The sequence below is a fragment of the Myxococcus sp. AM009 genome (genome assembly GCF_013372605.1).
Taxonomy (GTDB): domain Bacteria; phylum Myxococcota; class Myxococcia; order Myxococcales; family Myxococcaceae; genus Myxococcus; species Myxococcus vastator.
Genome location: NZ_JABXEP010000043.1, coordinates 1 through 52,741, shown reverse-complemented (window position 1 = coordinate 52,741; position 52,741 = coordinate 1). Strand labels below are relative to the sequence as shown.

Below are 52,741 nucleotides of genomic sequence, written 5' to 3'. Positions count from 1 at the left end.
CCCCTCCCCGAGCTGCCCGCCGCCCCGGACCTGTCCAGCGTGGAGGCCGTCACCGACTTCCTGCGCACCGTGGGCGGCGCGCTGCTGGGAGCCGCGGGCGCGCTGCGCCGGGCGAGCCCCGAGGACCCGCTCGCCTACCGCCTCAACCGCATGGGCCTGTGGCTGCACCTGACCCAGCCGCCCGCCGCGGATGGCAATGGCCGCACCCTGATTCACCCGCTGCCGGACCTGCTGCGCACCAAGCTGGAGACCCTGGAGCAGAACCAGCGCTGGGGTGAGTTGCTGGACGAGTCCGAGTCCGCCCTGGCCCGCCACCGCTTCGCCCTGACGCTCCACCGGTACAGCGCCACCGCCATGGAGGGCCTGGGCGCCGCGTACGCCGGGGCTCGCACCGCGCTGGTGCAGGAGCTGGCCATCCAGCTCCGCAGGATGACCGGCGTGGAGACGCTCCTCTCCACCCTGGGCACCCCGCTCACGGACGACGCCACCCAGGCCTGGCTGCGCGGCCACGTCCTCCGCGCGAGCGCGCCCACGCCCGCCCCTTCCCCCGCGGCGTCGGTGTCCACGGCCCTGGCCCTGGGGCCCCTGACGCTGGGCCCGACTGTCCATGCCGACAGCGCGGCGTTGGAAGCCGAAGCCCGCACGTTGGTGGAGGAGGGCCGCGTTCACGAAGCCGTCATCCGGCTGCAGGCCGCCGTCACCGCCGCCAGCACCGGACGCGCCCGCTTCATCTCCCGCCTGGAGCTGGCGCGGCTGTGTGCCAATGCGGGCCAGTTGCCGCTCGCGCGCGCCGTCTATGATGCGCTGGACGAAGAGGTCTCCGCCCACGCGCTCGACACCTGGGAGCCGGCGCTCGCCGCCGCGTGTCTGGAGGGGTGGCTGCAAACCCGAACCGACGTGGAAAAGGCGTCTGGACCTGTGGCAGTGAAATTTCGAAACCGGTATCGTCGTCTAGCGTTGCTGGACTCTTCCGCCACGCTGCGCGTCGGCGCGTGAAGGACACCCGTCGTACCGCGGCGAAGCGCTCCCTCATGCGACGCCCGCGTCTTCTACGCAGTTTTCAAGGAGAAAGCCGCAGATGAGCAAAGAGAGTTCCGTCGCCCCTACCGAGCGCGTCAATATCGTCTACAAGCCCGCCACCGGCAACGCGCAGGAGCAGGTGGAGCTGCCGCTGAAGGTGCTGATGCTGGGGGACTTCACGGGCCAGGAAGACGCCCGCCCGCTGGAGCAGCGCGCGCCCATCAACGTGGACAAGGCCAACTTCAACGAAGTCATGGCCCAGCAGAACCTCAAGGTCACGCTGACCGCCGCCGACAAGCTCTCAGCCGACCCGGGCGCCACGATGAACGTGTCGCTCCAGTTCAAGAACCTGAATGACTTCTCGCCCGAGAGCGTCGTCAACCAGGTGCCGGAGCTGAAGAAGCTGCTGGAGCTGCGCAGCGCGCTCAACGCCCTCAAGGGTCCCCTGGGCAACCTGCCGGCGTTCCGCAAGAAGCTCCAGGCCATGCTCGCCGACGAAGACGGACGCAAGGCACTCATCAAGGAACTGGGTCTGACCGAAGAGACCAAGTAGCCCTTTCAGGGGGAACCGAATCACCATGGCCAACGAGACCCAGACCCAGAACTCCACGGGCGTCGCCACTGACGCCTCGCTGTCCCTGCTCGACGAAATCCTGTCCGAGGCCAAGCTCAAGCCGAAGGACGAGGGTTACGACGTCGCCAAGCGCGGCGTGCAGGCCTTCATCACCGAGATGCTGGCGCCCAACCGCTCCGAGGAGCGCGTGGACAAGGCGCTCGTCGACGCGATGATCGCTGAAATCGACAAGCGCCTGTCCTCCCAGGTCAACGAAATCCTCCACGCGACGGAGTTCCAGAAGCTGGAGTCCTCGTGGCGCTCGTTGAAGTTCATGGTGGACCGCACCGACTTCCGCGAGAACACCCGCGTGGAGATGCTCAACGCCTCCAAGGAAGACCTGCAGAAGGACTTCGAGGACGCGCCCGAGGTCACCAAGAGCGGCCTGTACAAGCTGGTGTACTCCAACGAGTACGGCGTCTTCGGCGGCAAGCCCTACGGCATCATCTCCGCCAACTACGACTTCAACGTGGGCCCGCAGGACATGGAGCTGCTTCGCAAGTGCGCCTCCGTGGCCGCCATGGCGCACGCGCCCTTCATCGGCAACGCCGCGCCGGAGGTGTTCGGCGAGGAGAGCTTCCTCAAGCTGCCTGACTTGAAGGACCTCAAGTCGCTCTTCGAGGGGCCGCAGTACGCCCGGTGGCACTCGTTCCGCGAGAGCGAGGACGCGCGCTACGTGGGCCTGGCGCTGCCGCGCTTCCTGCTGCGCCTGCCCTACGGTGAGAAGACGGTGCCGGTGAAGGCCTTCAACTTCACCGAGGACGTCGTGGGCCACCACGAGCGCTACCTGTGGGGTCACGCCTCCGTGGCGCTGACCAGCCGCGTGGCGGACTCGTTCGCCAAGTTCCGCTGGAGCCCGAACATCATCGGCCCCCAGTCCGGCGGCGCGGTGGAGAACCTGCCGCTGCACCAGTACGAGGCCATGGGGGAAATCCAGACCAAGATTCCCACCGAGGTCATGCTCACCGAGCGGCGCGAGTTCGAGCTCTCCGAGGAGGGCTTCATCGGCCTCGTCTTCCGCAAGGACTCCGACAACGCGGCCTTCTTCAGCGCCAACTCCACGCAGAAGCCCCGGTTCTTCGGCAACACCCCGGAGGGCAAGGCGGCGGAGACCAACTACCGCCTGGGCACGCAGCTTCCCTACATGTTCATCATGACCCGCCTGGCGCACTACATCAAAGTGCTCCAGCGCGAGCAGATTGGAAGCTGGAAGGAGAAGTCGGACCTGGAGCGCGAGCTCAATCACTGGCTCAGCCAGTACATCTCCGACATGGACGACCCGGCGCCCGCCGTGCGCTCGCGCCGCCCCCTGCGCGCCGCGCGCGTGGTGGTGGAGGACGTGGACGGTCAGCCGGGCTGGTACCGTTGCGGCCTGCAGGTTCGCCCCCACTTCAAGTACATGGGTGCGTCGTTCACCTTGTCCCTCGTGGGCAAGTTGGACAAGGAGTAGAGCCCGTTTCACCCAGCGTCGGTCATTTCAGCTAGTTTAGGGGCTCCAACAAGCCCAGGCTCAAGGTGAGCCTGGGTCCACCAGCGCGCGGACGCGCGCAAAGCGACGAGGTTGAAGTCATGGCTGAATCAGTACACCTGTACCTGAAGGCGAACGGCAGCGACATCAAGGGCGACAGCACGCAGACCAGCCTGGGCCGCGCGGACTCCATCGAGTGCGTCGCGTACAGCCAGAAGGTCTTCACCGCTCGCGAGGCCGGCTCCGGTCTGGCGACGGGCCGCCGCCAGTACGAGGGCATCGAAATCACCAAGCGCATCGACAAGGCGTCGCCGCTGCTGATGAAGGCCCTCTGCGAGAACCAGGTCATCGACGCGACCTTCAAGTTCTTCCGTCCGAACCCGACGGGCGACGGCACCACCGAGCAGTTCTACACGGTGTCCGTCAAGAAGGCCCGCATCAACGCCATCCAGCAGACGGTGCCGAACTCCTTCGTGCCGGCGAGCACCAACCTGCCCCCGATGGAGACCCTCCAGCTGGTGTTCCACACCATCAACTGGACCATCACCCAGGGCGGCGTCACGCACGAGGACACCTGGGACACCCAGCGTTGATGTTCCGTCCCTCCACCGGCCGTCCGTGCAGTGGGCTACGCGGGCGGCCGGGGGTTGGGGTACTCGCGCTGTTGAAGGAATTCCATGGGCTCACGAGGCTTGTTGTCGCGCATCGCTGAAGGCAACGGCACGCTCGCCCCGCCTGGTGACGTCGTTGAATCCATCGCCGAGCACCTGCGCAACCTCCTCAACACGCGCAAGGGAGAGTCCGTGGCCTCACCGGGCTACGGCATCCTGGACCTGAACGACATCGTCCATTCCTACCCGTCGGCGATACCGCGGATGACGCAGTCCATCCGGCAGGCCATCCAGGACTTCGAACCGCGCCTGAAGAGCGTGGTGGTGCACTACTCCGCGGACCCGGTGGACCCGACGGCGCTGCGCTTCGACATCACCGCCCAGTTGGCCACGCAAAATCGGCGAGGCATGGTGCGGTTCCATACCCAGGTGCACCCGGGCGGGCGCGTGGACCTGTGGTGAGCCGGGTGAATCCAGGGGCGCGTGGCGGAGGGCGAGGATGTTCAGCAAGTATTACCTGAGCGAGCTGTCGTACCTGCGGGAGATGGGACGGGCCTTCGGGCTGGCCAACCCCTCTGTCGCGGGCCTGCTGGTGGAGCGCGGCGCGGACCCGGACGTGGAGCGGCTGCTGGAGGGCTTCGCGTTCCTCGCGGCCCGCATCCGCGAGCGCGTGGACGACGACGTGCCGGAGCTGGTGCACGGGCTCACCGAGCTGCTGCTGCCGCACTACCTGCGCCCGCTGCCGGCCTCCACCATCGTCGAGTTCACCCCGCACCTGCGCGCGCTGCGCGGCCGCTCGCGGCTGGCCGCCGGGGCGGAGGTGGCGTCCCAGCCGATTGACGGCACCAGCTGCGTCTTCCGCACCACCACGGACGTGGACCTGCTGCCGGTGCAGCTCACCGACGCGCTCCTGGACCGCTCGTCCATCACCGCGCCGGTCCTGCGGCTCTATTTCCAGACGACGGAGCAGGGCCGCGCGGAGGTGTTCCGCGAGCAGGGCCTGCGCCTGTTCATCCACGCCGACCTGTCCGCCGCGTCGGTGGTGCTGCTGTGGCTCTTGCGCTACTGCCGCCAGGTGCGCGTGCGCGGCGCGTCTGGCCAGGGAGATGGCCTCAAGCTGCCGGTGAACGCCATCCAACCGGTGGGCTTCCACCGGGACTTCAAGCTGCTGCCCTGGCCCCGCGCCAGCGAGGGCTACCGGCACCTCCAGGAGTACCTGACGCTGCCGGAGAAGTTCCTGTTCTTCGAGGTGCGCGGGCTGGACGCCGCCGCCGGGATGAAGGAGGACCGCTTCGAGCTCGCCTTCCACCTGGAGCGGCCGCCGCCCCTGGATGCGCGCATCCACCGGGAGATGTTCCGGCTGCATTGCGCCCCCGCGGTGAACCTCTTCAGCGTGCCGGCGGACCCCATCCTCCACCGCACGCTGGACCGGGAGCACCTGCTGCGCGCGTCCGACCTGCCCCCCAACCACGCCGAGGTGTACTCGGTGGACACGGTGACGGGCCTGAAGGCCGGGCGCAACGAGCGGCGCGTCTACCGGCCCTTCCACGAGTTCACCCACACCGCGGGCGGGGACGCCGAGCAGTCCTTCTACCGGCTGCGCCGGGCGCCTTCGCCGCTGGACGAAGGCATCGACACGTACATCACCCTGGAGACGCCGCGGAACGTCGCGCCGGAGGTCACCGCCGAGGAAGCGCTGTCCATGGACCTGACGTGCACCAACCGCTCGCTGCCCTCGCGGCTGCAGGTGGGTGACTTGACGGCCTCCACGTCCGCCAGTCCCACGCAGGCGAAGTTCCGGAACATCTCCCCGGTGAGCCGGCCCGCGCGCGCGCCGCTGGGCAGCGAGCTGCACTGGCGGCTGCTGTCGCACCTGGCCGTCAACCAGCACTCGCTGGCGGACGCGGCCGCGCTGCGGCGGCTGATGGACCTGTACAACTTCCATTCGCTCACCGACAACCTGGCGGCGCGCGCCAGCCGCCTGCGCATCAACGCCATCCGCGCGGTGGAGACGAAGCCGGTGACGCGCTTCCTGGAGGGCGCGCCCCTGCGCGGCCACCGCACGCGGGTGGACCTGGACGAAGAGAACTTCATGGGCGTGGGAGACTCGTTCCTCTTCGGCTGTGTGCTGGAGGAGCTGCTCGCCTCCCACGTCACCATCAACTCCTTCAACGAGCTGAGCATCCGGCTTCACCCCTCGCAGACGGAGTTCGCGTGGCTTCCGAGGAACGGCTCCCAGACGCTTTTGTAGAGACGGCCCAGAAGCTGGCCGAGCTGGCGCCCCGGGTGGGCTTCTTCCCCCTGGTGGCGTTCCTGGAGCGGCTGACGTCAGAGGCCACCCGCGTGGGCGGCGCGGGGCCCGTCAACGAGGAGATGATTCGCTTCCGGCACGACCCGTCCCTGGGGTTCCCCTCGGGCGACGTGGCGTCCGTGACGCTGCACCAGGTGCCGGTGCGGGCGGAGGACCCGTATTCGAAGCGTCCGCTCTTCGAGGTGGTGACGCGCTTCCTGGGCCTGACGGGCGCGGTGAGCCCCCTGCCCCACTACCTGGCCGAGGAAGTCGCGCAGGAGGACCCGGACCACCCGGTGCGGCGGGAGTTCCTGGACCTCTTCCACCACCGGCTGCTGTCGCTGCTGTACCGCATCGAGTCGAAGTACCGCGTCACCAGCGAGACGGACACGTCCTTCTCGGACCAGTGGTCCCGGCGCCTGCTGGCGCTGGGCGGGTTCGACACCTACGAGAAGCCCCTGGAGGGCACGCTGCCGACGTGGCGCCTGCTGCGCATCGCCCCGCTGCTGGCCAGCCGGGCGAGGACGTCCGAGCAGCTGGAGGTCGCGCTCGAGGACGTGCTGGGCGACGACCTGGAGGGCGCGCGGGTGGCGGTGCGCCAGTTCGTGGGCCGCTGGGTGGACATCGACGCGCGGGCGCGGCTGGGCCACTCCAACCACCAGCTGGGGCGCAACATGCTGCTGGGCGGCAAGGCCTTCGACCGGACGGGGAAGATTCAAATCCACATCCGGCCGCTGCCCCCGCGCGCCTACAAGCGGCTGATGCAGGAAGGGGACCTGCTACCGCTGGTGCGCGAGGTGGTGTCCCTCTTCGTGAGGGACCCCCTGGAGTACGATTTGGAGCTGGGGCTCACCGAAGGGGTGCAGCACCAGTTCCGGCTCTCCAGCCGGGAGCCGAGCCAGCTCGGGCGGGACACCTGGCTGGGCCTGAGTCAGCAGACGCAGATGAGTGTCCCCGTGGTGAAATGAGTCGTTAGAGCAGGCGGGCGCGAGGCGCGGGGATTTACGTCGCCAGGGGGCGCCCGATATACCGTCCACCACCGCTGTCATTCTTGGGGGCTCCCATTCGCGTCGATCCGAAAGCGCTTGTCCGTCGCCTGACGCCCACGTCTACCCGTCTGCTCGAGGCCGCCGTGGCCCGGGCCAGCGCGGGACGGTTCTATGAAATCGTCCCGGAGCACATGCTGGTGCAGATGTTGGAGCCGGAGGATTCCGACGTCGCGCGCATCCTCCAGCAGTTCGGCGTGGACCGCCGGCACCTGCTGGCCAGCATGGAGCGCGCCCTCCAGGGCCTGCGCGCGGGCAGCTCCGGCCGGCCCGTCTTCTCCGAGACGCTGTTCCAGTGGTTCGAGGAAGCGTGGCTCCTGGCCTCCGTGGAGCAGGGCGCCACGCGGCTGCGCTCGGGCCTGCTGTTCGCCCAGTTCGTCAGCCGGCGCGCGCGCTACACCGCGGAGCTGTTCCCCGAGCTGGACGCCATCAGCCGCGATGAGCTGATGAGCTCGCTGGACGTGGTGCTGCGGCCCTCGCCCGAGAATGTCGAGGTCGCCTCCGCGGATGCCGCGGCCAGTGGCGCCGCGGGTGGCGCGGCCGGCGGCGCGGGTGGCCGTGGAGATGAGGCCCTCAAGCGCTTCGCCACGTCCTTCACGGGCCGGGTGCGCGAGGGGAAGATTGACCCCATCTTCGGCCGGCACCGCGAAATCCGGCAGATGGTGGACATCCTCTCCCGCCGCCGGAAGAACAACCCCATCCTGGTGGGCGAGCCCGGCGTGGGCAAGACGGCGCTGGTGGAGGGCCTGGCCTGGGCCATTGTCCGGGGCGAGGTGCCCGACGCGCTGAAGAGCGTGGAGCTGCTGGGGCTGGACCTGGGCCTGCTCCAGGCGGGCGCGGGCGTGCGCGGCGAGTTCGAGAACCGCCTCAAGGCCGTCATCTCCGAGGTGAAGGCCTCCCCCACCCCCATCATCCTGTTCATCGACGAGGCGCACACCATCATCGGCGCGGGCGGCTCGCAGGGCGGCACGGACGCGTCCAACCTGCTCAAGCCGGCGCTGGCGCGCGGAGAGCTGCGCACGCTCGCGGCCACCACCTGGGCCGAGTACAAGAAGTACTTCGAGAAGGACGCCGCGCTGGAGCGGCGCTTCCAGCCGGTGAAGGTGGAGGAGCCCAGCGAGGAGGACGCGGAGCTGATGCTGCGCGGCCTGCGCCCCACGTACGAAGCGGCCCACGGCGTCATCATCCGCGACGAGGCCGTCACCGCCGCGGTGCGCCTGTCCAGCCGGTACATCTCCGGCCGGCAGCTCCCGGACAAGGCGGTGGACCTGCTGGACACGTCCGCGGCCCGCGTGAAGATTGAGCTGTCCACCCGGCCCGAGGAGCTGGTGCAGCTGGACCAGGAGATCGCCGCGTTGGAGCGCGAGCGCGACACGCGCAAGCGCGACCTCGCCGAGGGCACGGGCGGCCCGGACGAGCAGACGTCCCTGGAGGCCGCCGAGGCGAAGCTGAGCGCCACGGTGGATGCCCGCGCCGCGCTGCACGCGCGCTGGGAGACCGAGCGCACGGCCGTCGCGGCGCTGATGGAGGCCCGCAAGGCCCTGCGCGAGGCCGCGCCGGACACGGACTCGGCGCCCCTGAAGGCGGCGGTGGACGAAGCGGCGGCGAAGCTTTCGGCCACGCGCGGCGAGGTGCCGCTGGTGCACGCGGACGTGGACGCGGACATCGTCGCGCGGGTGGTGGCGGGCTGGACGGGCGTGCCCGTGGGGAAGATGCGCAGCGACCTGCTGGAGTCGGTGCTCAACCTGGAGGACAAGCTCCGGGGCCGGGTGCGGGGCCAGGAGGCGGCGCTGACGAAGGTGGCGGAGATCATCCGCATCTCCCAGGCCGGCATCCGCAACCCGGACACGCCCATTGGCGTCATGCTCTTCGTGGGCCCCAGCGGCGTGGGCAAGACGGAGACGGCGCTGGCGCTGGCCGAAGCGCTCTACGGCGGCGAGCGCTTCATGACGACGCTCAACATGAGCGAGTTCCAGGAGAAGCACACGGTGAGCCGGCTCATCGGCTCGCCGCCGGGCTACGTGGGCTACGGCGAGGGCGGCCTGCTGACGGAAGCCGTGCGTCAGCGCCCCTACTCCGTCGTGCTGCTGGACGAGTGCGAGAAGGCCGACCTGGAGGTGATGAACCTCTTCTACCAGGTGTTCGACAAGGGCTCGCTGACGGACGGCGAGGGCCGCGCGGTGGACTTCAAGAACACCGTGCTCATCCTCACCAGCAACCTGGCCTCGGACCTGGTGATGCGGATGTTCGAGGACGGCGCGCAGCCCACCTCCGAGGAAGTCCTGTCGGTGATTCGCCCCGCGCTCAGCCAGCACTTCAAGCCGGCGCTGCTGGCGCGAATGACGGTCGTCCCCTTCGGCCCGGTGCAGCGCGACGTGATGCGCCAGATCGCCGAGATGAAGCTGGCCAAGCTGGTGAGCCGGCTGCGCACGGCGCACAACGTGGAGACGACGCTGGCGCCGGAGCTGCTGGACGAGCTGGCGCGCCGCTGCACGGAGTCGGAGATGGGGGCGCGCAACATGGAGCAGATTCTCCAGGGCTCGCTGATGCCGGCGCTGTCCCGCGAGCTGCTGCAGCACCTGGTGAGCGGCGCGGTGCCCCCGAAGCTGCATGTGGCCCTGACCGAAGGAGGCGACTGGGACCTCCGGTTCGCCGAGGCCTGAGAGAACCCATGAAACGAACGCTTCAGGCCTCCGCCGTCGCGCTGTCCCTGCTGGCCGGCTGCGCCACCGTCCCCAAGCCGTCGCTGTGCTTCGCCGAGGCGGGCCCCAACGCGCGCTCCTTCCCCACGCCGGACACCTGGTTCGCGCTGCTGCTCCACGGCTACGACAAGGACACGGGCGCCAACCCGCGCCCCAGCGTGGACTGCGCCGGTGCCCCGGTGTGGTGGCAGGACCCGGCCGCGGACGAGTGCGTGGAGGCCGGTCCGGACTCGCAGGCCCTGCCCCCCGCGGAGAAGCTCTCCGAGGAAGACCTCGTCCTGGAGACGCTCCAGGCGGGCCAGCGGCTGGTCTGGGTGCAGACGCGGCGCTTCACCAACGGCGAGGCCGTGGGCCCGGTGGCGCTGGTGGAGACCACCGAGCAGGGCTTCCGGGTGGAGGCCCTGGGCGCGCTGCGCGCCATGGCGAAGCACACCAGGCTGCGCCTGGAGCAGGTGAAGGGCACGCAAATCCTCGTCGCGGAAGGTGACGCGTGCACCTCCGGAGACGAGGAGGTCTGCCGCCGGCACGCGCGCATCATGCCGCTGCGCACCAACCGCTTCTTCAGCGAGTCCGTCTCCAGCGCGAGCCGCGCCTGCCTAGGCGCCGCGTGGTTCCCCCTGTCCCGGGAGATGACCTTCGAGCTGCCCAACGGCCTGCGCCGCAAGTTCGAGCTGACGTCCACCCTCACCTTCGCGGAGGACGGCATCAGCGTGCAGGAGCAGGTGCAGGTGAGCGACTCCGACCCGGCCCAGCCGGACGTGGCCCCGCGCCTCTACCGCCGCGCGCAGGACACGCGGGCCCTGGAGCTGGCGAACAATGCGTTGGTAGGCAACAAGGCGTCACTGTGGTCGCGCATGGTGGAGCAGCAGGTGCGCATTGGTGCTCGCGCGGTGCCAGAGGCCCCCATCTGGGCCATGCCCGCGAAGAAGGCCCCCGCGGACGCCGCGAGCCCGGAGGCGGCCAGCCCACCCGCCAAGGCGGCTGCCAAGAAGCCCGCGGGCGACACCGCGAAGTCCAGCGGCCCCTGAGTCCAGGGCCGCATGGCCCCGCCACCGGCCCCCGTGAGTCTTCGGTTTTCCGAAGCACTCATGGGGGCTTTTCCTATTTGCGCCAAAAGCGTCACGACGACAGAGATAGAGGCGTGGGCCCATGGTGGGCCCCGGAAGGAGCGTCCTGGATGCGAGTTGAAATCCGAGCCCGGAACATCCCCCTCACGGAGACCCTTCGAACCTACGCCGAGCGACGCGTGCGCTTCGCCCTGGACCGGCTGTCCGACAGGGTGAAGGAAGTCGTCGTGCGACTGGAGGATGCCAACGGCCCCAAGGGCGGCGTGGACCAGGTGTGCCGCGTGGCGCTCCGGCTGGAGCACGGGCGGGAGCTGGCCATCGAGTCCTCGGATACGAACCTGCTGGCGGCCATCGACCGCACGCTGGAGCGCGCCAGCAACGCCGTCACGCGGGCGGTGGGCCGCGCGCAGCGCCAGGACGGCGCCCGGCTGCGTGACGCGGCCTGGCAGCCCGACGAGGCCGCCACGCTGACCTGATGTGACGCGGGCACGGCCGCCCTTCCCGGGCGGCCGTGGCCTGTCCCGAAGCGAAAGGATGCAGATGCAGGGCGGCACGGGCGTACTGGAGCGGCTGAAATCCACCTGGGCCCGTGCCCGGGAGCGGCGCTGGGTGCGCTGGGGCGTGGACCTGGCCATGTTCGCCCTCCTCTTCGCGGCGGTGGCCGCGTGGCAGGCGCGGAACCTCCCCGGAGCGGGGACGCCCGCGCCCGCCTTCACCCTCCAGACGCTGGCGGGAGACACCGTGCGGTTGGACGCGCTGCGCGGCAAGCCGGTGGTGCTGGCCTTCTGGGCCCCCTGGTGCGGCGTCTGCGGAATGGAGTCCTCCAATCTCTCGCGGCTGCGCAAGCTCGCGGGGGACTCCGCGCACGTGGTGTCCGTCGCCGTGGCCTACGAAGACGAGGAGGCCGTGCGGCGCTTCGCCCGGGAGCACGCGGTGGACTACCCGGTGCTCCTCGGGGACGACGCCATTCAAGCCGCCTTTCGCGTGAACACCTTCCCCACCGTGTTCTTCCTCTCCGCGGAGGGGCGCGTGGAGCGCGCGGCGGTGGGCTACACCACCCTGGCCGGGCTGTCCTGGCGGCTGGTGCTGTAGCCCTGGCTCACGCCGCGCCTAGAGGCGGATGAGTTCCACGTCATCCATGTGGATGAAGTTGGCGGAGTTGCCCGCCGTGGCGCGGGTGTGGAAGCCCAGCTCCAGGTAGCCTCCCGTGACGGAGATGGGCGGCGTCTCCACCATCGTCCAGCCGCCATACGTTCCCAGGTGGGTGAACACGGGCGCGCACCCGCCACACGTCTTCGCCTGGAGGCGCGACAAGTCGAACGCGCCGCTCTTCCGCACCCACGCGCGGACCTTGTACGTGCCCGACGCGAGCCCCGACACCGACTGGTACGTCCAGACCTCGAAGGGCGTGCCGTTCGTCCAGTGCGTCAGGTGGTAGGCGCCGGTGCGGCCCCCGTTGTACGTCTCACTGAAGTCCGCGGCCTCGGTGCCGTTGGGGCTCCAGGTGGCCCAGCCCGTCATGCCGTTCTCGAAGCTGGCGTTGGTGACGGACGCGGGCGGCGGCGTGCTCCCCGCCTGGTACCAGCGCACCCACTCCACCTCCATCGTCTTCGTCTGGCCCCAGGGCAGGCCAATCGCGTCCGGATGCGGGTGGCCGTACCAGTTTCCGCCCAGGGCGAGGTTGAGGAGGATGTAGTGGTTCTGCTGGAAGGCGGGCTCGTTGTGGTTGAAGACGTTCCCCTGAAGCTGGCCGTCCAGGCGGAAGATCATCTGGTTCGCCGTCCACTCCACTTCATACGTGTGGAAGCCGTCCGCGACGCTGTAGCCGCGGTTGGCGCCCGTGCCCCAGCTCTGCTGCCCGCCATTGGCGAACCAGTGCGCGGCGGACTTCATCCACGAGGCCTCGTTGGAGTGCCATTCGAGGATGTCGATTTCGCCGCTCCGGGGCCACCCGACGTTGGAGATGTTCGCCCCCAGCGTCCAGAACGCGGGCCACATGCCATAGCCGGACGGCACCTTGATGCTCGCCACCAGCTTGCCGTAGCGGCGCTCCACCTTGCCCTTCGAGTGGATGCGGCCCGAGTAGTACGAACGCGGCCCGTAGCCCGCGCAGCGCGAATCCATGGGCGCGTCCGCCGTCCGCTGCGCGGTGAGGATGAGCTTGCCGCCAGCGACGGTGACGTTCTGCGCGCGGGGGTACTCCAGCTCCCCCGTGCCGAAGTTGCAGTTGTTGGTGACGGGGTCGAAGTTGCTCGTCAGCACCGTCCAGTGGGCGGCGTTGAGGCTGCTCCCCGTGAAGTCGTCCTGCCACGCCAGGCGCCAGCCCGCCCCTGGGTCATAGGCCCGCTCGCCCTGCGCCTGCGTCACCAGGGGAACGGCTTCCACGTCGGACAGCTCCGACTCCGGGGAACAGCCGCCAACCAACGCCAGGCTGCTCGCGGCCCACAACATCGAACGCAATGCGTGTCGTTTGTGCATGTCTCACTCCAGGGGGGTTCCCCCTGGGACATAGCCGTCCTCCTCCGCGACGCAAACGGCTTTAGCCGAAATAGTAGATTTTCAGGACTTTTCACCTAAATGGAATAGTCCCCCACGAAGACGGTGGCGGACCGGACGTCGGCGCGCACGGAGTCCCCCTCCACCACGCCCAGCGCGTCGAACTCCGAGCGCGGCACCTCCACCGTGACTTCGTCGCCGCTGGGCAGGCGGAGGAACACCTTCACGTAGCCGCCCACCGGCTTGAGTCGCTCGACGCGGCCGGTGGCGGTGGACGCGCTCGCCGCGCCCGCGAGCGCCTTCGCCAGCTTGATGTCATGGGGGCGGACAAACGCCTGCACCGCTTCACCCTCGCGCGCGGCGGCGGGAGCGGCCACGGACAGCGCGCCCATGGCGGCCCTGCCCGCCTGGACATGGCCATGCAGCACGCTGGCGCCTCCGATGAACGAGGCGACGAAGGGAGACGCGGGCCTGTCATAGATGTCAGCGGGCGAGCCCGCCTGGGCCACGCGGCCCTCGCTCAGAACAACAACGTGCTGGGAAATCTCCAGGGCCTCCTGCTGGTCGTGCGTCACCAGCAGCGTGGTCAGCCGCGTGCGCTCATGCAGGGCATGGAGCCACTCCCGAAGCTCCTCGCGCACCCGCGTGTCCAGCGCGCCGAAGGGCTCGTCCAGCAGCAGCACGCGGGGGCGGATGGCCAGCGCGCGCGCGAAGGCCACGCGCTGCCGCTGACCACCGGAGAGCTGGCCGGGATGGCGGCCGCCCAGGTGCTCCAGTTGCACCATGCGGAGCATCTCCTCCACACGGGCGTCGCGCTCCGCCTTGGGGACGCGCCGGACCTCCAGGCCAAAGGCCACGTTCTGCCGGACGGTGAGGTGCTTGAAGAGCGCGTAGCTCTGGAAGACGACCCCCACGCCGCGCTGCTGCACGGGCATCCGCGTGCAGTCCACGCCGTCGATGAGGACACGGCCCTCGTCGGGAATCTCCAGCCCGGCGACGAGCCGCAGCAGCGTGGACTTGCCCGCGCCGGAAGGTCCCAGCAGCGAGGTGATGGCCCCCTCGGGGGCCTGGAAGGACACCCTGGACACGGCGGGACTGCCACCCTGATGGAACCGGCGGGCGAGCTGCTCGACGACGATGCTCATGACGGCTGACTCCTCCACTCCACGAACTTCTTCACCACCAACGTCACGAGCGCGAGCAGCGTCAGCAGCGACGCCACGGCGAACGCGCCGGCCAGGTCGTACTCGTTGTAGAGAATCTCCGCGTGCAGCGGCAGCGTCGTCGTCACGCCGCGCACGTGGCCGGACACCACGGACACGGCGCCGAACTCGCCCATTGCTCGCGCGTTGCAGAGGATGACGCCGTACAAGACGCCCCACTTCACCTTCGGCAGCGTGACGCACAGAAACGTCCGCCAGCCGCTCGCGCCCAGCGTCAGCGCCGCCTCTTCCTCGTCGCTGCCCTGGGCCTCCATTACCGGCAGCAGCTCGCGCGCGACGTAGGGGAAGGTGACGAACACCGTGGCCAGGACGATGCCGGGCACGGCGAAGATGACGCGCACGTCATGCTCCAACAGCCACGGCCCCAGCCAGCCCTGTCGGCCGAAGAGCAGCACGAAGATGAGCCCCGCGATGACGGGTGACACGCTGAAGGGCAGGTCGATGAGCGTCATCAACAACGAGCGTCCCCGGAACTGGAACCGCGCGATGAGCCACGACGCGGCCAGTCCGAAGACGAGGTTGAAGGGCACGGCGATGGCCGCGGCCAGCAGCGTCAGCCGCATGGCCGCCAGCGCCGTCGGGTGCGTCAGGGCGGAGACGTAGGCCTCCCAGCCCTTCTGGAAGGCGAAGGTGAAGACGGCCACCAGCGGGATGATGAGGAAGACGCCCAGCAGCAGCACCGCCGCGCCAATGAGCCCCCAACGGACGAACGCCGGGACGCTCAGGCTGCGCGCGCCCCGGCGCAGGACAAGGGTGGACGGAGGCATGGCGCTCACGCTCCCGGCCGGGCTTCCAGCCGGCGCTGGCTCCAGCGATGGAGCAGGTTGACGGCCAGCAGCAGGGAGAACGACGCCCCCAACATAACGATGGCGATGGCCGTCGCCCCCGCGTAGTCGTACTGCTCCAGCCGGGTGATGATGAGCAGCGGGACAATCTCCGTGCGCATCGGCATGTTGCCGGAGATGAAGACGACGGAGCCGTACTCCCCCAGCGCGCGGGCGAAGGCCAGCGTGAAGCCGCTGAGCAGCGCGGGGAAGAGCGCGGGAAAGAGGACGCGCCGGAAAACCTCCCACGGAGAGGCGCCCAGCGTTGCCGCGGCCTCCTCCACGTCCACGTCGATGTCCTCCAGCACGGGCTGCACGGTGCGCACCACGAAGGGCAACCCGATGAACGTCAGCGCGATGGCCACGCCCACGGACGTGTAGGCCACCTTGAGGCCCAGCGCTTCGAGGTACTGGCCGTACCACCCCTTCGCGGAGAACAGCGTCGTGAGCGTGAGCCCGGCCACGGCGGTGGGCAGCGCGAAGGGCAGGTCCACCAGGGACTCCAGCACGTCGCGGCCGGGGAAGCGGTAGCGCACCAGCACCCAGGCCACCAGCAGGCCGAAGACGGCGTTGGCGAGCGCGGCGGCCAGCGAGGCCCCGAAGCTGAGCCGGTACGCGGCGAGCGCGCGCGGCGTCGTCACGGTGCCCCAGAACTCCTCCCAGCTCAGGGAGAAGGTCCGCAGGAAGAGGCTGGAGAGCGGGATGAGGACGATGAGGCCCAGGTAGAACCAACTGAAGCCCAGTGACAGACGGAACCCCGGGAGCACCCGGTGGCGAGTTGGACGGGACATGGCGAGGTGTCCTCAGTCCGCGCGGGGCGCGTAGATGCGGTCGAAGAGGCCGCCGTCGGCGAAGTGCGTGGCCTGCGCCCGCCGCCAGTCCCCCGCGACCTCCGCCAGCGTGAGGCGCTTCAGGCCAGGGAAGTCAGACGCATGCTTCGCGGCCACGGCCTCCGAGCGCGGCCGGAAGTGATGCCGCGCGGCGATCTCCTGGCCGTCTTCCGAAGAGAGGAACGCCAGGTACGCCTCCGCCACCGCCCGGGTGCCCCTGCGGTCCACGTTGTGGTCCACCAGGGCGACGGGCGGCTCGGCGAGGATGCTCACCGAGGGCATGACGACCTCGAACCGCGCCTTCCCCAGCTCACGCGTGAGGAGGAAGGCCTCGTTCTCCCACGCGAGGAGCACATCCCCCAGGCCCCGCTCGGCGAAGGTGGTGGTGGCGCCCCTCGCGCCCGAGTCGAGCACCGGCACGTTGCGGAACAGCTTCTCCACATACGCCTGGGCCCGAGCCTCGCTGCCGCCCTGGCGTCTCAGCGCCTGTCCCCACGCGGCCAGGTAGTTCCACCGCGCGCCGCCCGACGTCTTCGGGTTCGGCGTGATGACGGTGACGTCCTCGCGCACCAGGTCGTCCCAGTCACGGATGGCCTTGGGATTGCCCTGGCGCACCACGAAGACGATGGTGGACGTGTACGGCGCGCTGTCGTGCGGAAGCCGTGCCTGCCAGTCCGCCGGAATCAGCCGCGCCTTCTCGTGCAGCATGTCCACGTCGTACGCGAGCGCCAGCGTCACCACGTCCGCCCTCAGTCCTTCGATGACGGACCGGGCCTGCTTGCCGGAGCCCCCATGTGACTGCTGGATGGACACCTGCTGGCCACGCGTGGCCGCCCAGTGCTTCGCGAAGGCGGCGTTGAGGTCCTCGTAGAGCTCCCGCGTGGGGTCATAGGAGACATTGAGCAGCGTCACCGTCCCGTCGGATGGCGCGTCACCAGCGGAGCGCGAACAGCCCGCCACCGACAGCAGCAGGGCCAACGGCATCCAGTTCCTGGCGCGCAGCAGCGCGTGACGTTCCATGCGGGACCTCGGGGTGAAGCAAGGGGCCACGCGAGAAAGTCAAAAGCCCACTCCCTCGCGGGCAGTGGGCTTTCCGAAACAACTCAGCCAGGGCACTCAGGCCACTGGCGGACGGACGCCCACCGCGGATGCCGGACAGCAGCAACACGTCTGGTGGGTCGAGCGCGTCATCAGTCTCCACACGATGCCCTGGTGCCCGCGGCGCTGTCAACGCGACCGGCCGAAATCTCCAGGGACTCCAATAAATACTAGAATACCAGGAACTCCCCTCTCCTTCCCCCAGGAGCCACATGCCCCCTCGAACTCGTCCCGCGCTCGCGCTGCTCGCGGCGCCGCTGCTGACACTCCCTTTGCTGTCCGCCACCGAGGCCACGGCGGCGGAGCGGCCGTCGCTGGTGAACACGCGCATCACCCACGTCTACGGCGCCAATGGCCATGCCTCCACCGTGGACGGGCGCATCTTCATTGGCAACGTGCGGGAGGACCACGCTAATGAACAGACGACCTGGCAGGCGCGGGTGTTCCGCCCCGAAGCGCTCACCTATGACAGCGAGGGCAAGCCCCAGTTCGCGAACACCTTCTCCCCGGGGCGCAGCACCTTCGTCCGCAATGGAGAGAACGCGCTGACCTTCTGCTTCTCCAACCCGGCGGCGCCGTACACGTTGTCCGGCGGTGTGGCCGTGTACACGCCGTTCGTCTTCGATTCGCGGATGTACAACGGGGCCAACGTCTTCCGGCGTCGGCCCATCGACGTGCGCGTCTCGCAGCCCTTCACGGCGCAGGCGGACATCGCGTCGTTCACCACCGGCAACCTGGAGCCGCTCACCACCGTCAGCGGCGCGAGCATCCGAGGCATCGAGCCGTCGATGACGTCCGACGGCCGGCTCTTCATCTACCAGGGCGGCCCGCAGAACAACGGCACCATCGACTACCTCATGTATTCGTACAACCCGACGCCGTGCGCGGCCTCGGGTTGGAGCGACCCGCGCCCGCTGTCGATGATGTTCAACGACCCGAACCCGGGCCTCAAGCGCTACCCCCTGGCGTGGCAGCCGCTGAAGGCCGCCACCGGTGAGGCCTTCGGCACCACCACCACCGCGAGCACGCTCATCCGCGGCGCCTACGCGTGGGTGGACCACGAGGGCCGCAACGTCCTCTTCACGGCGGTGCGCTACACGGACGGCGCGCGACGCGAAGCCGTCAGCCTGATGGGCGCGGACACGCACTTCACCGCGTACCACATCGACGGCGCCATCAACACGGACCGCAGCGACCTGGCGCACCTCTTCTACTCCAGCCCCATGTGGAACCTGGAGCAGGAGCGCCACCCGGCGCAGAACTTCCCCGCGGGCTCCAGCAACGAGGACCACTACCTGCCCGCCACCAAGACGCATGACGTCCTTCCTCTCTTCGGCAGCAACACCCAGGACTACAACGAGGTCGACGTCGGCGACTTGAGCAGCCCCTTCCAGGTGCTGTTCCTGCCCATGAATGAGCTGGTCAACCGGGGTGGCGAATACGACCTGACGAGGACGCCGGACCTGTCGGGCCACTTCTTCACGGGCACCCTCACCGGCACCGCGAGCATCTCCCCCGACAACGCGACGACCCAGCCGCCCTCCGGTTCGCTCTGGGAGCCCCACGGCAAGGGCAAGGCGCTGGTGCTCCCGGGTGGCGGCGCGCTGACGGTGAACCTCATGGACACGAGCGGCACCATCCCCGGCGTGGGCGGCCTCGCGCGCGGCTTCTCGGTGCAGTTCGCCGTGCGCCCCGACGCGGCCATCAACCAGGGCTGCACCGGCAACCCCTACCGCTACCTCCTGCAGAAGCCCGGCGGGCTGGACGTCATCTACGAGTCCGACCACACCGTCCAGACCTCGTTCGTCATCAACGGCCAGCGCGTGCGCCTGGGCCGCAGCCCCGCGCTCCCTCGCGGCGTCTGGACGCACCTGGCCTATACGTGGGACGGCGTCACGGGCACCTTCCACGAATACATCAACGGCGTGTCCACCGGACGCGCGCTCCCCGTCGCCGCGGGCACCCTGCGCCTGGGCACCGGCACGCTGTCCGTGGGCGCGGGCGTCGCGCTGGACACGCAGACCTGCCCCGCCAACGGCGAGGGCTCCTTCCGAGGCGCCATCGACGAGGTCCGGCTGTTCAGCAACGCGCGCTCGAACCGGACCGTCTGCATGTCCTCGCACGGCGCCGACTGCAAGGAGGCCGCCATCCAGGGAGACCCCACGGAGGGCCAGTTCGGCATGAGCCAGCAGCACCCGGACTGCGACAGCCAGAGCGCCCTGGGCTCCACGGCGTGCACCGTGTCCATGCACCGCGTCTGCGCCCAGCGTGGGGCCAGCCACGCGCTCGACAACAGCCGGAACATCCTGGAGACGATTCAGCAGCTCGTCGGCAACCGTCCGCCCATCTCCCTCATGGGCGTCCCCGCCAGCGCGGATGCCACCACGGTGAACGTGGCGTGCGGCCCCATCCAGCACCAGGCCCTGGCCGTCACCTTCGAGGAGCTCGCGCGCAAGCACGACGGCTGCGCGGATGACCGGGCCGCGCAGTCCACGGCGTGCAGCGCGGCCTCCAGGCGCTGGTGCGGGGACCGGGGCTGGACGTCGGGCCAGTTCTTCGAGCTCACCACGCGGCCCTGGGTGGCCTGCTTCAACTCGGGCCTCATCCAGAACGTCCCCCGCGCGCAGTTGGGGCCCGCGTCCACGTCCGGCAACCTGACCTCCGCCGCGGCCCGGCTGGAGTTCAGCGCTTGGTGCCAGCAGCGCGGCTATGGCGCGGGCATCGTCCAGGAGCTGCCTTCGAGCACGACGGCGGAGGTGCACTGCTTCCACCCCGCCGCGACGGTGCCCTGGCGCTTCAACCCCTGACAACTCCGACGGACTGTCAGGCCGGACCCGCGTCGTGAGCGGGTCCGGTCAGCTCCCGAGGGCTCACGCCGTCACGCACGGCACCGTTTTCACCCGGGCCCTCACCCATGAACTTCCGTTTTCAATGCTGGTTGCAGCGGCACGTCAGCGGCCGGGTGACGCTCACGCCGCTGGCGCTGCGCCATCTCGCGGTGCACGCGGACTCGCTGGACGCCGCCACCGAGGAGCTGACGCTCGCGCTGGACGACCAGCTCTCCCGCGTCCACCCGCGGCGCGTGCCGGAGTTCATCGCCCCCACCGGGGGGACGCTCGAAACGGTGGAGCTGCCCGCGCTTCCCGTCTGGGGCGCCGAGGAGAATCACTTCGCGCCGCTGACGCTGTCCGCCGTGGTGGCCCCCACGCTCAATGCCTTCCTGGGCCTCCACGCGCCACGCCTCGACAGCCACCACTGGTTCCAGGGCGAGGCGCTTCCCTCCGAGGCCCAGGAGCTGCTGGCAGACCGCCTGGAGGGAATGTCCGACGCGGAGCGCCTCGCCCTGCGCCCGGATGGCACGGAGTCCCTGCTGGAAATCGAAGTGAGGGCCAGCCCCGTGGCCCTGTCGGACCTCACGCCTCGCGAGCTGCACCGGGACCTCCGTCCACCACCACGCCCACCGGACGCGCCCGCCGCCCCGGAGGACGACGAGAGAGAGGACGACGAGGACGAAGACGCGGAGGCGCTGGACCTGGACAGCTGGGAGCCACGCCGCCGCGCCGCGCATCGGGCCCCGGGTGAGCCGCCCGCGAAGCCGCCGCCCACGCCCACCCTGGACAGCGTCGGCGTGGCCTGGCACCGGCTGGCGCAGGAAGGGCAGCTCGACGCGGCCTACGAGCAGGAGGCGCTGGTCACCCTGCTCCGGAACCGGCTCGCGGCCAAGGACGCCGAACCGGTGGTCCTGGTGGGACCTTCGGGCGTGGGCAAGACGTCGGTGCTCCACGCGCTCGCCCAGTCGCTGCGCGCCCCCACCGCCACCGACGCCGAGCGCGCCCGCCCGTTCTACTTCCTCGACGGGAGCCGGCTCATCGCGGGCGAGGGCTTCTTCGGAGACTGGCAGCAGCAGGTGCTGCGCGCCTTCCGTGAGGCCACCGAGGCCCGGGCCCTGCTGTCCCTGGGCCATGCCGCCGAGCTCCTCGACGCGGGCAAGAGCGCCCACAGCGACCAGAACGTGGCCCAGTTGCTGCTCCCGCTCCTGGCGGCGCGGGATGTCACCGTCGTGGCGGAGGCCACGGAGGAGACCTGGGCGCAGGTGGAGCGGCGCAACACCAGCTTCGCCCGGCTCTTCTCGGTGGTGCGCGTCGCGGAGCCCACGGCCGACGCGCTTGGCCGCATCGTCGCCAAGGTGGCGGAGGACGACGCGGCGGCCACCGCGATGCAGGTGCACCCCGACGCGCTCGACGAGGCGCGCTTCCTGTGCCGCCGCTTCCTGCCCTACGGCGCCCAGGTGGGCAACACCGTGGCCTTCGTCCGCCGGCTGCTGGCGTCGTGTGCCCAGGCCTCGCGCACCGCCGTCACCCGGCTGGAGGCCATTCGCCAGTTCGCCTCGGAGTCCGGCATCCCCGAGCACCTGCTCCGGGACGACCAGCCGCTGGAGTCCGCCCACGTGCGCGACTTCCTGGCCTCGCGGGTGATGGGCCAGGACGCCGCCGTGGAGCGCGCGGCCTCGGTGGTGTCCGTCCTCAAGGCCGGCATGTCCGACGTGAGGCGCCCGATGGGAGTGCTGCTCTTCGTGGGCCCCACGGGCGTGGGCAAGACGGAGCTGTCCAAGGCGCTGGCGGAGCTGCTCTTCGGTGCGAAGGAGCGCATGGTCCGCCTGGATATGGGTGAGTACGCCGGTCCGGACGCCCTGCTGCGGTTGATGGGGGACGGAGAGACGCCGGGCTACCTCACCTCGGAGGTGCGCCGGCAGCCCTTCTGCGTCGTGCTGCTGGACGAGGTGGAGAAGGCCCACCCCGCCGTTCACGATGCGCTGCTGGGCGTCCTGGGCGAAGGCCGCCTCACCGATGCCTCCGGGCGCTTCACGGACTTCCGCAACGCCCTCATCATCCTCACCAGCAACCTGGGCGCGGACACCCTGCGCGCTCGCGTGGGCTTCGATGCGTCGGGTGGTGCCCCGGACCTGGCCTCCCTGCGCGCGCACTACCTCTCCGAGGTGCAGCGCTTCTTCCGGCCGGAGCTGTTCAACCGCCTGGACGACGTGGTCGTCTTCTCGCCGCTGTCCGCCCCGCTGCTGCGCCGGCTGGTGGTCCGCGAGCTCGAGGCCGTGTGCCGCCGTCCAGGCCTCTCGCTCCATGATGCCCTGCTGGAGGTCACCCCCGCCGCGCAGGACTGGCTGGCCCTGCGAGGCTTCGACGCGCGGTATGGCGCCCGTCCCTTGAAGCGCGCGCTGGAGCGCGAGCTGGTGGTCCCCGTGGCGGACTGGCTCGCGGCGCATCCCCGCTTGGGGCCGGCGAGCCTCACGGTGGACGCGGGAGCCACGGGGCTCGAAGTGCGCGCCGAGTCCCTGGGCGACGCCGCCGAGGGCGGAGGCCGGGAGGCCATCGAGCGCATCCTCGAGGAAGCAGCCACCGTGCGCGCGGAGGTCCAGCGTTGGAGCCGCTGCGCGCCCATGAACTCCCTGCGCCGCGTCCTGGCCGTCTTCGACAAGGTCTCCCGGCACACCGCGTACTGGGAGGAGCGGGCCCTGGCCGAAGAGAACTCGCGCAAGTCGTCGGAGGCGCGAGCGCTGGAACAGGCGCTTCGGGAGTGCGCCCAGCAGGCGGAGGCCATCGAGGACCTGCTCTTCGAGGCCCACCTGTCCAGGACCGTGGAGCAGGTGGAGTCCCTGAGCCGCGAGGTGCACCAGGTGAAGGCGGCGTTCTCGCGCCTCCGGCAACGCATCTATTCCTCCCTCTTTCCCCCGTCACATGGCGCGACCCTCATCCTGGTGCCAGGACGCGGCGCGTGGAAGCAGGCGCGCATGCTCGCCGCGGCCTATGAGCGGTGGACCCAGAAGGCGTCCCTGGCGAAGTGGCGAGGCCTGCTCACCGTCCCCGAACGCAAGCCCGGCGAAAAGGCCTCGCGCGCCCCTCCGCCGCCCCAATGGCGGAAGGTCGACGATGATGACTTCGACAAGCGCGTCGTGCAGCCGGTCGCCTATGCGCTTCAAGTCAAGGGCGGCCCCCACGCCCTGCTGCTCGCGGGCGAGCACGGTCTGCATCGCTTCATCGAAGGCAGTCAGATTTCGATGGTGCATGCGTTCTTCGAGCCGCGGGCCCTCTCGCTGTTCGACCTCTCCTCCCACGAGCAGTTGCAGAAGCGACTGCCGAAGAACGAGGTCCGTCAGGTGCGCCTGTCGGGCATCGGCTCCGGCCAGGGGTCGCTGTCGGACCTGCGCACCGGGGTGCAGCAGCGCTTCGGTCCGGAGGGGTTTGAGTTGGAGCCCCTGCTGGAGCCCTGGATGCAATGGCACGTCTTCAACAGCCGGGACGAGGACTGACGACATGGACCTGAAGCTTCCCTTCGTGGTGGCCCCGCTCGGCGGCCGGCTCGTCGAGGCCTGGGTGCCCGCCTTCTTCCCGGCGCTGCACAAGGTGGGGCCCAGCCTCTCCATGCTGCGAGACGAGCTCGCGCTCGGCGTCATGGAGCGCTTCGAGCGCGAGTCGCCCTCCCAGGTGGCGCGGTACCAGCTCCCGCCCCACTTCGCCCTGAAGCACGTCACCGTCGATGCGGAAGGCAGGGACCGGGAGAAGAACCGGCGCGTCGTCCTCCAGGGCACCATGTCCGTGCTGCTGGAGAAGTGGCCCCGTGACACCTTCTGGGTCGTCACCCCCACCCGGCTCCCCGCCGCGCGCTTCGCGCTGAACCAGCCCGCGGACCTGCCCCAGGCGCTCGCGCGGCGGCTGGTGGCGTGGTGCCTGGAGCACAACCTGGACGCCCTGGACGCGCACTGGGCCCAGGGCCGGGAGCAGCTGGAGCTCCTGGAGGTGGATGCCTATGCGCCCTCCGTGCTCCCCCGCACGCCGCCGCGACCGGCCCAGCCCGCGCGACGACGCCGGACGAAGCACCCGGCGAAGGAAGACACCGCACCCGAGACGCCCGAGCAGCGGGAGCAACGCCGCAACCGACGCCGCCTCACCTTGGTGGAGCTCCGGGCCGTGGCGCGCAACCTGAGCCACGGCGCTCGGGACGGCACGCTGGAGCGCTGCTTCGGCCGGGAGGCCCTGGTGCGCGAGCTCGTGGAGGCGCTCGAAGGCCGCGAGGGCTCCGCGCTGGTGCTGGTCGGGCCACCTGGCGCGGGCAAGACGGCCCTGATTCACGAAGTGGTGAGCCGGCTCACCGCCCGGCAGGACGCCGCGGGCGTGCGCCGCGACGTGTGGCGCGTGGACGGCAACCAGTTCATCGCCGGCATGATGTACGTGGGCCAGTGGGAGGCCCGCGCGCGGGGCGTGGTGAAGGAGCTGACGGAGGTCGGCGACCTGCTCTACGTGGACGACCTGGCCTCGCTCGTCTACGCGGGGCGCACGCGCAATGAGCGCACCAACGTCGCGCAGTTCCTGGAGCCCCACATGGCCCGGGGCGAGCTCACGGTGCTCGCCGAGTCCACGCCCGAGCGCTTCGAGCGCGTGCGGGAAGAAGCTCCGACGCTCGCCTCGCTCTTCCGCGTCATCCACGTCCCCGCGCTGGATGCGCGCGCCACGCTGCCCGCGCTTCTTGGCACCGTGCGCGAACTGGAGGCGGACAGCACGGACAGCGCGGTCCGGCTCTCGCCGCTGGCGCTGGAGACCTTGCTCTCCTTGCAGGAGCGCTTCGTGTCGCACGAGGCGTTCCCGGGCAAGGCCGTCCGCCTGCTCCGACGGGTCATGGCCCGACAAGGCGTCAGCGCCCTGGGCACCCGACGCTTCTCGTCGGGGGACGTCATCGACGCGATGCGGGAGCAGACGGGCCTCCCGGACTTCATCCTGGGCAGCGCCCAGCCGAAGAAGCGCGAGGCGCTGACGTGGGAGCTGCAGCGGCAGGTGGCGGGCCAGCCCGAGGCCGTGGACGCCGTGGTGGACGCCATCCTCACGTTGCAGTCCGCGCTCCAGCCGTCCGACAAGCCCCTGGCCACCTACCTCTTCGTGGGCCCCACGGGCGTGGGCAAGACGGAGACGGCGAAGGCGCTCGCGCGGACGCTCTTCGGCGGGGAGCAGCGGCTCATCCGCTTCGACATGTCGGAGTTCGTCACGTCCTCCAGCATCACCCGGCTGCTCGGGCGGCCCGGCGCGCCCGACGGCGAGCTGACCACCGCGCTGCGCACCCAGCCCTTCTGCGTGGTGCTGTTCGACGAGGTGGAGAAGGCCCATCCCCGCGTGTTCGACGCCCTCCTCCAGTTCCTCGGAGAGGGGCGGCTGACGGACGGCGCGGGACGCACGGTGGATGCCCGGCAGTCCGTCGTCGTGCTCACGAGCAACCTCGGCGTGCGCGAGGCCGCCACCCACACCGGCTTCCACCGCACCGCGGACAGCGCGGAGGCGCACTACCTCTCCGCCGTGCGCGCCTGGTTCCGCCCGGAGTTCTTCAACCGGCTGGACCGGGTGGTGCCCTTCCGTCCACTCACGCCCGCCGCGCTGCGCGTGGTGGTGGACCACGCGCTCGAAGCCCTGCTGTCGCGTCATGGCATCCGGCAGGGCAACGTGCTGGTGGAGGTCGAGCCGCGCCTGCTGGACCTGCTGGTGGAGGAGGCCTACGACCCGCGCTACGGCGCCCGCCCCCTCAAGCGCGCCCTGGAGAAGCGCCTCACGTTGCCCCTGGCCCACCACCTGGTGCGACGGAGCGCGGACGACCTGGCGCGCGTGGAGCTGCTGCGAGATGGCGACGACCTGCGCGTGTCGGTGGAGCTGCTGGTCAACGCACCCGCGTGGACACCCGAGCGGCCGGCCGCTGCTTGGACACTGGCGGAGGTCTCCCGCCTGCTCGAGGAGACCGGCTCGCGGCTGGAGGCGTTGATGGCGGAGGAGGTGCCCGAGGCAGGGGATTTGGAGGAGCGGCTGCACCGGCTGGCACTCGAGGCCACGGACATCCGCGACTACGAGCTGGTCCCGCGCGAATTCCAGGACGCGCAGTCGCCTGAGTCCACCGTGAAGCAGCGCCTGACTTCGCACTCGAATCACGTGGGCCACCTGGGCCTGCGGCAGCGCCCTGCCTACGAGGAGCGCCCGCTGCACGTCTCGAACGAAGAACAGCTCCGCCGCGCACAGCCCCGGGTGCTGGCCCTTCGCGATGAGACGGCCTGGGTTGAACATCAGCTCACACACCTGGCCCGGGGGGCGGACGTCGTGACGGTGTTGGTGGAGGGGCTCGGCGACGCGCCGCCCTCCGCGGTGTGGACCGTGGCGCACTCCCTCCCCTGTGCCCTTGGGGAGACGGCGATGTACCTGGAAGCCGTCCATGCCGACGGGCGCTCCGAGTGGTTCCGCCATGGAGACGAGCGGTCCGAGGACCTGGCGCTGCGGCGTGTCGCCGTGCGGATGTCGGCCATCGGCCTGCGCGAGGTGCTGGCGCCCCTTCGAGGTTATGCGCTGGTGGACCTCGTCCACGGAGATGGGCCGCGCCAGGTCCTGGTCCGCGTGGAGCACCTGTCCGAAGACGTGGGGCGGCTGGAGGACGTGCCGCGCGTGATGGCGACATGGGATGAGGCCGTCGTCCGCGAACGCGAAGCCCGCGGGAGCAGCGCCGCGTCAGTGGCCGCGGCCAGCCACGTCATCCTGCGTGGCCGCGAGGGTGTCACGACCGGACGGCCCCACGACTCGACCGAGCTCACGCACGTCGCGAGCGGACGCCGCCCCGGAGAGGCGCTCGCCTGGGCCGCGAGGGTGCTCCGGAAACCTGGCCAGGGACACGACTGACATGGAAAAGAACGTCCACCTCTTCGTGCGTACCTATCCCGGGCTGGGCGTGGCGGCCCACGTCCTCACCCACCCACACCTGGCGGCCTTCGCGCCGACGCTGCACGCCGCGAGGCTCGACATCGCGGCGGTGGTGGGGCGGCTCCTCAAGCGAGGCGAGCTCTGGGACGAGGAGACGCACTGGAGCGACTTGCGCCAGCGGAAGACGACGCTGACGGTGCGCGCGCTCGAACACGGGAAGATGCTGTCCGTCCCGCTGCGCCTCACCGTGCTCACGCACGGGGTGAAGGCCCGCACCGCACGCAAGGGGGCATCGGCGCGCCAGTCCCTGCGAGTGTGGGTGCCCCGTGTGGACGTCAAGGGCACGCTGTATGACGCGGCGGACCTGGAGCCCTTCGTCGAGGAGCTGGTCCGCCACGAGCTCTACCTCGCGCCGCTCGACCGGCTGCACGCGCTGGCCTACGTGGGCGAGGAGCAGGTGGAGACGCTGTCGGTGCCTGTCCGCTTCCGGGACACGCCGCGTGCCCGCGCCGTCGATGCCGCGAAGCCGCAGCGGCGCCAGGCGCCACCACCCGGGCTCGCGGAAGCCAGCCGGTGCCTCAATGAAGAAGCGCGCGCGGGCTTGCTGGAGCGCGCCTGGGAGCGGGATCTGGAGGTGTCCCGGCTCGCGGAGGCCGTCACCTCGCGCACCCGCGCCAGCGTGCTCCTGGTGGGCCCGTCATCCGTGGGCAAGACGGCCCTGGTCCATGAGCTGGTGCAACGCGCGGAGGCGGCCACCCCGGGTTCGCCGCTCCACGGGCTGGAGGTCTTCAGCTCCTCCGGGGGCCGCATCATGGCGGGCATGCGCTACCTGGGGCAGTGGCAGGAGCGCGTGAAGCACATGGTGGAGGCCCTGCGTGTCCGCCGAGCCGTGCTGCACCTCGACAGCCTGTCGGAGCTGCTCTCCCTGGGTGGCGGGGACACGGGGCTGGATGTGGCGCGTCAGCTCCTGCCCGCGTTGGAGAGCGGCGAAGTTTCACTCGTCCTGGAGGCGACCCCCGAGGACGTGGCCCGCGCGGAGCGGACCCACGCCGCGTTCCTTCAATCGCTCCGGCACATCGCCGTGGCGCCCCTGTCAGCCCAGGCCGCGCGCACCGCGCTTCTGCAGGCCTCGCATCGGGTGGGCCGCGCGCGCAAGGTGCGCTTCACGCCCGATGCGCTGGACCGCGCGGGCGAGCTCACGGAGCGCTTCGGCTCGGGCCCTCTGCCCGGAGGCGCGGTGTCCCTGCTGCGCGCCGCCAGCACGGAGCCCGGCGCGGCCGGAGACGTGAACGCCGCCTCGGTGACGCGCGCCTTCTGCACCCGGACCGGCTACCCGCTCGAGCTGGTGGACTCCGCCATCCGGTTGGACCCGGACGCCCTGCTCCGCCGCCTCCGCGAGCGCGTGGTGGGCCAGGACGAGGCCACCCTCCTCCTGCGCAACCTGGTCGTCACGCTGAAAACGGGCCTGGCGGACCCCTCGCGTCCGCTGGGCGCCTTCCTGCTGCTGGGCCCCACGGGCGTGGGCAAGACGGAGTCGGCGCTCGCGCTGGCGGAGTACCTGTTTGGCGACGTGGCCCGGCTGGCGCGCTTCGACATGGCGGAGTACGCCGCGCCCGGCAGCGCCACCCGGCTGGTGGGAGAAGCGGGCGGCCAACAAGGCAGCCTGGCGCGGCGCGTCCGCGAGCAGCCCTTCGGCGTGGTGCTGCTGGACGAAGTCGAAAAGGCGGACGCGGGCGTCCATGACCTGCTGTTGCAGGTGCTGGGCGAAGGCCGGCTCACCGACGCCACGGGCCGCACCGTCAGCTTCCGCAACACCGTGGTGCTGCTCACCAGCAACCTGGGCGCGGACAGCGCGGGGCGCTCGCTGGGCTTCGGGGAGCGCGGCGTCCAGGAGCGGGCGGCGCATTACCTGGGGGCCGCGGCGGCCTTCTTCCGGCCCGAGCTGCTGAACCGGTTGGACCGGGTGGTGCCCTACCGCGCGCTCACGGAGGACGTCATCGAAGCACTCGCCCGGCGCGCGCTGGAGGCGGCCCTCTCTCGCGAGGGGCTCAGCCGCCGGGGCGTGAAGGTGGCCTTCGACGAGGACGTGGTGAAGCACCTGGCGCGCACCGGCTTCGACGCACGCTATGGGGCCAGGCCGCTCAAGCGCGCCGTGGAGCAACAGGTGGTCGCGCCCCTGGCGCGGTGGCTCGCGGCCCAGGCCACCAGCGCTCCGCCCCAGGTGGTGCTCCGCGTGGGAGCGGAGGGGCGGATTGCGTTGAGCGGCCTCGAATGACCTCCGAGGCCGCCCAGGCCAGCGATGGACGCCGTGCGTGGGCGTGCGGTGCGGCCTAGCCCTTGAGGTTCTGGGCCACGAAGTCCCAGTTCACCAGGTGCGTCAGGAACGTCTCGATGAACTTGGGACGCGCGTTCCGGAAGTCGATGTAATAGGCGTGCTCCCACACGTCGATGGTCAGCAGGGCCTTCTGGCCGTGCTTCATCGGCAGGTCGGCGTTGCCCGTCTTGGTGACCTTGAGCTTGCCGCCCTCCAGCACCAGCCACGCCCAGCCCGAGCCGAACTGCGTGGCCGCGGCGGTGGAGAACTCCTCCTTGAACTTCTCGAAGGAGCCGAAGTCACGGTCGATGGCCGCCGCGAGCTCACCCGTCGGCTTGCCGCCGCCAGCGGGCTTCATGCACTGCCAGAAGAAGGTGTGGTTCCACACCTGCGCGGCGTTGTTGAACACACCCCCCTCGCTGTTGAGGATGACCTCCTCCAGCGACTTGTTCGCCTCCGGCTTGCCGTCCAGGAGCTTGTTCAGGTTCGTCACGTAGGCGGCGTGGTGCTTGTCGTGGTGGAACTCGAGCGTCTCCGCGCTCATGTGCGGCTGGAGCGCGTCCTTCTTGTAAGGCAGTTCAGGCAGCGTGAACGGCATGGTCGTTTCCTTTCGGTGAGAGAAGTCAGGCGCCACCGCTATCAGACGGCGGCAGCGAGGTCACGGTTCGATAGCCCCGCTCCCAATAAAGAAGGGGCTCCCGCGGACGTCCCGCATGGAGACGTGTGACGCGGCCGACAATCAGCGTGTGGTCACCGTGACGGTGCAGGCCATGGACCTGGCATGACAGCCCCACCAGGCTGTCCCGCACGAAGGCGTCGGCGTCGAAGAGCTGCGCGTCGAGCTCACCCTTCGCGCACCGCACGGAGATGGAACGTTGGGCGGCGGACAGGATGCTGAGCGTGAAGACGCCGGAGGCCTCCACCCGCTTCAACGTGCGGGACGCCTCCGTCAGCGCCACCACCACCAGCGGCGGCTCCAGCGACAGCGAACTGAAGGAGCTCACCGTCGTCGCCCGCAGGCCTTCGGCGTCTCGTATCGCGACCACGGCCACGCCGGTGGCCCACTGGGCCATGGCATCCCGGAAGCCGCGCGTGTCCACACCTTCTGGCGTGCTCTGCGTCATGCCCCCTGGATACAGGCGCTCCGCCCACCTGTCATCACACCTGCCAATGGATTGGCGGGTTGTTGTTCCAATGGCAGGGGTCTGGATGACCCACCAACGCGGAGGCGCGCCGTCCCGGTGCCTGGAGCCCCCCCCCAGGCACCGGACGTGACACTCAGACGGCCAGCGTGCGGGACACCGGCAGCTCGCGGATGCGCGTGCCCGTGAGCGCGAAGATGGCGTTGATGATGGCGGGCGCCACCGGAGGCACGCCGGGCTCGCCAATGCCGCCGGACGGCAGCTCGCTGGGGACGATGTCGACGTGAATCTTCCGCGGCGCCTCGCCGATGCGCACCAGCTTGAGGTCGTGGAAGTTCGACTGCTCCGGCACCCCGCCCTTCATGGTGACGGCGCCGTGCAGCGCGATGCTCATGCCGAAGATGACGGAGCCCTCCATCTGTGAGCGCACGCGCTCCGGGTTGAGAATCGTCCCGGCATCCACCGACACCCACGCCTCGTCGACGCGGAGGCGCCCCTGGTCATCCTTGACCACCGAGGCCACCACGGCCACGTAGCTGAGGAAGCTGCGGTGCGCGGCGAGCCCCAGCGCCCGGCCCTTCGCCTTGCGCGCGTCCCAGCCAGACATCGCCGTCACGCGCTCGATGACACCGCGCAAGCGCCCCGCGTCCACGGGGTGGTCCTCCACGGCGGCGCCGTAGTTCCGCAGCGCGGTGATGCCCAGCTCCTGGAGCGACGCCTGCCGCGGCGGCCCCAGCACCTCCAGGAGCATGTCGCGCGGGTCCGTGCCGCGAAGGTGCGCCAGTTCGTCCACGAACGCGTTCACGGAGAAGGCGTGGAAGATGTTGTAGACGGAGCGGAGCCAGCCGATGCGCACGTGAGGGGGCGCCTCGCAGGTCTCCGCCCGGACGTTGGGCACGGAGAGCGCCAGGTCGAGCACGCCCTGCTGGAGGTCCGACGGGCTGGGCCGCGTGGCCTGCCCGAAGGTGGACGCGATGGGCGGAAACGCGGTGCGGTGCCGCCACGCGATGACCTTGCCAGACGCATCCATCCCCGCGGTGAGCTGCTGCGCGCTGACGGAGTGATAGTAGTCGTGCCGGACGTCGTCCTCACGCGTCCACTGCACGCGCACCGGCACGCCCGCTTCCTTCGCCAGCCACACCACCTCGGCGATGAAGTCCGCCTTGGACTTGCGGCCGAAGCCTCCGCCCAGGAACGTGACGTGGACCTGGACCTTCTCCTCCGGGAGCTCCGCCGTCGCCGCCGCCACGCCGCGCGCGGCCTGCGGATGCTGCGTGGGCGCCCAGACCTCACACGTCCCGTTCTCCACCCGCGCCAGGGCCACGGGAGGCTCCATGGGCACGTGGGACTGGTGCGGGACGTGGTACTCGGCCTGGACGACGCGGGCGGCGGAGGCGAGCGCCGCGTCGATGTCCCCGACGTTGCGCGCCACCGCTCCGGGCTCACGAATCGACGCCGTCAGCTGCTCCCGGTACGTCGCCGAGTCATAGGAGGCGTTCGGCCCGTCCTCCCAGGTGATGTCCAGGGCCTCGCGCCCGCGCATCGCCGCCCAGGTGTTCTCCGCGAGCACCGCGACGCCGCCCCAGGACTGGAACGTGTAGGGCGGCTTCGGCGCGGGCAGCTCGAAGACCTTCTTCACCCCGGGCACCGCGAGCGCGCGGGTGGCGTCGAAGCGAACGACCTTGCCACCCACGACGGGCGGGCGCGCCACGACCGCGATGAGCATCCCTGGCAGACGGATGTCGGCACCAAACACCGCGGTTCCCGTCACATAGGCCGGGCCGTCCAGCAGCGGCATGGGCCGGCCCGCCATCCGCAGCTCGCTCTTCGGCCGCAACTTGACGTCCTGCTCCTTCGGGATGGGCAGCTTCGACGCGGCGGCCACCAGCTCGCCGAAGCCCAGCGAGCGCGTGCCGTCGCGGAGGAACACCGCGTGGTCCCGGGCCTCGCACGCCTCCGGCTTCACCTTCCAGCGGCGGGCGGCCGCGGCCACCAGCATCACCCGAGCGGTGGCGCCCATGCGGCGGATGTCGTCGTACACGCCCCGCACGCTGCTGGAGCCGTCCGTGTTCTGGTCGCCGTAGACCTTGTCGCCGTCGGCCTGGGCCACCGTCACCCGCGCCATGTCCGCGCCCAGCTCATCCGCGACGAGCACCGGCAGCGAGCTGCGAATGCCCTGCCCCATCTCCGAGCGGGCACAGATGATGGTGACCGCTCCGTCCGGCGCCACATGGACGAACACGTTCGGGTTCAACCCCGGAGCGCCCTTCGCCGCGGAGGCCTCACTGGCCGCCACGGCCAGGCCGCCGGAGAAGACGCCCAGGGCGAGCCCTCCCACGGACAGGTTCAGGCCTTCCAGGAACGAGCGCCGGCTAATCAACGTGAGCAGCTTCGTCATGGCGGCCTCGTCACTCCTCGGACATGCCCGCGGCCTTCTTCACGGCCGAGCGGATTCGCGTGTACGTCCCACACCGGCACAGGTTGCCGGCGAGCGACTGGTCAATCTCCTTGTCCGACGGCCGCGGCTTCTTCGCCAGCAGCGCCGCCGCGCACATGAGCTGCCCCGCCTGGCAGAAGCCACACTGCGGCACGCCCAGCTCCACCCAGGCCTTCTGCAGCGGGTGATTGCCGTCGGGCGACAGCCCTTCGATGGTCGTCACCGAGCGCCCCTCCGCGCGGCGGATGGGCGTCACGCACGCGCGGATCGGCTGACCGTCGAGGTGGACGGTGCATGCGCCACACAGCGCCTGACCGCAGCCGTACTTCGTGCCAGTGAGCCCGAGCACATCCCGCACCGCCCACAGCAGCGGCATCTCCGGGTCGACGTCCAGCTCCTTCTCCTCACCGTTGATGCGAACGCGAACCGTCACGGCCGTGCCTCCTCGCTCGGGCACTCCGAGCCCGTCTCCACCCAGGCCGCGACGATGGCGCCGAACTGCGCCTGCGTCCCCGGAGCGGGCTCACGCCCCGAGCCCGGGTTCCATCCCCAGGCCACCAGCGCGTCGTGGGCGTTGTGTTCAATCATCTGCTCGGGCGTCTTGCCGCCGTTGCGCTTCGTGTCCTTGAGCTGCTCGCACACCTCGCGAGGGCTCTTCCCCACCCACGCCATTTCAATGGGGGCGACATGCCACTTCGGCGCGCCGGGCACGCGGGTCAGGTCCTGGTTCTTGTCCTGGTGGCAGCTGGTGCACTCCATGCCCACCACGCCGTGGTCCTCGGGGCCGCGCACCACGGGCGGGTCATGGAGCTGACCGTCGTCGCCTTGCAGGGGGCTGTCGCCCGCCGGGTGACAGTTCGCGCACCGCGGATGGAAGAAGACGCGGCTGGCCTCCAGGAAGAGCGCGCGCGAGCGCTCCTTCCGGTCCGGGATGGCCGCGAAGGCGTCCACGGGGCGCAGCGCGTTGGGGGCAACCTCGGGCAGCGCGGGAACCTGCGCCGCCGCGGCATCGGGCTCCCGCTTGCATCCTCCCGCCAGCAGGAGGACGCAGAGCGAGGCCATGACCGGAAGAGATGGCTGCATCACGCCAAGGCTCCGGCATGTCCGTACCAACTACAAGGCGAATGTTCGGGGGCCAGGATGACCCCACACGTGACGGTTCAGTGAACGGCGCCCGCCTCAGCCTGCTCGGCTTCCGTCTCAGCGGCCTCCACCTCGTCAAACCGGAATTTTCCATCCTTGAAATCCGCGCTCACGCGGCTGTTTTCATGGATGTCGCCCGAGATGAGCTTCTCCGCGAGCGGCGCCTCGATGGCGCGCTGGATTTCACGCCGCAGCGGACGCGCGCCGAAGGTCGGGTCCCACCCCTTGTCCACCAGCGCCTCCAGCGCCGCGGACGTCACCTCCAGCGCGATGCCCTGGCCGTGCAGCAGGCGGCGCGTCTTCTCCAGCATCAGGTCCACGATGGCGCGCAGCTGCGCGCGGTTGAGCGGCTCGAAGACCACTGTCTCATCGATGCGGTTGAGGAACTCGGGCGGGAAGTGCCCCTTGAGCACGCCCATGACGCGCTCCCGCATGCGCTCCTGCGGCTCCTTGCGCGCGGTGGACTCCTGGATGAGGTGCGAGCCCAGGTTGCTGGTGCCGATGATGACGGTGTTCTTGAAGTTCACCACCGTGCCCTGCGCGTCCGTGAGCCGCCCGTCATCCAGCACCTGAAGCAGCATGTGGAACACGTCGGGGTGGGCCTTCTCCACCTCGTCGAAGAGGAGCACGCTGTAGGGCCGCCGCCGCACGGACTCCGTGAGCTGCCCGCCCTCCTCGTAGCCGACGTAGCCCGGCGGTGCGCCCACCAGCCGGCTCACAGCGTGCTTCTCCATGTACTCACTCATGTCGAAGCGGATGAGCGCCTTCTCGTCACCGAAGAGCAGCTCCGCCAGCGTCTTCGCCAGCTCCGTCTTGCCCACGCCCGTGGGGCCCAGGAAGAGGAAGGAGCCGATGGGACGCGACTCGTCCTTCAGCCCCGCCCTCGCCCGCCGGATGGCCTGCGACAGCACGCGGATGGCCTCCTCCTGACCGATGACGCGCTCGTGCAGCCGCGACTCCAGCTCCAGCAGCTTCTTGCGCTCGTCTTCCGTCATCTGCGTCACGGGGATGCCCGTCATGCGCGACAGCACCTCCGCCACGTCCTCGGCGCGGACCTCCGGCGTCTCACCGGACTTCTGCGTGCGGCGCTCCTTCTGGGCGCCCTGGACCTCGCGCTCGGCGGCGTTCAGCTTCGACTCCAGCTCCTGGATGCGCGGCCCCGCCTTCCGGCCGCGCGCCTCGTCGAGCGAGCGCTTCACCTTCACCACCTCGTGCTCGGCGTTCACCAGGCGCTCCGGCGGCAGCGTGAGCCGCAAGCGCACCCGGGCCGCCGCCTGGTCCACCAAATCAATGGCCTTGTCCGGCAGGAAGCGCCCGGTGACGTAGCGGTCCGACAGCTCCACCGCCGCCACCAGCGCCTCGTCCGCGATGCGCACGCGGTGGTGGGACTCGTAGCGGTCCTTGAGGCCTCGCAGAATCTCGATGGCCTGCTCGGCCGTCGGCTCCGGGACGACCACGGGCTGGAAGCGGCGCTCGAGCGCGGCGTCCTTCTCGATGCGCTTGCGGTACTCGTCCAGCGTCGTCGCGCCGATGACGTGCAGCTCGCCGCGCGCCAGGGACGGCTTGAGCATGTTGCCCGCGTCCATGGCGCCCTCCGCCGCGCCCGCCCCGACGATGGTGTGAATCTCGTCGATGAAGAGGACGATGTCCTCGCTGTGCGCCTTCACCTCGTCCATGACCTTCTTCAGCCGCTCCTCGAACTCGCCGCGGTACTTGCTGCCCGCGAGCAGGCCGGACAAATCCAACTGCAGCACGCGCTTGTCCCGCAGCGTGTCGGGGACGGCCGCGGAGATGATGCGCTGGGCGATGCCCTCCACGATGGCCGTCTTGCCCACGCCCGGCTCACCGATGAGCACCGGGTTGTTCTTCGTGCGGCGCGAGAGGATTTCGAGCGTGGTCTCGATTTCGTTGGCCCGCCCCACCACCGGGTCCAGCTTCCCTTCCGAGGCCAGGCTCGTCAGGTCGCGGCAGTACTCATCCAGCGTGGGCGTGGGCGACCGGCGCGCCTCGTCGGAGGAAGGCGCCAGCGACTCCGCGACGGATGCGCGCGCCTTGCCATGCTGGGCGCCTTGCTCGCGCAGAAGCTCCGACGCCAGGCCTTCCCCTTCCTGGAGCAACCCGAGCAGCACGTGCTCGGGGCCCACGTAGGAATGCCCCAGCTCGAAGGCCTCCTGGTACGCGAGCTCCAGGGCGCGCTTGGCGTGCGGCGACAGCTCGGGGCGCTCCATGGGGCGCTTCCCACGGCGCAGCTCGGACTCGGCGCGCTCGGCGACGCGGGCCGGGTCCAGCTTCATGCGGCTGAGCGCCGCCTTTCCCAGCGGGTCCTTCGCGAGCGCCACCAGCAGGTGCTCCGTGTCGATGGAGGCCGCCCCCGCGCTCCGCGCCGCCTCGAAGGCCGCCTCCAGCACGCGCCGCGTCTCATCGGAGAAGGCCTCGGTGATGTCGTAGCGCTCCACCGGCTGCTGGAGTGAGCGCGACAGCCCCCCGAAGTCCTCGTCTCCGAAGTCACTGAAGAACTGGTCGAAGAGCGACGTGCCCAGGCCCATGCGCCCGAAGCGCGAGCGCTGGCTGCTGCAGATGTCACACAGGGACTCGGTGGTCCGCCGGTTCCCCATGACGCGCGTGACGCGGGTGGACGCTGGGCGCTGGTGGCAGAGGTCGCAGACATTGGCCATGGTTTGGGATCCCCCGGACGACGACGGTTCAACCCCAACGCTAGGGACGGCCGGTGCGCCTCACCTCGGCCCCAGGCCAGGGCCGGGCGTCCAAGGTGGCCCCCCGTTGCACGGGACGCTAACCTGCCGGAAGAGTCGTTTTTCCACGCCCTCCGGGAGTCCCCGACATGTCCGAACAGAAACCCCGCCTGAAGCGCCCCGTGGAGAATGTCCGCGCCGAGCTGCTCGCGGACCCAGACACCCAGCGCATCGCGAAGTCCCTGGACATGGAGCTGGAGGCCTACGTCGAGCTGGTCCTCGACTACGCCCAGAACCCGGACAAGGAGCCAACGCTCATCGTCGCCCCGGACGAGGAGCTGCGCGCCGCCGGCTACAACCCGCCGTCCACCCAGGACGTCGCCAACTTCTTCATCGCCGCCGCCAATGGCGAGCTGGGCATTGGCCCGCCCAAGTCCTATTACAGTGGCTTTGAAGGGAAGCAGGATGACGCGAACAAGCCGTCCCTGCGGGGGGATGAGGGCCAGGAGCCCGTGAAGGTGGACGAGGAGACCAGCCAGAAGCTCCGCCAGCACGTGCCCAAGGGCGGGCCTGATCGCGTCTAGGCGGATTTGACGCAACTTTCTCCCACGCTCCCCGACAATCCGTACATTCAACCTCTTTCGTAAAGGTTTTCCCCATGTCCGTTGGCGGCGCAGGTGGTTCGAACGGTGGCCGTGGCTCGAATGGCGCGAGCAGTGCTGGTCGGAGCGCCGCCGCGGGTGCGGCCAGCGCGGCGAGCAAGGCCGCGGGCGGTATCGCGGGCGCGCTGGGCGGTATCGGCAAGGCGCTGGGCGGCATCGGCAAGGCGGTAGGCGGCCTGGCGAACGGCCTCAGCGGCATCGCCGGCAAGATTGGCAGCGCGCTGGGTCAGGTGTCCGGCCTCGTCGACAAGGCGATGAGCGCCATCACCGGCCCGCTCAAGGGCATGATTGGCGGGCTGCTGGACAAGCTGCCCTTCGGCATTGGCCAGCTCGCCAAGCCCTTCGTCGACAAGTTCATCGACAACGGCCTGGCCATGGTCGCTGGCGGTCCGCTGGGCGGCGTGGCCTCCATGCTCGGCAAGGCCGGCACCGTGGGCAAGCTGGCGGACATGGTGGAGACGGTCCGCACCGGCGCGAAGACGGTGGGCGACATCGCCGAGGGCCGCTTCAACGCCCAGCAGATGGCGGCCTTCGCCCAGGCCCAGCTGATGCGCGGCCTGTAATCCCGAATCGGATGGAAGCTCCCAGGGCCAGTTCCCACGCAGGTGGGGGCTGGCCCTTCGTTCGTTTCCGAGTCCGTGTGCGTCCGCACGCGGAGTGGCCACCCGGGGCATGACGCCGCTTGTTGCTGGCGACACCCGCCCGCAGCCGTTAAGGAGGGCCTCTCCCGCGCTGACGCCTCCATGCGAACCACTCATCGTCCCCTCACCACCTTGGCCCTGGCCTTGAGCCTCTTCATGGCCGCATTGGAAGCCACAGTCGTTTCCACGGCCATGCCCACGGTGGTGGGTGAGCTGGGTGGCATCCAGCACTACGCGTGGGTCTTCACCGCGTACATGCTGTCGTCCACCATCACCGTGCCCATCTACGGGAAGCTGGCGGACCTCTACGGCCGCAAGCCCGTGCTCCTGTTCGGCATCGTGCTGTTCCTCGTGGGCTCCATCGCCAGCGGCCTGTCCACGTCCATGGCCATGCTCATCGGCTTCCGGACGCTCCAGGGGCTGGGCGCGGGCGCGATGCAGCCGGTGGCGCTCACCGTCATCGGGGACCTCTACACGTTGGAGGAGCGCGCGAAGGTCCAGGGCGCGTTCAGCGCGGTGTGGGGCATCGCCGGCCTGATTGGGCCCATCACCGGTGGCTTCATCGTGAAGTACCTCACGTGGCACTGGGTCTTCTTCATCAACGTCCCGGTGGGCCTGGGCTGCGTCGTGCTGCTGCTGAGCTATTTCCACGAGCGTGTGGAGCGCAAGCCCCAGAAGCTGGACTACGCGGGCGCCGCGCTGCTCACCGGCTGGGTGGTGGCGCTGCTCGTGGGCGTGCAGGGCGTGGGTGTGAATCTGTGGGGCCTGCCCGTGGCGGCGGTGCTCCTCGCGGCCTTCGTCGCCGTGGAGCGCAAGGCGGCCGAGCCCATCATCCCCATGTCCATCTTCAAGGTGCCGGCCATCGTCATCTCCTCCATCGCGGGAGCGCTCTTCTCCGCGGCGATGTTCGGGGCCACCACCTACGTTCCGCTCTTCGTCCAGGGCGTCCTGGGGGGAACGCCCACCGAGGCCGGCGGGATGATTACGCCGATGATTGTCGGCTGGCCGCTGGCGGCGCTCGTGGCCGGGAAGCTGCTGCTCAAGACGGGCTTCCGCCCGCTCATCGTGGGCGGGCTGGGCTTGACGGTGGTGGGCACGTCGCTGATGGCGCTGCTGCTGGGTCCCCAGGCCCCCAAGCTGGTGCCGGAGGTGGCCATGGGCCTGTTCGGCATCGGCATGGGCTTCGCGTCCACCGCGCTGCTCATCGCCGTGCAGACCAGCGTGGGCTGGGAGCTGCGCGGCGTGGCCACCGCCAGCAACATGTTCTTCCGCACCATCGGCGGCGCCATCGGCGTGGGGTTGATGGGCGGCGTCATGGTGTCGCAGCTGCTCAAGGACCCGACGGTGCCGATTTCGGCCGCCAACGCCTTGATGAGCCCCGACCATGGCCGGGACCTGCCCGCGGACCTGCTGGCGACGCTGAGCGGCGCGCTGGGCGCGGGGCTGAGCATCAACTTCTGGCTCATCTGCGCCTTCACCGTGGCCGCCTTCACGGCGGGGCTGTTCTTCCCCAAGGTGTCGCGCACCACGACGGTGTCCACCACCGAGGTGGCGGCGCCGCACTGACGTCCGTGCGGCGCCCCTGGGCGCGGCTTCAGAGGCCGTCAATCATCCGGAGGGCCACGTCCGGCATGAAGGTGCCGGCGGGCGTGTTGGGCGCGACGCCGCACTGGCCGTCGGAGTCCCCGGGGACCTTGATCCACAGGACCAGCTCCGCGCCGCCCACGCCCACCTGGTTCGTCGTGCCAATCCTCCGGCCGGCGGGGTTGCACCACTCCCCGTTGGAGCCATTGCCGTTGCGGCTGGTGTCCACCACGAAGGGTTTGGTGTAGCCGTACCGGCTGCTCAGCGAGCTGTTGACGGAGCCCGCGTACGAGGCCGACTGCGCGGTGGTGTAGAAGTTCGACACGTTGAGCGCGAAGCCCCGCACGTTGCGCACGCCCATGTTCTCCAGCCGCTGGGCCATGGTGTCCGCGTTGATCCACAGGGCGTTGCCCGCGTCCAGGTAGGCCCACGTGTTCGGCGCGCGGTCCCTGAACTGCTCGGTGGCGTAGCGAATCAGGCTGATGCGCGTCTGCCGCTCGGCGTCGTTCGCCAGGCAGTCGAGCTGGGCGACGGCGTCCGGCTCGATGATGACGACGGCGGGACGGTTGCCGATGGCGGCGGCGAAGGACGAAACCCACGTCCGGTACGCCTCCGGCGACCCCGCGCCTCCGCCCGAGTGGCTGCCGCAGTCACGGCCCGGGATGTTGTAGGCCACCAGCACCGGCAGCTTGTCCGCCGCGTCCGCTGCCGCGACGAAGCTGGACACCGCAGTGGTGATGTCTCCGCTCCACGCGGCGAACCAGCGCGCGGCCAGGTTGTTCGCGATGGAGGACTGGATGCGCGCCGCGCGCGAGTCCCCGCTGTTGGCCCGGACCCAGTTCGCGGGGTTGGAGTTCGGGTCGATGTAGAAGCCGCTCGTCATCCCCAACGGCCCGCCGCCACCGCCGCCGTCCTCCGTGGTGAGCGAGATGTCATCGATGAACGCGCTGAACCCTGTCGCGCGGCCTCCCATCTGGAAGGTGACCTGTCCCGCCTGCGTGGCCAGCGTCGACGTGAAGGGGAACGTGAAGCGGCGCGACGTGCCGTCCAACGTTATCTGCCGGTCCAGCGGCGCCGTGTACGGCGGGCTCTCCAGTTGCACCGTCACGCGGACCGTCGTGCTCACTGAAGCGGAGGCGGTGAAGGACAGCGTGTACGCCCGGCCACTCACGAGCGGAATGTCATCCTGGCCAATCAGCGCGTCCCAGGGGTTGACCGTCCCGCCGCCCACGTCCACGCGCAGCCGGGCGTTCTCCACGCGGGACTGCGTGTTGGGGCCACTCCACCAGGGCGATACGGTGCCGCCGCTGAAGGTGCCATTGGAGACGAGCTCGGTCAGCGCATCGGCGCGAATGCCGAGCGCCTCGGGCTCCGCCGGGGCGGGCGGCTCCGAGGGACCACAGGCAGTCGCGATGGCCGCCGCGAGCATCAGCGCGGCCGGAGCGGTGAAGCGACGAAACGGTGAACAGGCGGAGTCACTTGGTTGCACGAAGCCCTTCCTCCCGCCCGCGCGAGGACGCCAGGGAGCGGCGCCCGGAGTGACGCGGGCTGTGTCGAGTGCGTGGCCCGTGGGTGGCCCCGCGAGCACGCGGCGCCACACTTGCACGTTTTTCCTGATTTACAGCCCTTCAATCCGCTGTGGTTCAGCGAAGTGCGCGCAGATGAACAGGCGGCACGCGGTACTCAGAGGCCTGCTCCACCACGCGGCCCAGCCGCAGCAGCAGGTGCTCCTCGTAGGGGCGGCCCGTGAGCTGGAGCCCCACTGGGAGCCCCTCTTCGTCGAAGCCGGCTGGCACCGACAGCGAAGGGAAGCCCGTCAGGTTGGCCAGGCGCACGAAGCGCATCAGGGCATCGACGACGGGCAGGTTCGACTCGCCATCCGGAAGCGCCGCCTCCGGGATGAGGGGCGCCGTGGTGGCCGTCGTCGGCGTGACGAGGACGTCCACGCCCGCCATCTGCGCCAGCAGCTCGCGCGTCAGGCGATGCCGGTGCCGCAGGGCGTGCACCAGGTCCGTGGCCCGGAAGTGCCGACCAATGGCCAGGTTGGTGCGCGTGTCGAGCCCGAACTCCGACGGATGCGCCTTCACGTGGGGAAGCATCGCCTCCGACATCTCACTCAAGATGATGCAGCTGTGCGTCCACAAGACGGTGTTGAGGTCGGGAGGCGGAAGCTCCACCACGCGCGCGCCCGCGGCAGACAGCGCGGCCACGGCTTCCTTGCAGCGGGCGACGACGTCCGCGTCGGCGTCCTCGAAGTAGTCCCAGCAGATGCCCAGCCGCACGCCGCTCAGGCCCTCATCCTCGTAGCCAGACAGGTGATGCGGCGACTGCCCCTGTGAGACGAGGTCATGTCCATCCGGCCCCGCGAGCAGCGCATAGGCGGCGGCGACGTCGTCCACGGTGAGCCCCATGGGGCCCACGTGGCCCACGTTCCAGCACAGCGGCGGCACGCCCGTCTCCGGGATGCGGCCCCACGTCGCCTTGAGGCCGACGATTCCGCACAGGGCCGCGGGGATGCGGATGGAGCCGCCACCGTCGGCGCCGATGCTCAAGGGGCACAGGCCCGCGGCCACTGCGGCCGCGGAGGCGCTGGAGCTGCCACCGGTGATGCGGCCCGTGTCCCAGGGATTGCGGGCGGCGCCGTGGTGGGGGTTCAACCCGATGGGGTTGATGCCAATCTCATTCATGTTGGCCTTGCCGAGGATGATGGCGCCCGCGGCCTTGAGCCGGGCCGCCACCGTCGAGTCCGCCGTGGCCTCCTGTGTGCGGAACCGCGTGCCCAGCGTGGTGGGGAACCCGGCCAGGTCGACCTCGTCCTTCAGCACGACGGGAATCCCGTCGAGCACGCTCAGCGGGCGGCCCGCGCGCAGCCGCTCAGTGGACGCCTCCGCGGCCCGGTGCACCTCGTCCGGCTTGCGGGAGATGAACAAGCCCAGGCGCTGCTTCCCGCTGTCCATGCGGGCGATGGACTCATGAATGCGCCGCACCACGGCCACCGGGTCCGTGGCGCCCTCGCGGTAGGCGCGGACATAGGACGCGACGCTCTCACGCTCCGGTGGGCTGGCGGACGCGGCGATGGCGCGCGCGGCCTGCTCCGTGGGCGTCTGCGACTCCGTGGCCGCGGTGCCCTGGGGCAGGGGGAACTGGAGCGGCGGCGCATCCCCCGCCGGGAGCTCACGCCAGCGCTCGATGCCGCTGTCCCGCGTCAGCTTGTCCAGCATCACCGACCCGACGCCGCTCTCGAGCGCGTTCACGAAAGCCTTGAGCGCCAGGCCCGACACACGGGGCGCCTTCACGGGGTTGCGTTGGTAGGTCATTGCGCGGCAGCCTACCCCCGAGCCGGCGATACCGCATGAGCGATGGTGGCCCATTCAGCGGCACGCCTCGTCGTGAGCCAGATACCGCGCGTCCGGGACGGCGGCGGCGACGCGTCGCAGGAAGGGCTCCGAGTCCACGAACTGCTCCAGGTGAAGAACGCCGCTTCCAGGGCCGTGACCGGCGAGCAACTCGCGAGCCACCTCCGCCGCGACCCGCCCCGTCAGCATCGCCTCTCGCCGGCCTTGCAGTGTCATGACCCGCGTCGCGGGCATGCCCGCGGAGTGTCCCCTCGCCTGCGCCAGAACCGAACACACATCCGAGCCCGCGTGGACCCGCAGGGCCAGCCAGGTCGCGACACGTCGGAGCGGTGGCCATCGCAACAGCCGGCCCATCCCCAGTCGGACGGCGAGCGCGGCCAGACGGCCCAACCCAGGTGGGTCGAAGCACAGCCATGTCGACACGGTGGGAACGGACAACGTGCGTGCAACGGTTCGCTGGTCCGGGAAGTTGAACCGCCACGCACGGCGCGGCCTCGCTTCTCCAGGGAAGTGGACCCAGGTGGCCTCGTGGAACCCGTGGACACGGTGGAGTTGTCCCTGTCGGTAGACGTCGAACGGCGCGGAGAGGTTCTCCAGCGTCCATTCGATGGCCGCCGCGCCGTGAATGTCGCCGCCACCCAGCAACACGAAGAGGTCCAATTGCTCCACGGTGTCGAGCAGAGACGCCGCCCGCGCCGCCAGGACCTGCGTGAGCCCCGGAGCCACCCCCACGCTGAGCACAGCGGTGCTCCCCGATTGAGCCGCGACGGGCGCCAGTCGCTCGAAGGCGGCCAAGGACACCTCCGATGCCGACACGTCGACGTAGTCGAGGCCTGAACGCAGGCAGTACTCGACAAATGAAGATGCCTGTTGGTCCAGGCACATCACCACGAGCGCGACACCGTTCAGGTGCGCCACGGCATCGGACGCGGTGACGTCGAGCGCCCGCGCCCGTGTCCCCTCCCCCGTGCGCCGCGCGAGCGACTCCGCCTTGGCCCTGCTGCGGCCAGCCACCACCACGCGGCCCGGGAACGAGGGAGCCAGGATGCGAACGACCTCCTGCCCCACCTGCCCGTAGCCGCCCACCACGAGGATGTCCCCGGTGCGTCCCACAGCGTCCATCTTCGAACCTCTCCGTCATGCGTCCGGAAGGGTTCTGCCGCCAGTTTCCGTGGAATGCGACCAAGGTCCGTGAACATCATCTGTGCGGACCACGCATCAATGCCCTCGCTCTCGAACATTGAAGCCTTCGTTCGCGCCGCCGAGCACGGTGACTTCACCCGTGCGGCACGGAAGCTCCAGCTCACCGCGTCGGCCGTGAGCCGGCGCATTGCCCGCCTGGAGGAGGAACTGGGCGTCGTGCTCTTCCAGCGGACAACCCGCGCCATGCAGCTCACCGAGGACGGTCGTGCGTTCTACGCCCGCTGCCAGCGCATCCTCGGGGAACTGGAGGATGCGAAGGAGTCGCTCTCCCGTTCCCGGCACAGGCCCGTGGGCGTGCTCCGAGTGAACGCGCCACAAGTCATCGGCCAGCTGGTGCTCATGCCGGCGCTGCCTCGCTTCCTCACGGCGTACCCTGGCGTCGAGCTGCGCCTGACACTCCGGGACGAGGTGGTGGACCCCATCACCGAAGGCGCCGACGTGTTCCTGAGACTTGGAATCCTGGAGGACTCGAGGCTGGTGGCTCGGAAGCTGGGCACCACGCGGTTGCTCGCCTGCGCCGCCCCCGCGTACCTGCGACGTCACGGCCGACCCGAGACGGTGGCGGACCTGCGCCGGCACAACTGCCTGGGCTTTCTCCGAGAGCGCGCGCCCGCCTCCTGGCTGCTGCATGACGGGAGCGACCCGGTGAGCGCCGAGCCCCGAGGCACGTTCCACACGAACCACGGTGCCACCTTGCGTGAGGCGACCGTGCTGGGCCTGGGCATCGCCCAGCTCTTCGACTTCATGGTGGCCCGCGAACTGGAATCCGGAGCGCTCGTGCCCGTTCTGGAAGAACAGGCGGGTGCGCCCCGCCCCATCCATGCTTTGTACCCGCGCGGTAAACACCTTCCCTCGCGGGTTCGCGTCTTCTTGGACTTCGTGGCTACGCTCTTCCCCCGGTGAGCGGAGAGCAAGTCGTTGAGCAGGAGGAGCTACATGCAAAGGGCAGATGGCGCACGGCGCGGCTCACTCGACACCGTGCTGCGCGAACGGTTCGGACTGACGGACTTCCGCCCCGGGCAGCGAGAGGTCCTCGAAGCCCTGCTCGGTCCGAGCGCCGCGGCGCTCGCGGTGTTCCCCACGGGTGGCGGCAAATCACTCTGCTATCAGCTTCCGGCGTTGCTGCTGGAGGGCATCACGGTGGTGGTCTCACCGCTGATCGCGCTGATGAAGGACCAGATTGACGCCCTGGCCCGGCAGGGCATTCGCGCCGCGCGGCTGGACGCCTCGCTGTCGGTGGACGACTCACGGGAAGTCACGCAGGCGCTGCGTGAGGGTTCGCTCAAGTTGTTGTACGTGGCACCCGAGCGCTTCAACAACGAGCGCTTCACCGCCCTGCTCCGTGAGCTGCGCATCTCCCTGTTCGCGGTGGATGAGGCGCACTGTGTCTCGGAGTGGGGCCACAACTTCCGGCCGGACTATCTGAAGCTGGCGAAGGCCGCGCGGGAGCTGTCGGCCGAGCGAGTCCTCACGCTCACCGCCACGGCGACGCCCTCCGTCGTCCGGGACATCTGCCAGGGCTTCGGCATCCCCGAGGAGAACGCGGTCGTCACGGGCTTCTACCGGCAAAACCTCACACTGGAGACAACCCCAGTTCACGCCGAGGTCCGCGACGCACTGCTCGTCGAGCGGCTCGGTTCCCGAGCGCCCGGCCCCACCATCGTCTACGTCACGCAGCAGAAGACCGCCGAGCGCGTGGCCGCGTTCCTCTCCGCCGAAGGACTCCCCGCCAGCGCCTACCACGCGGGCCTGGAGTCGGAGGTCCGTGAGCGGGTGCAGGAAGCTTGGATGGCCTCCTCGAATGGCATCGTCGTGGCCACCATCGCGTTCGGGATGGGCATCGACAAGGCGGACGTACGGGCCGTGTATCACTACAACCTGCCCAAGGGCCTGGAGAGCTACAGCCAGGAGATCGGCCGCGCCGGGCGCGATGGAGCGCCGTCGGTGGTGGAGCTGTTCGCGTGTCCGGACGACGTCTCCAGCCTGGAGAACTTCGCGCTCGGGGACACCCCCACGCGGGAAGCGATTCAAGGTCTGGTGACGGAGTTGCTCAGCCTGGGTCCCGAGCTGAGCGTCGACATGTTCGCTCTGTCCAGCCGGCATGATGTGCGGCCGCTCGTGCTGCGCACGGCGCTGACGTACCTGGAGCTCGAAGGCGTGCTGAGGCAGGGCACGCCGTACTACGCGGGCTACAAGGTGCAGCCGCTCGTGTCGCTCGATGCGCTCGTGGGGCGCTTCCAGGGAGAACGGGTGCAGTTCCTGCGCGACGTGTTCGCCCAGGCGAAGAAAGGACGTACCTGGTACTCGCTGGACCCGGCCGAGGTGGCGAGCTCGCTACGACAGCCCCGCGAGCGGGTGGTCCGAGCCATCGAGTATCTCGAGGAGCAAGGAGTCGTGTTGCTCCAGATGTCTGAGCCGCGTCAGCGATTCACTCGGCTGCGCTCCCAGGAGGACGCCGCGGCGCTCACCACGCTCCTCCATCAGCGCTTCCAGCAGCGCGAGGTTCAGGAGGTCACGCGTGTTCGGGACGTGTTGAAGCTCGTCACCCATGCGGGGTGCCAGAGCAATGCGTTGGTCGCCCACTTCGGTCAGCGGCGGGAGCAGCCATGTGGGCACTGCACCTTCTGCCGGACCGGGGAGGCCCAGATGCTCCCCGCGGTGCGCCGGAGGCCGGCGCTGCCCGCGGGCCTCGACGTGGCGGGCTTCCGAGCCCTGGCCGCGAAGCATCCCGAGGCGCTCCGGCACCCGAGGCAGGCCACGAGGTTCCTCTGTGGATTGAGCAGTCCCGCCCTCACGCGGGCGAAGCTCGGGGGACACAAGCTGTTCGGCGCGCTGGAGGGCTGGCCCTTCGCGGAGGTGCTGAGCTTCTGTGCCCAACTGGCCGTGGCTTGACGGGCATCACCCCTGGTCGAGCACGCCCGCGCGATAGTCCTCGAAGGCCTGGCGGATCTCCTCGCGGGTGTTCATGACGAACGGGCCGTACTGGACGATGGGCTCACGTAGAGGGCGTGCGGCGGCGATGAGCAGCTCGCTCCGGCGATTCCGCGCGCGAACGCGAAGCCGGCCTCCCGGGCCGAGCAATGCCAGCGAGCCCTCGCGCACCGGCTTCGACGTGCCTTCGGGGCCCACGTCTACCTCGCCCGTGGACACGAAGGCGAAGGCGGTGTGGTCCGCCGGTGTGTCGAGTTCGAAAGGGCGGTCGTCCTCGAGCGCCAGGGTCAGCAAGAGCGGCTGCGTGGGGCGCTCACGCACGGGGCCCCGGAGCCCGTTCATGTGGCCCGCGATGACACGCGCGCGGCTCCCCGAGGGAGACAGGCGCTCCTCCGCGAGCTGCGCTGGCGTGTGATCCTGGTAGGCGGGCGGGCACAGCTTCTCCTTCGCGGGGAGGTTGAGCCAGAGCTGGAAGCCGGACATGAGCCCCTGCACCTGCTCCGGCATCTCCGAGTGGATGAGACCACGGCCCGCGGTCATCCACTGCGAGCCCCCTCCGGCGATGAGCCCGCTGTTGCCACGGCTGTCCCGGTGGCGCATCCGCCCGTCTAGCATGACCGTGACTGTCTCGAAGCCCCGATGCGGGTGATTCGGGAAGCCGTTGATGTAGGCCCCGGGGTCATCGGAGTGGAACCGGTCCAGCATGAGGAACGGGTCGATGTTCCTCAGCGCGGGCTGCCCGATGACCCGCGTCAACTGGACCCCTGCCCCATCCGTCGCGGGAATGCCTTCGAGCGCCTGCACCACGCTGCGCTGCGACTGCAGGATGACTGCGGGTGATTCCGAACGCCGACACCCCACGACCGAGGCGGCCACGAGCAGGCCTGACTGAAGGAGGAAGCGGCGGCGGGAGGTGGCGTTCATGGAGGGCTTGCCGGAAACCGGAGGTGCGCCCCCGAGCCTCCTCCGGGAGCCGCCCGGAGTCCATGCACGAGCCGGGGATCGAACCCGGACGACCCTTACGGGCCAGCGGATTTTAAGTCCGCTGCGTCTGCCAGTTCCGCCACTCGTGCCCTGCTGCGGGCAGCACCCTACAGGGCCTGTCCTCCCTCCGGCAAAGGCCTCGTGCAGCCCCCAGCGCTCTTCCTTTTCCGCTGGGGCACCAGGCAAGCCCGGGCGCCAGGCTCGCGTCCTACGGCGCCCCTGGCCCCGCGCCAGGGCGCCCGGGGATGCGCCAACCCCTCAAGAGCGTTGAAGAATCCAGGGCCCTGGGTCGGATTCGCCGCTTGGGAGGCCGGTTCCGGGCCCCGACTCTTCACAGTTCGACGGACAGCATGTGCTCCACCGTCGCATCCCGCCTGACCCTGTTATAAAGCGCCCCCCATGCTCGAGACCGTAACCAAGGGCTTCCGCGCCGCCAAGAACCGCCTCGCCGGCAAGAGCGAGCTCACTCCGGAGCTGGTCGACGAGTCGCTGCGCGACATCCGCGTCTCCCTGCTCGAGGCCGACGTCGCCTTCGACGTCGTGAAGAAGTTTGTCGCCCGCGTCCGCGAGAAGTCCGTGGGCGAGCTGGTGCAGACGACCCTCACCGACACGGCTGGCCAGAAGCGCAAGGTCAGCCCGATGGACCACTTCATCAAGATCTGCCACGACGAGCTGGAGGCCCTCATGGGGCCCGTCGACACCAGCTTGAAGCTGAAGCCCAAGGGCCAGCTGTCCGGCATCATGATGGTGGGCCTCCAGGGCTCCGGTAAGACGACCACGACGGGAAAGCTCGCCAGCCGGCTCCTCCAGGAAGGGCGCAAGCCCCTGCTCGTCGCCGCCGACATCTACCGCCCCGCCGCCGTGGACCAGCTCAAGGTCCTGGGCGAGCGGCTCAAGGTCCCCGTCTACCACGAGCCCGGCGTCCAGCCGCCCGAGCTCGCCAGGCGGGGCTACGCCGCCGCGCGCGAACAGAAGTGCGACGTGGTGCTCATCGACACCGCCGGCCGGCTCGCCATCGACGAAGCGCTGATGGCCGAACTGGAGTCCATCAAGGGCAACGTCCAGCCGGACAACATCCTGCTGGTGTGCGACGCGATGATTGGTCAGGACGCCGTGCGCACGGCGGCGGAGTTCGACCGGCGGCTGACGCTGGACGGCTTCATCCTCACCAAGCTGGACGGTGACGCCCGCGGCGGCGCCGCGCTGTCCATCAAGGAAGTCACGGGCAAGCCCATCAAGTTCCTCGGCATGGGCGAGTCCATGGACAAGCTGGAGGAGTTCCGCCCGGCCGGCCTCGCGGGCCGCATCCTCGGGTTCGGCGACATCGTCGGCCTGATGAAGGACTTCGAGAAGGTCGTCGACGAGAAGAAGGCCGAGGAGGATGCCAAGAAGCTCCTGTCCGGCCAGTTCACGATGAAGGACTTCGTCGAGCAGATCCGCATGGTCCGGAAGATGGGACCGCTCAAGGACTTGCTGGAGAAGTTCCCCCTCTTCGGCGACCTCACCGAGCACCTCAACCCGGACGAGAAGGAGCTCACGAAGATTGAGTCGATGTACGACTCGATGACGGCGAACGAGCGCCTGCGGCCGGACTCCATCAACACCAGCCGCGTCAACCGCATCGCCAAGGGCAGCGGCCGCAAGGTCGAAGAGGTCAAGGAGCTGCTCCAGAAGTTCGGGATGATGCAGCAGGTCATGGGCTCTATCGGGCAGAACCCGGGCCTGCTGGGCCGCATCCCCGGCTTCAAGCAGCTGGGTCAGCTGTCGCAGATGAAGAACATGGACCTCTCCAGCATGTTCGGCGGCGACCCGAAGATGATGGAGAAGATGATGAGCGGTGGGATGCCCGGCATGGGCATGCCCATGCAGCTGCCGCAGATCGCCCCCGGCTACACGCCGCCCATGGGCCAGGCCGCCATGGCCAAGGCCCGGTTGATGGGCTACGCGCCGCCCTCCGCCACCGGCAAGAGCGAGGACCGCGACGCCATCAAGGAGCGCCGCAAGCGGGAGAAGGAGAACAAGAAGAAGAACCGGAAGAAGAAGTAGGCCGCCCGCGGCCCCGGTGCCCACGCCCGCCTCCCCGCATCCGTGCTGGGAGGGCGGGCGTTCGTGTTTCTGGGGGCACATCCGCGCGTCCGGACTGGAATCCGCCGGCGGGGACAGGCCTGTCACAGGGCGTGGTATGGGGCTGACATCCGCGCGCGACCGGCCGACGCTCGTATCGCTGGGTCCGCGCGGAAATGAACCGTGCCTCGCTGGGCCTCGATTGCATCAACGCTCATCGCGGCACCTGGAACGCTCTTTGCGAAGCCTCCAACTCATGTCCAGACTTCCCTGTGCCCTGCTGTTAGCCGCAATCTCCTTGTCCACGGCGTGCATCAACGTCCCAGAGGTCGAGCCCGACCCAACCCCGGACGGAGGAGCGCAGCCCACAACGAAGTTCACACTGAGCGTGAGCCCCAGCGAGGACTCCGTACTCCAAGGCGGCAACCGCGACATCCAAGTCTCCATCGTCCGAGCCACTGACTTCACGGACAGCGTCACGGCGACACTGGAGCAGCCGCCCTCTGGAATCACCGCGCAGCCCGCGACAATTCCCGCCGGAGCGTCCACCGCGATTTTGACCATTCAGGTCTCCGACAACACGGCGGTCGGAGAAGCGACGCTCACGGTGCACGCGGCATCGAGAAACGACTTCCGGACGGCCTCGCTCAAGCTCGCCGTCGCGCGGGCAGGGGACCTGGTCGTGCGATGGGCAGCACCCGCACCGGGGGAATCTCTCACCTACACCAATGGAGCGCTGCAGCTCGAAGCAACGATTGAGGGGGGCGCAGCCGAGGCCGTTGAGTTCTACCGGGATACACAGCTGCTGGCTCGGGTCTCTGCACCACCGTACACCTACACCTGGGATACCCGGGGGATGAGCGAAGGTGAGTTCCAGCTCACCGCACGGGCCCTCCGAGGAGGCACGTCTTTCACGAGCGTGGCGCGGACGGTGGCTGTGGATCGCACACCTCCGACTGTCGCGAGCCGAACTCCAGCGTCGAGCAATTCCCAGGTCAGCGCGCGCACATCGCTGGAAGCGACGTTTACCGAGCCCCTGCGCTCCGCGAGCATTTCTCAGGACAACGTCGAAGTGCTCGTTCACGGCAACTCACGGGTTGAGGCCGCCATCAGCCTCTCTGCTGACGGAACAACTTTGAGCATTGTCCCTTCCATCCCCCTTCCCGCCCCCAGTACCGTTCTGGTGAAGCTCGGAACCAGCGCGCAGCCCATCCTGGATCTGGCGGGCAATGTTCTGCACTCCACCAGCGAATGGCTATTCACGGTCCCTGTCTGGCTTCCTGTCGGAGGAACCCTCAGTGCGTTTCCCGGAGCAACTCCGGCCGAGAATGCCGTGCTCGCGCTGGATGCGGATGACCGGCCCGTTGTCGCATGGTCGGAGTTCGACGGTTCGTCCAAGAACATCCATGTGGCCCGCTGGAACGGAGCGAACTGGGTTCACCTGGGCGAAGGACTGAGCGGCCTCGCCGGGGCAGGGACTCATGCAGAGAACCCGGCTCTCCATATTGATGCTTCGGGGGGAATCTTGGTGGTCTGGGATGAGGCAACGGGAGTTGGAATCGGAAAGAATCTTTACGCGAGGCGCTGGAACAGCACGTCCTGGGAAGACCTACCTGCGTTTCCCATAACGGGCAGTGTGGAGACACTCATTGGCGAGCCGTGCCTCACAACAACAAATACCGGAACCGTTTACGTCTACGCGACGCACGTATCGGGTGTTGGGCGGCTCGCGGCCTTTGAACTTCAAACGGGCGCGACGAACTGGGCCCCCATCAACGTACACCGCCCAATAGACTACGACACGACCGCCAGCGCGACCATCAGCGCACAGGGCACCAATGTCTTCGTCGCATATGATGCCTACCATGGCCCAGATGAAACACGTGTCATTGGCGTACTACAGAACCATTCAACTGCCTTGGGAAGCAGCCTCATCACGCTACCACAGTCCGCAGTAGCGACCAGCCCTGGCATTGCAATCTCAACAGGCGGGGTACCGTTTGTGACCTGGGAAGAAGTGCGGCAGAGTTCAGAAGAACGAACAATTCACTTCTCAAACTGGACAGGCAGCGCATGGGCCGAACCGGCGCTCATCAGCCATCTTTCCACAGACAACACTGATGCATCGCTCGCAATCGGCGAAAACGACATTCCCATGGTGGCATGGAGCGGTGTCACGAACTCCCAGCGCTCCATTCATGTCTCCCGCCGCCCTAGCTCCACCTGGGAGCCTATTGGACCACCTTTAATTTCGTCGTCAGGCGGCGACGTGGAGGCATTCCATCCCGCGCTGGAGATTGATCGTGAAAACCGGCCCTGGCTGGCATGTAACCGTCCGGTGGACGTCGTGCTAGGAGGCTTGATGACGGACGAGGACCGTGTTCGGCGCGCGCCTCGACGAGCGAGCTGTTCAGTGACTGAGCTGGAGGAGCGAATCGTGCGGGTCGGCGGCGCGTCGCCGCTTCCACTCGTGGGGTAGCAGCTCACCGATGCGCGAGTTGGGGTGTGTCTGCACGCGCAGCAGGACGTCCGCGAGATACGTCTCGGGGTTGACGCCGTTGGCCTCGC

38 protein-coding genes and 1 tRNA gene are annotated in these 52,741 nt (G+C 69.6%); 22 read left to right on the top strand and 17 right to left on the bottom strand.

The genetic code is table 11. The annotated features are described in order from the left end of the window. The 11 genes from tssA to HV824_RS13375 all read left to right on the top strand — a co-directional run. Positions 1 to 996: type VI secretion system protein TssA (tssA, locus tag HV824_RS13425; protein ID WP_176423443.1), on the top strand; the 996-nt coding region annotated here is incomplete at its 5' end. Positions 997 to 1,078: 82 nt separating this feature from the next. Then, positions 1,079 to 1,573: a type VI secretion system contractile sheath small subunit gene (tssB, locus tag HV824_RS13420; protein ID WP_176416565.1), complete on the top strand. Its 495-nt coding sequence runs from the start codon at positions 1,079 to 1,081 to the stop codon at positions 1,571 to 1,573. Positions 1,574 to 1,598: 25 nt separating this feature from the next. Then, a complete protein-coding gene (gene tssC, locus HV824_RS13415) occupies positions 1,599 to 3,083 on the top strand; it encodes a type VI secretion system contractile sheath large subunit (protein ID WP_176416564.1) in 1,485 nt (494 codons plus the stop codon). Positions 3,084 to 3,202: 119 nt separating this feature from the next. Further along, a complete protein-coding gene (gene tssD / locus HV824_RS13410) occupies positions 3,203 to 3,694 on the top strand; it encodes a type VI secretion system tube protein TssD (protein ID WP_163777205.1) in 492 nt (163 codons plus the stop codon). 84 nt (positions 3,695 to 3,778) lie between these two features. After that, on the top strand, positions 3,779 to 4,174 hold the full coding sequence (tssE, locus tag HV824_RS13405; protein WP_176416563.1) for a type VI secretion system baseplate subunit TssE: 396 nt from the start codon (positions 3,779 to 3,781) through the stop codon (positions 4,172 to 4,174). A 37-nt stretch (positions 4,175 to 4,211) separates the two neighbouring features. Next, complete coding sequence (gene tssF / locus HV824_RS13400) at positions 4,212 to 5,963, top strand: type VI secretion system baseplate subunit TssF (RefSeq protein ID WP_176423442.1); 1,752 nt, start codon at positions 4,212 to 4,214, stop codon at positions 5,961 to 5,963. Continuing rightward, on the top strand, positions 5,927 to 6,970 hold the full coding sequence (gene tssG, locus HV824_RS13395; RefSeq protein ID WP_176416561.1) for a type VI secretion system baseplate subunit TssG: 1,044 nt from the start codon (positions 5,927 to 5,929) through the stop codon (positions 6,968 to 6,970). The genes tssF and tssG overlap by 37 nt, the downstream gene beginning before the upstream one ends. Positions 6,971 to 7,053: 83 nt before the next feature. Next, positions 7,054 to 9,711: a type VI secretion system ATPase TssH gene (gene tssH, locus HV824_RS13390; protein WP_176408930.1), complete on the top strand. Its 2,658-nt coding sequence runs from the start codon at positions 7,054 to 7,056 to the stop codon at positions 9,709 to 9,711. Between the two features lie 8 nt (positions 9,712 to 9,719). Further along, on the top strand, positions 9,720 to 10,778 hold the full coding sequence (locus tag HV824_RS13385; protein WP_176423441.1) for a hypothetical protein: 1,059 nt from the start codon (positions 9,720 to 9,722) through the stop codon (positions 10,776 to 10,778). Between the two features lie 149 nt (positions 10,779 to 10,927). After that, complete coding sequence (locus HV824_RS13380) at positions 10,928 to 11,293, top strand: HPF/RaiA family ribosome-associated protein (protein WP_176408932.1); 366 nt, start codon at positions 10,928 to 10,930, stop codon at positions 11,291 to 11,293. 58 nt (positions 11,294 to 11,351) lie between these two features. Beyond that, a complete protein-coding gene (locus HV824_RS13375; RefSeq protein WP_176423440.1) occupies positions 11,352 to 11,909 on the top strand; it encodes a peroxiredoxin in 558 nt (185 codons plus the stop codon). Between the two features lie 18 nt (positions 11,910 to 11,927). Here HV824_RS13375 and HV824_RS13370 read toward each other — a convergent pair whose 3' ends face one another. The 5 genes from HV824_RS13370 to HV824_RS13350 all read right to left on the bottom strand — a co-directional run bounded on the left by HV824_RS13370 (position 11,928) and on the right by HV824_RS13350 (position 17,174). Continuing rightward, complete coding sequence (locus HV824_RS13370) at positions 11,928 to 13,295, bottom strand: family 16 glycosylhydrolase (RefSeq protein WP_176423439.1); 1,368 nt, start codon at positions 13,293 to 13,295, stop codon at positions 11,928 to 11,930. Positions 13,296 to 13,390: 95 nt separating this feature from the next. Continuing rightward, entirely contained in the window at positions 13,391 to 14,458 is a 1,068-nt protein-coding gene (locus HV824_RS13365) for a sulfate/molybdate ABC transporter ATP-binding protein (protein WP_176423438.1), read from the bottom strand. Beyond that, complete coding sequence (cysW, locus tag HV824_RS13360) at positions 14,455 to 15,303, bottom strand: sulfate ABC transporter permease subunit CysW (RefSeq protein WP_176423437.1); 849 nt, start codon at positions 15,301 to 15,303, stop codon at positions 14,455 to 14,457. Before cysW ends, HV824_RS13365 begins: the two co-directional genes overlap by 4 nt. A gap of 5 nt (positions 15,304 to 15,308) precedes the next feature. Continuing rightward, positions 15,309 to 16,151, bottom strand: coding sequence for a sulfate ABC transporter permease subunit CysT (gene cysT / locus HV824_RS13355; protein WP_176423436.1), 843 nt, complete (start codon positions 16,149 to 16,151; stop codon positions 15,309 to 15,311). A gap of 12 nt (positions 16,152 to 16,163) precedes the next feature. After that, complete coding sequence (locus HV824_RS13350; protein WP_176423445.1) at positions 16,164 to 17,174, bottom strand: sulfate ABC transporter substrate-binding protein; 1,011 nt, start codon at positions 17,172 to 17,174, stop codon at positions 16,164 to 16,166. A gap of 326 nt (positions 17,175 to 17,500) precedes the next feature. Here HV824_RS13350 and HV824_RS13345 point away from each other — a divergent pair, with 326 nt between their 5' ends. The 4 genes from HV824_RS13345 (at position 17,501) to HV824_RS13330 (ending at position 29,294) form a co-directional block, all read left to right on the top strand. Beyond that, a complete protein-coding gene (locus tag HV824_RS13345; RefSeq protein WP_176423435.1) occupies positions 17,501 to 20,095 on the top strand; it encodes a LamG-like jellyroll fold domain-containing protein in 2,595 nt (864 codons plus the stop codon). A 107-nt stretch (positions 20,096 to 20,202) separates the two neighbouring features. Next, positions 20,203 to 23,610, top strand: coding sequence for an AAA family ATPase (locus HV824_RS13340; RefSeq protein WP_176423434.1), 3,408 nt, complete (start codon positions 20,203 to 20,205; stop codon positions 23,608 to 23,610). Between the two features lie 4 nt (positions 23,611 to 23,614). Further along, positions 23,615 to 26,998, top strand: a complete 3,384-nt coding sequence (locus HV824_RS13335) for an AAA family ATPase (protein WP_176423433.1) — start codon at positions 23,615 to 23,617, stop codon at positions 26,996 to 26,998. A 1-nt stretch (position 26,999) separates the two neighbouring features. Then, positions 27,000 to 29,294 (top strand): AAA family ATPase, encoded by a 2,295-nt coding sequence (locus HV824_RS13330; RefSeq protein ID WP_176416551.1) that lies wholly within the window; start codon positions 27,000 to 27,002, stop codon positions 29,292 to 29,294. A gap of 55 nt (positions 29,295 to 29,349) precedes the next feature. On the opposite strand, the gene HV824_RS13325 is transcribed toward HV824_RS13330, so the two are convergent. From HV824_RS13325 to HV824_RS13300, 6 genes are all read right to left on the bottom strand, one after another. Continuing rightward, positions 29,350 to 29,931 (bottom strand): superoxide dismutase, encoded by a 582-nt coding sequence (locus HV824_RS13325; RefSeq protein WP_163777234.1) that lies wholly within the window; start codon positions 29,929 to 29,931, stop codon positions 29,350 to 29,352. Between the two features lie 25 nt (positions 29,932 to 29,956). After that, positions 29,957 to 30,457 carry a flavin reductase family protein gene (locus tag HV824_RS13320; RefSeq protein ID WP_176423432.1) on the bottom strand — a complete coding sequence of 167 codons (501 nt, stop codon included), beginning with the start codon at positions 30,455 to 30,457 and terminating at the stop codon, positions 29,957 to 29,959. A 154-nt stretch (positions 30,458 to 30,611) separates the two neighbouring features. Further along, positions 30,612 to 32,873, bottom strand: a complete 2,262-nt coding sequence (locus tag HV824_RS13315) for a molybdopterin cofactor-binding domain-containing protein (RefSeq protein ID WP_176423431.1) — start codon at positions 32,871 to 32,873, stop codon at positions 30,612 to 30,614. Positions 32,874 to 32,883: 10 nt separating this feature from the next. Then, positions 32,884 to 33,345, bottom strand: coding sequence for a (2Fe-2S)-binding protein (locus HV824_RS13310; RefSeq protein ID WP_176423430.1), 462 nt, complete (start codon positions 33,343 to 33,345; stop codon positions 32,884 to 32,886). Then, complete coding sequence (locus HV824_RS13305) at positions 33,342 to 33,995, bottom strand: Isoquinoline 1-oxidoreductase subunit (RefSeq protein ID WP_176423429.1); 654 nt, start codon at positions 33,993 to 33,995, stop codon at positions 33,342 to 33,344. The genes HV824_RS13310 and HV824_RS13305 overlap by 4 nt, the downstream gene beginning before the upstream one ends. Before the next feature lie 77 nt (positions 33,996 to 34,072). Next, complete coding sequence (locus tag HV824_RS13300) at positions 34,073 to 36,730, bottom strand: ATP-dependent Clp protease ATP-binding subunit (RefSeq protein WP_176423428.1); 2,658 nt, start codon at positions 36,728 to 36,730, stop codon at positions 34,073 to 34,075. A 167-nt stretch (positions 36,731 to 36,897) separates the two neighbouring features. Between HV824_RS13300 and HV824_RS13295 the strand changes: the two genes are divergently transcribed. The 3 genes from HV824_RS13295 to HV824_RS13285 all read left to right on the top strand — a co-directional run bounded on the left by HV824_RS13295 (position 36,898) and on the right by HV824_RS13285 (position 39,617). Then, entirely contained in the window at positions 36,898 to 37,332 is a 435-nt protein-coding gene (locus HV824_RS13295) for a hypothetical protein (protein ID WP_163777246.1), read from the top strand. A gap of 74 nt (positions 37,333 to 37,406) precedes the next feature. Continuing rightward, positions 37,407 to 37,973, top strand: coding sequence for a hypothetical protein (locus HV824_RS13290; RefSeq protein WP_176416545.1), 567 nt, complete (start codon positions 37,407 to 37,409; stop codon positions 37,971 to 37,973). Positions 37,974 to 38,153: 180 nt separating this feature from the next. Then, complete coding sequence (locus HV824_RS13285; RefSeq protein WP_176416544.1) at positions 38,154 to 39,617, top strand: MDR family MFS transporter; 1,464 nt, start codon at positions 38,154 to 38,156, stop codon at positions 39,615 to 39,617. A 28-nt stretch (positions 39,618 to 39,645) separates the two neighbouring features. On the opposite strand, the gene HV824_RS13280 is transcribed toward HV824_RS13285, so the two are convergent. From HV824_RS13280 to HV824_RS13270, 3 genes are all read right to left on the bottom strand, one after another. Beyond that, positions 39,646 to 41,124, bottom strand: a complete 1,479-nt coding sequence (locus tag HV824_RS13280) for a glycoside hydrolase family 6 protein (RefSeq protein WP_176423427.1) — start codon at positions 41,122 to 41,124, stop codon at positions 39,646 to 39,648. A gap of 154 nt (positions 41,125 to 41,278) precedes the next feature. After that, a complete protein-coding gene (locus tag HV824_RS13275; RefSeq protein ID WP_176416542.1) occupies positions 41,279 to 42,952 on the bottom strand; it encodes an amidase in 1,674 nt (557 codons plus the stop codon). Between the two features lie 54 nt (positions 42,953 to 43,006). Continuing rightward, a complete protein-coding gene (locus HV824_RS13270; RefSeq protein ID WP_176423426.1) occupies positions 43,007 to 44,113 on the bottom strand; it encodes a saccharopine dehydrogenase family protein in 1,107 nt (368 codons plus the stop codon). A 69-nt stretch (positions 44,114 to 44,182) separates the two neighbouring features. On the opposite strand from HV824_RS13270, the gene HV824_RS13265 reads away from it, so the two are divergent. Continuing rightward, a complete protein-coding gene (locus HV824_RS13265) occupies positions 44,183 to 45,097 on the top strand; it encodes a LysR family transcriptional regulator (RefSeq protein WP_368738055.1) in 915 nt (304 codons plus the stop codon). Between the two features lie 33 nt (positions 45,098 to 45,130). Next, positions 45,131 to 47,086: an ATP-dependent DNA helicase RecQ gene (locus HV824_RS13260; protein ID WP_176423425.1), complete on the top strand. Its 1,956-nt coding sequence runs from the start codon at positions 45,131 to 45,133 to the stop codon at positions 47,084 to 47,086. A gap of 6 nt (positions 47,087 to 47,092) precedes the next feature. Here the strand turns inward: HV824_RS13260 and HV824_RS13255 are convergent, their stop codons facing one another. Together HV824_RS13255 and HV824_RS13250 are read right to left on the bottom strand one after the other, a co-directional pair. Further along, positions 47,093 to 48,049, bottom strand: a complete 957-nt coding sequence (locus tag HV824_RS13255) for a pirin family protein (RefSeq protein WP_176423424.1) — start codon at positions 48,047 to 48,049, stop codon at positions 47,093 to 47,095. 63 nt (positions 48,050 to 48,112) lie between these two features. Further along, a tRNA-Leu gene (locus tag HV824_RS13250) sits at positions 48,113 to 48,198 on the bottom strand. Between the two features lie 310 nt (positions 48,199 to 48,508). Between HV824_RS13250 and ffh the strand changes: the two genes are divergently transcribed. Further along, positions 48,509 to 50,155 (top strand): signal recognition particle protein, encoded by a 1,647-nt coding sequence (gene ffh, locus HV824_RS13245; RefSeq protein WP_176423423.1) that lies wholly within the window; start codon positions 48,509 to 48,511, stop codon positions 50,153 to 50,155. A 406-nt stretch (positions 50,156 to 50,561) separates the two neighbouring features. After that, positions 50,562 to 52,652, top strand: a complete 2,091-nt coding sequence (locus HV824_RS13240; RefSeq protein ID WP_176423422.1) for an Ig-like domain-containing protein — start codon at positions 50,562 to 50,564, stop codon at positions 52,650 to 52,652. Here the strand turns inward: HV824_RS13240 and HV824_RS13235 are convergent. Further along, positions 52,584 to 52,741 (bottom strand): transposase domain-containing protein (locus HV824_RS13235; protein WP_176423421.1); only part of this gene is annotated, 158 nt, incomplete at its 5' end. The genes HV824_RS13240 and HV824_RS13235 overlap by 69 nt on opposite strands.

Excerpts from the sequence above, each read along its gene's own strand:
- tssB (WP_176416565.1), top strand. The coding sequence starts at position 1,079 with ATGAGCAAAGAGAGTTCCGTCGCCCCTACCGAGCGCGTCAATATCGTC.
- tssC (WP_176416564.1), top strand. The coding sequence starts at position 1,599 with ATGGCCAACGAGACCCAGACCCAGAACTCCACGGGCGTCGCCACTGAC.
- tssD (WP_163777205.1), top strand. The coding sequence starts at position 3,203 with ATGGCTGAATCAGTACACCTGTACCTGAAGGCGAACGGCAGCGACATC.
- tssE (WP_176416563.1), top strand. The coding sequence starts at position 3,779 with ATGGGCTCACGAGGCTTGTTGTCGCGCATCGCTGAAGGCAACGGCACG.
- tssF (WP_176423442.1), top strand. The coding sequence starts at position 4,212 with ATGTTCAGCAAGTATTACCTGAGCGAGCTGTCGTACCTGCGGGAGATG.
- HV824_RS13385 (WP_176423441.1), top strand. The coding sequence starts at position 9,720 with ATGAAACGAACGCTTCAGGCCTCCGCCGTCGCGCTGTCCCTGCTGGCC.
- HV824_RS13380 (WP_176408932.1), top strand. The coding sequence starts at position 10,928 with ATGCGAGTTGAAATCCGAGCCCGGAACATCCCCCTCACGGAGACCCTT.
- HV824_RS13375 (WP_176423440.1), top strand. The coding sequence starts at position 11,352 with ATGCAGATGCAGGGCGGCACGGGCGTACTGGAGCGGCTGAAATCCACC.
- HV824_RS13370 (WP_176423439.1), bottom strand. The coding sequence starts at position 13,295 with ATGCACAAACGACACGCATTGCGTTCGATGTTGTGGGCCGCGAGCAGC.
- HV824_RS13365 (WP_176423438.1), bottom strand. The coding sequence starts at position 14,458 with ATGAGCATCGTCGTCGAGCAGCTCGCCCGCCGGTTCCATCAGGGTGGC.
- cysW (WP_176423437.1), bottom strand. The coding sequence starts at position 15,303 with ATGCCTCCGTCCACCCTTGTCCTGCGCCGGGGCGCGCGCAGCCTGAGC.
- cysT (WP_176423436.1), bottom strand. The coding sequence starts at position 16,151 with ATGTCCCGTCCAACTCGCCACCGGGTGCTCCCGGGGTTCCGTCTGTCA.
- HV824_RS13350 (WP_176423445.1), bottom strand. The coding sequence starts at position 17,174 with ATGCCGTTGGCCCTGCTGCTGTCGGTGGCGGGCTGTTCGCGCTCCGCT.
- HV824_RS13345 (WP_176423435.1), top strand. The coding sequence starts at position 17,501 with ATGCCCCCTCGAACTCGTCCCGCGCTCGCGCTGCTCGCGGCGCCGCTG.
- HV824_RS13340 (WP_176423434.1), top strand. The coding sequence starts at position 20,203 with ATGAACTTCCGTTTTCAATGCTGGTTGCAGCGGCACGTCAGCGGCCGG.
- HV824_RS13335 (WP_176423433.1), top strand. The coding sequence starts at position 23,615 with ATGGACCTGAAGCTTCCCTTCGTGGTGGCCCCGCTCGGCGGCCGGCTC.
- HV824_RS13330 (WP_176416551.1), top strand. The coding sequence starts at position 27,000 with ATGGAAAAGAACGTCCACCTCTTCGTGCGTACCTATCCCGGGCTGGGC.
- HV824_RS13325 (WP_163777234.1), bottom strand. The coding sequence starts at position 29,931 with ATGCCGTTCACGCTGCCTGAACTGCCTTACAAGAAGGACGCGCTCCAG.
- HV824_RS13320 (WP_176423432.1), bottom strand. The coding sequence starts at position 30,457 with ATGACGCAGAGCACGCCAGAAGGTGTGGACACGCGCGGCTTCCGGGAT.
- HV824_RS13315 (WP_176423431.1), bottom strand. The coding sequence starts at position 32,873 with ATGACGAAGCTGCTCACGTTGATTAGCCGGCGCTCGTTCCTGGAAGGC.
- HV824_RS13305 (WP_176423429.1), bottom strand. The coding sequence starts at position 33,995 with ATGCAGCCATCTCTTCCGGTCATGGCCTCGCTCTGCGTCCTCCTGCTG.
- HV824_RS13300 (WP_176423428.1), bottom strand. The coding sequence starts at position 36,730 with ATGGCCAATGTCTGCGACCTCTGCCACCAGCGCCCAGCGTCCACCCGC.
- HV824_RS13295 (WP_163777246.1), top strand. The coding sequence starts at position 36,898 with ATGTCCGAACAGAAACCCCGCCTGAAGCGCCCCGTGGAGAATGTCCGC.
- HV824_RS13290 (WP_176416545.1), top strand. The coding sequence starts at position 37,407 with ATGTCCGTTGGCGGCGCAGGTGGTTCGAACGGTGGCCGTGGCTCGAAT.
- HV824_RS13285 (WP_176416544.1), top strand. The coding sequence starts at position 38,154 with ATGCGAACCACTCATCGTCCCCTCACCACCTTGGCCCTGGCCTTGAGC.
- HV824_RS13275 (WP_176416542.1), bottom strand. The coding sequence starts at position 42,952 with ATGACCTACCAACGCAACCCCGTGAAGGCGCCCCGTGTGTCGGGCCTG.
- HV824_RS13270 (WP_176423426.1), bottom strand. The coding sequence starts at position 44,113 with ATGGACGCTGTGGGACGCACCGGGGACATCCTCGTGGTGGGCGGCTAC.
- HV824_RS13260 (WP_176423425.1), top strand. The coding sequence starts at position 45,131 with ATGCAAAGGGCAGATGGCGCACGGCGCGGCTCACTCGACACCGTGCTG.
- HV824_RS13255 (WP_176423424.1), bottom strand. The coding sequence starts at position 48,049 with ATGAACGCCACCTCCCGCCGCCGCTTCCTCCTTCAGTCAGGCCTGCTC.
- ffh (WP_176423423.1), top strand. The coding sequence starts at position 48,509 with ATGCTCGAGACCGTAACCAAGGGCTTCCGCGCCGCCAAGAACCGCCTC.